The sequence below is a fragment of the Cryobacterium sp. MDB2-A-1 genome, assembly GCF_004402675.1.
In the GTDB taxonomy this organism is placed as follows: Bacteria; Actinomycetota; Actinomycetes; order Actinomycetales; family Microbacteriaceae; genus Cryobacterium; species Cryobacterium glucosi.
In genome coordinates this window covers 1-52,928 of record NZ_SOFK01000003.1, presented here as the reverse complement: position 1 = coordinate 52,928, position 52,928 = coordinate 1, and the positions used below count along the sequence as shown (strand labels likewise).

At 65.2% G+C, this 52,928-nt stretch carries 47 protein-coding genes; 27 read left to right on the top strand and 20 right to left on the bottom strand.

Annotated elements, in window-relative coordinates; genetic code table 11:
* The coding region (locus tag E3O39_RS00665) for a hybrid sensor histidine kinase/response regulator (RefSeq protein ID WP_134447212.1) at positions 1-1,073 on the top strand (1,073 nt) is incomplete at its 5' end.
* Between the two features lie 37 nt (positions 1,074-1,110).
* On the opposite strand, the gene E3O39_RS00660 is transcribed toward E3O39_RS00665, so the two are convergent.
* From E3O39_RS00660 to E3O39_RS00630, 7 genes are all read right to left on the bottom strand, one after another.
* Positions 1,111-2,430 (bottom strand): RNA polymerase sigma factor, encoded by a 1,320-nt coding sequence (locus E3O39_RS00660; RefSeq protein WP_174774823.1) that lies wholly within the window; start codon positions 2,428-2,430, stop codon positions 1,111-1,113.
* Positions 2,427-2,804: a YciI family protein gene (locus tag E3O39_RS00655; RefSeq protein ID WP_134447210.1), complete on the bottom strand. Its 378-nt coding sequence runs from the start codon at positions 2,802-2,804 to the stop codon at positions 2,427-2,429. The genes E3O39_RS00660 and E3O39_RS00655 overlap by 4 nt, the downstream gene beginning before the upstream one ends.
* A 67-nt stretch (positions 2,805-2,871) precedes the next feature.
* Complete coding sequence (locus E3O39_RS00650; RefSeq protein ID WP_134447209.1) at positions 2,872-3,609, bottom strand: PIG-L deacetylase family protein; 738 nt, start codon at positions 3,607-3,609, stop codon at positions 2,872-2,874.
* Entirely contained in the window at positions 3,606-4,853 is a 1,248-nt protein-coding gene (locus tag E3O39_RS00645; protein WP_241975308.1) for a glycosyltransferase, read from the bottom strand. The genes E3O39_RS00650 and E3O39_RS00645 overlap by 4 nt, the downstream gene beginning before the upstream one ends.
* A gap of 55 nt (positions 4,854-4,908) precedes the next feature.
* Complete coding sequence (locus E3O39_RS00640) at positions 4,909-6,138, bottom strand: multidrug effflux MFS transporter (RefSeq protein ID WP_134447207.1); 1,230 nt, start codon at positions 6,136-6,138, stop codon at positions 4,909-4,911.
* Entirely contained in the window at positions 6,135-6,959 is an 825-nt protein-coding gene (locus E3O39_RS00635; protein WP_134447205.1) for an aldo/keto reductase, read from the bottom strand. The genes E3O39_RS00640 and E3O39_RS00635 overlap by 4 nt, the downstream gene beginning before the upstream one ends.
* Positions 6,960-7,035: 76 nt before the next feature.
* Positions 7,036-7,626, bottom strand: a complete 591-nt coding sequence (locus tag E3O39_RS00630; RefSeq protein ID WP_134447203.1) for a TetR/AcrR family transcriptional regulator — start codon at positions 7,624-7,626, stop codon at positions 7,036-7,038.
* Positions 7,627-7,795: 169 nt separating this feature from the next.
* Here E3O39_RS00630 and E3O39_RS00625 point away from each other — a divergent pair, with 169 nt between their 5' ends.
* The 4 genes from E3O39_RS00625 to E3O39_RS00610 all read left to right on the top strand — a co-directional run bounded on the left by E3O39_RS00625 (position 7,796) and on the right by E3O39_RS00610 (position 12,801).
* On the top strand, positions 7,796-9,049 hold the full coding sequence (locus tag E3O39_RS00625) for an aminotransferase class III-fold pyridoxal phosphate-dependent enzyme (protein WP_174774822.1): 1,254 nt from the start codon (positions 7,796-7,798) through the stop codon (positions 9,047-9,049).
* Positions 9,050-9,177: 128 nt separating this feature from the next.
* Entirely contained in the window at positions 9,178-10,806 is a 1,629-nt protein-coding gene (locus E3O39_RS00620; protein ID WP_134447201.1) for an ABC transporter substrate-binding protein, read from the top strand.
* Positions 10,807-10,915: 109 nt separating this feature from the next.
* Complete coding sequence (locus E3O39_RS00615) at positions 10,916-11,929, top strand: ABC transporter permease (protein WP_134447199.1); 1,014 nt, start codon at positions 10,916-10,918, stop codon at positions 11,927-11,929.
* Positions 11,926-12,801 (top strand): ABC transporter permease, encoded by an 876-nt coding sequence (locus tag E3O39_RS00610; RefSeq protein WP_134447197.1) that lies wholly within the window; start codon positions 11,926-11,928, stop codon positions 12,799-12,801. The genes E3O39_RS00615 and E3O39_RS00610 overlap by 4 nt, the downstream gene beginning before the upstream one ends.
* A gap of 70 nt (positions 12,802-12,871) precedes the next feature.
* Here the strand turns inward: E3O39_RS00610 and E3O39_RS00605 are convergent, their stop codons facing one another.
* Positions 12,872-14,563 (bottom strand): ABC transporter ATP-binding protein, encoded by a 1,692-nt coding sequence (locus tag E3O39_RS00605; protein WP_134447195.1) that lies wholly within the window; start codon positions 14,561-14,563, stop codon positions 12,872-12,874.
* A 203-nt stretch (positions 14,564-14,766) separates the two neighbouring features.
* On the opposite strand from E3O39_RS00605, the gene E3O39_RS00600 reads away from it, so the two are divergent.
* Entirely contained in the window at positions 14,767-16,944 is a 2,178-nt protein-coding gene (locus tag E3O39_RS00600) for a glutamine synthetase III (protein ID WP_134447193.1), read from the top strand.
* A 72-nt stretch (positions 16,945-17,016) separates the two neighbouring features.
* Here the strand turns inward: E3O39_RS00600 and E3O39_RS00595 are convergent, their stop codons facing one another.
* On the bottom strand, positions 17,017-19,554 hold the full coding sequence (locus E3O39_RS00595; RefSeq protein ID WP_134447191.1) for an FAD-dependent oxidoreductase: 2,538 nt from the start codon (positions 19,552-19,554) through the stop codon (positions 17,017-17,019).
* A gap of 166 nt (positions 19,555-19,720) precedes the next feature.
* Here E3O39_RS00595 and E3O39_RS00590 point away from each other — a divergent pair, with 166 nt between their 5' ends.
* Positions 19,721-19,888 (top strand): hypothetical protein, encoded by a 168-nt coding sequence (locus E3O39_RS00590; protein WP_134447189.1) that lies wholly within the window; start codon positions 19,721-19,723, stop codon positions 19,886-19,888.
* Between the two features lie 326 nt (positions 19,889-20,214).
* Positions 20,215-21,201: a hypothetical protein gene (locus tag E3O39_RS00585; RefSeq protein ID WP_134447187.1), complete on the top strand. Its 987-nt coding sequence runs from the start codon at positions 20,215-20,217 to the stop codon at positions 21,199-21,201.
* A 46-nt stretch (positions 21,202-21,247) separates the two neighbouring features.
* On the opposite strand, the gene E3O39_RS00580 is transcribed toward E3O39_RS00585, so the two are convergent.
* Entirely contained in the window at positions 21,248-22,891 is a 1,644-nt protein-coding gene (locus E3O39_RS00580) for an HNH endonuclease signature motif containing protein (RefSeq protein ID WP_134447185.1), read from the bottom strand.
* A 233-nt stretch (positions 22,892-23,124) separates the two neighbouring features.
* Between E3O39_RS00580 and E3O39_RS00575 the strand changes: the two genes are divergently transcribed.
* Both E3O39_RS00575 and E3O39_RS00570 read left to right on the top strand, forming a co-directional pair.
* Positions 23,125-24,027, top strand: a complete 903-nt coding sequence (locus tag E3O39_RS00575; RefSeq protein ID WP_134447183.1) for a VOC family protein — start codon at positions 23,125-23,127, stop codon at positions 24,025-24,027.
* A 7-nt stretch (positions 24,028-24,034) separates the two neighbouring features.
* Entirely contained in the window at positions 24,035-24,667 is a 633-nt protein-coding gene (locus E3O39_RS00570) for an alpha/beta hydrolase (protein ID WP_134447181.1), read from the top strand.
* Here the strand turns inward: E3O39_RS00570 and E3O39_RS00565 are convergent.
* The 3 genes from E3O39_RS00565 to hxlB all read right to left on the bottom strand — a co-directional run bounded on the left by E3O39_RS00565 (position 24,656) and on the right by hxlB (position 26,364).
* Entirely contained in the window at positions 24,656-24,982 is a 327-nt protein-coding gene (locus E3O39_RS00565) for an antibiotic biosynthesis monooxygenase (protein WP_134447179.1), read from the bottom strand. The two genes, E3O39_RS00570 and E3O39_RS00565, sit on opposite strands and share 12 nt — an antisense overlap.
* Positions 24,983-25,077: 95 nt before the next feature.
* Positions 25,078-25,701: a 3-hexulose-6-phosphate synthase gene (hxlA, locus tag E3O39_RS00560; RefSeq protein ID WP_134447177.1), complete on the bottom strand. Its 624-nt coding sequence runs from the start codon at positions 25,699-25,701 to the stop codon at positions 25,078-25,080.
* A 78-nt stretch (positions 25,702-25,779) separates the two neighbouring features.
* On the bottom strand, positions 25,780-26,364 hold the full coding sequence (gene hxlB, locus E3O39_RS00555; RefSeq protein ID WP_134447175.1) for a 6-phospho-3-hexuloisomerase: 585 nt from the start codon (positions 26,362-26,364) through the stop codon (positions 25,780-25,782).
* A gap of 101 nt (positions 26,365-26,465) precedes the next feature.
* On the opposite strand from hxlB, the gene E3O39_RS00550 reads away from it, so the two are divergent.
* From E3O39_RS00550 to E3O39_RS00540, 3 genes are all read left to right on the top strand, one after another.
* Positions 26,466-27,764, top strand: coding sequence for a LuxR C-terminal-related transcriptional regulator (locus E3O39_RS00550; protein ID WP_134447173.1), 1,299 nt, complete (start codon positions 26,466-26,468; stop codon positions 27,762-27,764).
* A gap of 94 nt (positions 27,765-27,858) precedes the next feature.
* Positions 27,859-28,062 (top strand): hypothetical protein, encoded by a 204-nt coding sequence (locus E3O39_RS00545; RefSeq protein ID WP_134447171.1) that lies wholly within the window; start codon positions 27,859-27,861, stop codon positions 28,060-28,062.
* Positions 28,063-28,073: 11 nt separating this feature from the next.
* The gene (locus E3O39_RS00540) at positions 28,074-28,631 is read left to right on the top strand and encodes a hypothetical protein (protein WP_134447169.1); all 558 of its coding nucleotides are present in this window, start codon (positions 28,074-28,076) and stop codon (positions 28,629-28,631) included.
* A 43-nt stretch (positions 28,632-28,674) separates the two neighbouring features.
* Here the strand turns inward: E3O39_RS00540 and E3O39_RS00535 are convergent, their stop codons facing one another.
* The 3 genes from E3O39_RS00535 to E3O39_RS00525 form a co-directional block, all read right to left on the bottom strand.
* Positions 28,675-29,055, bottom strand: coding sequence for a VOC family protein (locus E3O39_RS00535; RefSeq protein WP_134447167.1), 381 nt, complete (start codon positions 29,053-29,055; stop codon positions 28,675-28,677).
* Positions 29,056-29,172: 117 nt separating this feature from the next.
* Positions 29,173-29,865 (bottom strand): alpha/beta fold hydrolase, encoded by a 693-nt coding sequence (locus E3O39_RS00530; protein ID WP_134447165.1) that lies wholly within the window; start codon positions 29,863-29,865, stop codon positions 29,173-29,175.
* A 74-nt stretch (positions 29,866-29,939) separates the two neighbouring features.
* On the bottom strand, positions 29,940-30,560 hold the full coding sequence (locus E3O39_RS00525) for a dihydrofolate reductase family protein (protein WP_241984921.1): 621 nt from the start codon (positions 30,558-30,560) through the stop codon (positions 29,940-29,942).
* 203 nt (positions 30,561-30,763) lie between these two features.
* Here E3O39_RS00525 and E3O39_RS00520 point away from each other — a divergent pair, with 203 nt between their 5' ends.
* The 3 genes from E3O39_RS00520 to E3O39_RS00510 all read left to right on the top strand — a co-directional run bounded on the left by E3O39_RS00520 (position 30,764) and on the right by E3O39_RS00510 (position 34,857).
* Positions 30,764-31,390 (top strand): TetR/AcrR family transcriptional regulator, encoded by a 627-nt coding sequence (locus E3O39_RS00520; protein ID WP_134447161.1) that lies wholly within the window; start codon positions 30,764-30,766, stop codon positions 31,388-31,390.
* Between the two features lie 76 nt (positions 31,391-31,466).
* On the top strand, positions 31,467-32,609 hold the full coding sequence (locus E3O39_RS00515; protein ID WP_134447159.1) for a DUF6544 family protein: 1,143 nt from the start codon (positions 31,467-31,469) through the stop codon (positions 32,607-32,609).
* A 109-nt stretch (positions 32,610-32,718) separates the two neighbouring features.
* Entirely contained in the window at positions 32,719-34,857 is a 2,139-nt protein-coding gene (locus E3O39_RS00510; RefSeq protein ID WP_134447157.1) for an elongation factor G-like protein EF-G2, read from the top strand.
* Positions 34,858-34,873: 16 nt separating this feature from the next.
* Here E3O39_RS00510 and E3O39_RS00505 read toward each other — a convergent pair whose 3' ends face one another.
* The 4 genes from E3O39_RS00505 to E3O39_RS00490 all read right to left on the bottom strand — a co-directional run bounded on the left by E3O39_RS00505 (position 34,874) and on the right by E3O39_RS00490 (position 37,746).
* Complete coding sequence (locus tag E3O39_RS00505) at positions 34,874-35,311, bottom strand: VOC family protein (protein WP_134447155.1); 438 nt, start codon at positions 35,309-35,311, stop codon at positions 34,874-34,876.
* A gap of 10 nt (positions 35,312-35,321) precedes the next feature.
* Positions 35,322-35,747: a hypothetical protein gene (locus E3O39_RS00500; protein WP_134447153.1), complete on the bottom strand. Its 426-nt coding sequence runs from the start codon at positions 35,745-35,747 to the stop codon at positions 35,322-35,324.
* Between the two features lie 54 nt (positions 35,748-35,801).
* Positions 35,802-36,776 carry an NAD-dependent epimerase/dehydratase family protein gene (locus tag E3O39_RS00495; RefSeq protein ID WP_134447151.1) on the bottom strand — a complete coding sequence of 325 codons (975 nt, stop codon included), beginning with the start codon at positions 36,774-36,776 and terminating at the stop codon, positions 35,802-35,804.
* A gap of 469 nt (positions 36,777-37,245) precedes the next feature.
* Positions 37,246-37,746 (bottom strand): GNAT family N-acetyltransferase, encoded by a 501-nt coding sequence (locus E3O39_RS00490; RefSeq protein ID WP_134447149.1) that lies wholly within the window; start codon positions 37,744-37,746, stop codon positions 37,246-37,248.
* Positions 37,747-37,828: 82 nt separating this feature from the next.
* On the opposite strand from E3O39_RS00490, the gene E3O39_RS18835 reads away from it, so the two are divergent.
* The 11 genes from E3O39_RS18835 to E3O39_RS00435 all read left to right on the top strand — a co-directional run bounded on the left by E3O39_RS18835 (position 37,829) and on the right by E3O39_RS00435 (position 52,268).
* On the top strand, positions 37,829-38,245 hold the full coding sequence (locus tag E3O39_RS18835) for a hypothetical protein (RefSeq protein WP_135100608.1): 417 nt from the start codon (positions 37,829-37,831) through the stop codon (positions 38,243-38,245).
* A gap of 197 nt (positions 38,246-38,442) precedes the next feature.
* Positions 38,443-39,393: a dihydrodipicolinate synthase family protein gene (locus E3O39_RS00480; RefSeq protein ID WP_134447145.1), complete on the top strand. Its 951-nt coding sequence runs from the start codon at positions 38,443-38,445 to the stop codon at positions 39,391-39,393.
* Positions 39,394-39,750: 357 nt separating this feature from the next.
* Positions 39,751-41,187: a glycoside hydrolase gene (locus E3O39_RS00475; protein ID WP_134447143.1), complete on the top strand. Its 1,437-nt coding sequence runs from the start codon at positions 39,751-39,753 to the stop codon at positions 41,185-41,187.
* A 65-nt stretch (positions 41,188-41,252) separates the two neighbouring features.
* Positions 41,253-42,596, top strand: a complete 1,344-nt coding sequence (locus E3O39_RS00470; protein WP_134447141.1) for an ABC transporter substrate-binding protein — start codon at positions 41,253-41,255, stop codon at positions 42,594-42,596.
* A 44-nt stretch (positions 42,597-42,640) separates the two neighbouring features.
* On the top strand, positions 42,641-43,522 hold the full coding sequence (locus E3O39_RS00465) for a carbohydrate ABC transporter permease (protein WP_134447139.1): 882 nt from the start codon (positions 42,641-42,643) through the stop codon (positions 43,520-43,522).
* Complete coding sequence (locus E3O39_RS00460) at positions 43,519-44,424, top strand: carbohydrate ABC transporter permease (protein WP_134447137.1); 906 nt, start codon at positions 43,519-43,521, stop codon at positions 44,422-44,424. The genes E3O39_RS00465 and E3O39_RS00460 overlap by 4 nt, the downstream gene beginning before the upstream one ends.
* Positions 44,425-44,461: 37 nt before the next feature.
* A complete protein-coding gene (locus E3O39_RS00455; protein ID WP_134447135.1) occupies positions 44,462-45,550 on the top strand; it encodes a LacI family DNA-binding transcriptional regulator in 1,089 nt (362 codons plus the stop codon).
* Between the two features lie 464 nt (positions 45,551-46,014).
* Positions 46,015-47,577, top strand: a complete 1,563-nt coding sequence (locus E3O39_RS00450) for a glycoside hydrolase family 32 protein (protein WP_134447133.1) — start codon at positions 46,015-46,017, stop codon at positions 47,575-47,577.
* On the top strand, positions 47,574-48,527 hold the full coding sequence (locus E3O39_RS00445) for a carbohydrate kinase (protein ID WP_134447131.1): 954 nt from the start codon (positions 47,574-47,576) through the stop codon (positions 48,525-48,527). The genes E3O39_RS00450 and E3O39_RS00445 overlap by 4 nt, the downstream gene beginning before the upstream one ends.
* Positions 48,528-48,688: 161 nt before the next feature.
* Positions 48,689-49,693, top strand: coding sequence for a LacI family DNA-binding transcriptional regulator (locus E3O39_RS00440; protein ID WP_134447129.1), 1,005 nt, complete (start codon positions 48,689-48,691; stop codon positions 49,691-49,693).
* Between the two features lie 85 nt (positions 49,694-49,778).
* The gene (locus E3O39_RS00435) at positions 49,779-52,268 is read left to right on the top strand and encodes a GH32 C-terminal domain-containing protein (RefSeq protein WP_134447127.1); all 2,490 of its coding nucleotides are present in this window, start codon (positions 49,779-49,781) and stop codon (positions 52,266-52,268) included.
* Positions 52,269-52,928: the final 660 nt, after the last annotated feature.

The following is a 52,928-nucleotide window of genomic DNA, read 5'->3' as shown; positions in this document are numbered from 1 at the left end:
TGGCGATCAGTCAGGCCCTGGTCGAGATCATGGGGGGCCGGATCGAGGTGACGAGTACCGTCGGGGTCGGCTCCACCTTCGCATTCACCATCGCCTGGCCGCTCGCCGCTCGCCCGGAGCGGCGAGCGGCGACCGGCGTCGACTGGCTGAGCAGCGGTCGCCCCGAGCGCCGACGCCGGGATGACGCCGCGACCCACGAGAGTGCCGGGCGGGAACGCCCGGGGTCCGGGCCGGCAGACCCGTCCACTCTGCCCGGTCGATCCTCGCCGATTCCCCCCACCCCGGGGCTGCGCATCCTGCTCGCCGAGGACAACGTCATCAACCAGAAGGTCGCTCAGTTGATGCTCGCGCGCGGCGGCCACCGCGTCGACACCGTGAGCGACGGGCTCGAGGCCGTGCAGGCCGTCGGAGCCGTCGCGTACGACGTCGTGCTGATGGACGTGCACATGCCCGTCATGGACGGCCTCGAGGCCGCGCGCCGGATCCGGGGTCTCGGTGACAGCATCCGCCAGCCCGTGATCATCGCTCTCACCGCGAGTGCGACCACGGAGGCGAGGCAGGCGTGCCTCGAGGCGGGCATGGACCTCTACCTCACCAAGCCGATCCGGCCGGCCGAACTCGCGGAGACGCTGGCAACGGTGACGGGGGCGGGAACCGTTCTCGGCGACTGCCCGGATGCAGCCCCCATCGCTTCCCGTCCTGACGATGCCGTGATCGACTACGAAGTCCTCGGCTATCTCGACGACGTCGGCGCGGAAACCAAGGGCTGGCTGCTCCGGAGCTTCGCCGGCCAGGGCGAGAGCAGGCTGCGCGCGATCAGCGCCGGGATCGAAGCCCTCGACCACGAGCACGTGGTGGAGCTGGCGCACCGCCTCCGCGGGAGCAGCGCGACGGTCGGCGCGAGCGCCCTCGCCGCCGTCTGCGCCGAGATCGAGGTGGCGGCGACGCGGCAGGAGCCGATCACCGCGGGGCAGGTCGCCCGGCTCGGCACGGCGATGGACCGCACGCTCTCGGCCCTTGAACCGTTCATGCACCCCGTCCGTGAGCCAGAGCCCGAGCCGGAATCGGCCTGAGCCGAGCCGTCAGCCCGTGCCGATCAGCCCCTGCCGATCAGGCCGCGCCGATCAGCGCGCACTGCTCCTGCAGGCGCGAACGGATGCCGGCGTCGGCGCACAGCGCGATCGCCCGTTGGTAGGCGACCCGGGCATCCCTCACCCGGCCGGCCTGGGCGAGCAGGTGTGCGCGGGTCGCCCAGGCCGGTTGGAAACGATCGGCGCCCGGCAGCACGGCGACGGAATCGAGAGCGGCCAGTCCGGCCGCTGATCCCTCGACCGCGCCGACGGTCGCCGCGAGCGCCACCCGGGCGCCGAGGGTGGGCGCGATCCGCACGAGCGCGCCGTAGAGGGCCAGAAGCGCCGGCCGGTCGGTCTCGCCCGAGCGAGCCCGGTCGCAGTGCACCGACTCGATGGCCGCCTCCACCTGGAATCGTCCGATCCGGTCGAAACCGTGGGCCCGCCGGAGCAGCATTTCCCCCTGCCGGATCAGCTCGCGATCCCACCTGGCCGGATCCTGGTCGTCGAGGGCGATCGTTGATCCGTCCGGTGCGGCGCGTGCCGGTGCCCGGGACAGCGAGAACGACAGCAGCGCGGCAAGGCCGAGCACCTCGGGCTCGCGCGGAAGCAGGGCCGCGAGCACGGTCGCGAGGTACAGCGACTCCGCCGCAAGCGACTCACGCACACTCGGCCCGGCTACACCCTGCCAGTCGATCGCATAGGCGCCGTAGATCGCCTCGAGCACCGCGGAGAGCCGCCCGGAGAGTTCGCTCAGCCCCGGCACGGTGAAGGGGATCCGCGCGTCCCGAATCCGCCGCTTCGCGCGCACGAGGCGCTGCGCCATCGTGGATTCGGGCAGCGAGAAGGCCACCGCGATCCGGGCCGCGTCGAAACCGAGCACCGTCTGCAGCATCAGGGGCGTGCGAATACCGGGATCAATCGCCGGGTGCGCGCAGACGAAAAGCAGTTCGAGGCGCTTGTCGGGGATCTCATCGGGGTCGACGTCGTCGAGCGAGAGCGGTGCGGGCGGATCGAGCGACCCAGAGAGTCCGAACAGCACGGTCGGGTCGAGCGGCACGGTCCGGCGCACGGCGGTGGACTTCCAGCGGTCGCGGAGACGATTGCGCGCCACCGTGAGCAGCCACCCCTCGGGGTTGCCGGGAATGCCGGCCGCCGGCCACCGGGTCAGCGCCTCGAGGAAGGCATCCGCGAGGGCATCTTCGGCGGTCGGGATGTCGCCGCCCGGCGCCGCGAGCAGCGCGAGCAGCCGGCCGTAGGACTCCCGGGCGACGGATTCCGCCCGCGCCCTGGCCGTGTCCCTGGCTGCGTCCGTGGCTGCGCCCGCGGCGGCTGCGTCGTGCGGGCCCGCTGCGGTCATTCCTGGCCGCGCCATGCTCCGTCCCGGAAGATGATTGCCGACGGACGGATCTCGACAGCCCCGTACTGGGCGGCGGGGCACTGTTCGGCCCATGCGATTGCCGCATCGAGGTCTGGCACCTCGATCACGAAGGTGCCGTTGAGGCGCTCCTTGGTGTCCGCGAACGGGCCGTCCTGCACCCGGAGCGCGCTGTCGCGCACGGTGACGGTCGTCGACGCGGACACGGGCTGCAGGATGTCGGCCGAGATGAGTACCCCTGCGGCGTCGAGCGACTTCCCATAGGCATCGAAGGCCGCGCGTCCCCATTCCATCATCTCGTCGCTGATGTTGGCGTCTTCGGCTTCCTTACTGATCACGAGCAATGAGTAACGCATCAGACTTCCCTTCGTCGTTGTGATACTGACACCACAATGACGAGCGAGCACGCCCCGAATCGACATCTCAGCGGGCGCGCAACCCGATCGACGTCGTGATCGCCTCATGCTGGCCACCGGAATGCACAAGATGCAGGCCGTCGCCGGTGACCGTGAGCTGGCTCCGGTAGCAGCGCAGGGCGGCCGTCGTCACGGCGCGACGGGCCTCGAGGTCGAGCCATTCGGCATCCGCTGCCGGTTCGAGCACGATCTCGGCGAAGGGGGTCTGCCCGGCGAGGCATGCCGCACGGGCCGCCTCGTGCATGCGCACGTGGTCGGGGTGGCCGTAACCGCCGCCGTGGTCGTAGCTGATCACGAGGGCGGGCCGCACGTGCCCGATGAGCGCCACGACATCGGCCGTGACCTCGTCGAGGGGAGCGACATAGAGGGCATCGGCGTCGGCGTCCGCGGCCGGACCGGCGAGTCCCTCCCGGATCCAGCTCATGCCCGAGTCACGGTAGCGGCGCGGCGGCCGTCCTTCGGCGCGCGCGGGAGCCTGGCCGAGCCAGAACCGGTCGGCGATCCCGAGGACCTGGGTGGCTCTGTTCAGCTCGTCTTCGCGAACGCGTGCGAGCGCCGCGGTGCCCTCGAGCCCGGACAGCGGCCCGGCGACGACTTCGCCGCGCTCGCCACGGGAGGCGGTCAGGAGCGACACCCGGGTGCCGCGCGCGACGAGTTCTGCTGCGAGGGCTCCGGTGGTGAGGGTTTCGTCGTCGGGGTGCGCGTGCACGAGCAGGACGACCGGGAGGCCGTCGAGGATGCTCACGCGATCCGCAGCCCGCGTCGGTCGTCGTACTCGTCCGCGGAGCACGGCTCGAGCAAGCCCCGGTACACGTCCAGAAGACCCCGCGCGCTGCGCGGCCAGTCGAGGCGTTCGGCGCGGGCGCGGGCGTCGACGGACAGCCGGCGGGCGAGGTCGGGATCGCCGAGCAGGGTCGTGATCGCCGCGCCCCAGGCCTGCGGGTCGCGGGAGCCGAGCACGATCCCGGTGTCGCCGTCGAGCACGGCTTCGCGGAGGCCCCCTGACGCGGAGGCGACGACGGGCACTCCGCTCGCTGCCGCCTCGAGGGCGACCAGACCGAAAGTCTCCGAGTGGGAGGGGATCAACACGACCCTGGCGTCGCGGAACAGCGCCGCGAGATCGGCGCGGGTCTGCGGGCCGAGGAATCGTACGGTGTCGGCGATCCCGTTCCGTTCGGCGAGGTCACGGAGGCCATCGATATAGCCGTCGAAGTCGCCGGAGGCGTCGCCCGCGATGATGAGCTCCGGCCGGAGTGCCGCAGGGACCGCCGCTATCGCCTCGACCGCGAGGTCGAGTCCCTTGAGCGGCTGCAGGCGGGCGGCGACGATCGCGTAGCCGGGGTCCTGCTCGGCAGTGCGGATGCCCGGCGCCGGGTGGAAGAGCTCGGCGTCGACCCCGGGGGAGACGACGAAGATCCGCTCGGGCGAGCCGCCGAGCCTGGTCACGATCGTGTCGGCCTCGGCGTTGCTGATCGCGACGAGGGCGTCGGATTCGCGGGCGAGCCAGGCTTCGCCGCGCATCCGCCCCGGTGACTCCGGCCGTTCGCCGGCCGAGAGCGGCGTCGAGGGGTCTGCGGCGATGCTGTGGAAGCTCTGCACGTGCGGGATGCCGCGGCCCTGGGCGAGCGGGAGCGCGGCCATGCCGGAGAACCAGTGGTGCGAGTGGATCACGTCGTAGTCGCCGAGGGCGGCCAGGCCGACCCGGAATTCGTCGATGACCGCCTCGTGCGCCCCCTTGCTGATGGGTTTCGCCGGCCCGGCCTGAAGGAAGCGGAGGGTGAGGCGCGGTGCGAGGACGACGGCGTCGGGAAGTGTGGCCGAGGACCGGCGGGTCACGATGTCGACGGTGTGGCCGGCAGCGGCCATGGCCTCCGCCTGCTGGCGCACCACGACGTTCATGCCGCCGGCGTCCCCGGATCCAGGCTCGTCACCCGGCGAGGTGTGCAGGGAGACGAGGGCGATGCGGAGGCGGGAGGCTGCGGGGGACACCCGTGAATCTTAACGCAGTCGCCTGAACCCGCCCTGCCGAACTCCGTTGAATGGGTCAGCGGGCGAGGGCCGGCACAGATCGCGGCCGCACGAGCCACCACAGGGCCGCGCTCGCGAAGCCGGCGCAGGCGAGCATGACCGCTCCCATTCCGAGTGCGTCACCGGTGATGAACACCCCGACCAGCGGAGTGACGATTCCCGCGACGGTGAAGTTCATCGCGCCGAGCAGCGACGCCGCGAGTCCGGACTCCGCCCCGTGGGGTGCGAGGGCGAGGCCCTGCACGCAGGGAATGCAGACCCCCACGGCCATGATCGAGAACCAGAGCGGGATGACGACGAGCGGAAGCCCCCAGCCCCAGACGGCTGCGGTGCAGATCACCAGGGCGGACACCACGAGCACGGTCGTGCTGAGGGCCAGTAGCCACTGCGGGGCCAGCCTGCCGGCAAGGCGCGCCCCGAGCTGGGTGCCGAGCACGAAGCCGAGGGCGTTCACCGAGAACAACAGCCCGTACTGCGCGACCGAGAACGCGTAGACGCCCTGGAACAGAAACGGTGAACCGGCGAGGTAGGCGAACTCGCCTCCCCAGACGAAACCGCCGACCAGGGCGAGTCCGAGGTAGCGGCGGTCCCGGAGCAGCCTGCCCATCCGACCCGGCAGCGCACGGATGCCCGACTGGATCCGGTTCTCGATCGGCAGGGTTTCCCGGATGCCGATCACCGAAGCGAGGGCGATCACCGCACCGTATGCGGCGAGCACCACAAAAATGCCCCGCCAGTCGATCCACTGCAGCAACTGCGAACCCAGGATCGGCGCGACGATCGGGGCGAGCCCGTTGACCATGCCGAGCCGGGACAGCATCCTGAGCATCGGGATTCCGGAGAAGAGGTCACGCACGAGCGCGAGCGACACGACGCCGCCGGCCGCCGCCGCCGCACCCATCAGGAACCGGAAGGCCGTCAGCGCCTCGACGTTCGGGGCGAACGCGCAGGCAAGAGACGCGAGGACGTGGACGAGGGTCGCGACGATGAGCGGCCGGCGCCGACCGATGACGTCGCTCCAGGGGCCGACAACGAGCTGGCCGACGGCGAGGCCGATGGTCGTGGCCGCGAGGGTGATCTGCACGGCCGACTCGGAGGTGTGCAGTGCCGCCGCGACCGCGGGGAAGGCGGGCAGGTACAGGTCGATCGTGAACGGCCCGAGCGCGGTCAGGGCGCCGAGGATGAACACGTACCGCAGGCGGTGACCCCGGCTGAGCAGTTCGCCCGGGTGCGCGGACGCGGTCATGCCCACTCGTAGTACGACTCGTCGACGCGACGGCCGACCGAGAGAGAGTCGATGGTCGCCATGTCTTCTGCGTCGAGTTCGAAGCTGAGGATGTCGATGTTCTCCCTGATCCGGCTGGCGGACGCCGACTTGGGCAGGGGAACGGTACCGAGCTGCAGGTGCCAGCGCAGGATCGCCTGCGCCTCCGTGACCCCGTGCGCCCGCGCGATCGAGGCGATCTCGGATGTGCCGAGGGCGAGGCCGCGGCCGAGCGGCGACCAGGCCTGGGTCACGATGCCTCGCTCGGCGTGGAAGGCGCGCAGCTCCGGCTGTGAGTGCAGGGGGTGCAGTTCGATCTGGTTCACGCTCGGGACCGTCCCGCCGAGCGCGATCACCTCCTCGACCTGCTCCCGCGAGAAGTTGGAGACGCCGATCGACCGCGCGGCACCGGAGCGGTTGACGTCTTCGAGGCCGTCCCAGGCCCGCAGGTGCGTTCCGGCGGAGGACACCGGCCAGTGCACCAGGTACAGGTCGACGTAGTCGAGTCCGAGGCGATCGAGGCTGTTCCTGGCTTCCTCGCCCGCGGTCAGGTGGTGCGTGTTCCAGAGTTTCGTCGTGACGAAGAGCTCCCCGCGGGGAATACCGCTCCGGCGGATGCCGATACCGACGCCGCGCTCGTTGAGATAGACGGCGGCCGTGTCGATCGAGCGGTACCCGGCGGCGATGGCCGCTTCGACCGCACGAGCGGTCGCCTCGTCGTCCATCGCGAAGACGCCGAAACCGAGTTGCGGGGTCGTCGCCCCGGTATTGAGAGTGATCCTGGGGGGTCGGGTCGGCGGCATGGGGCGCTCCGTTCGGTCGCATTATTATCGGACGAGCGTCCAATATAAAGCGAGCCTAGCGTCTTGCCGCGTGGGCTCAGGCCCGGATGCGGGCAATCAGGTCGTCGGCGAGCTGCTTCTGAAGCTCCGGAGTCATCAGGTCGGGGAACAGTACCGACTGCAGCGAGATCCCGTCGATGAACACCAGGATCTGGTCGACGAGCAGTCCGAGATTCGTGTCGACGGCCAGGTGCCCGCCCGCCGCGGTCGACGTCAGCACCCCGAGCCACCAGTCCCGAGCGACCTGCGCGGACTCCTGCCGGACCAGCTTGAGGCGGGGATCGTTGAGTGCCCTGCCGATGTAGCTGATGTCGATGACGGCCTCGATCCGCCGGTTCTCGTCCATCGGCAGCGTCTCATACAGCGTGGCCCTGAGTGCCTCGATCCCGGTTGACCGGCCGATCTTCTCCTCGACGCGGCGGAAGACCCGGTCATAGGCCAGGCGGTGGGCCTGAACGAGGATGTCGTCCTTGTCTGCGAAATAGTGGGCGAGCACGCCGCTCGAAACGCCGGCTTCCTTCGCGATCTGGCGCACCGTGGCCGCGTCAAGTCCGCGGGTCGCGATCACCCGCCAGGTGGCCTCGAGCACCTCAGCGCGCCGTTCCTCGTGGTCGACAATCTTCGGCATGTGTTGTGTCTCTTCCTCGTTCGCCCCAGTCGACTGCGGGAACCCATCGGCGAGTCCCCGGTTTTTGGACGCATGAGTTAATTTACTCGCTTGTAACAGGGCAGAAACTTATTTCGGACGCGTGTCATAAAAACTGTGAGGACAGCACAGACGAGGAAGTGAGCCAGGGATGACCATCACAGCACCACAACAGATCGAACTGCCCCTTGACGCCGCCCTGCGAGCCCGCGCGGGGAAGGTCATCCCAAGCGGGATGTACGGGCACATGAACGTGACCCTGATGCCGTCGGGGTTCCCCCAGTTCTATGCGGAGGGCAAGGGCAACCGCCTCTGGGACGTCGACGGAAACGAATATCTCGACTTCATGTGTTCCTTCGGCCCGATGATCTCCGGCTACGCGAACCCGGTCGTCGACGCGGCAGCGCTGGCCCAGCAGAAGCGCGGCGACGCCCTCGGTGGCCCGACCGCACGCATGGTCGAGCTCGCCGAACTGATGGTCGACACCGTCGCACACGCCGACTGGGCCATGTTCGCCAAGAACGGCACCGACGCCACGAGTCTCGCGGTCACGATCGCCCGGGCGGCGACGGGTCGGAAGAAGCTGCTCAAGGGCGGCACGGCCTACCACGGCGCGAATGCCTGGTTCAATCCGAACCCGCTCGGCAGCACGCCGGAGGACCGCGCAAACATCATCGACTTCGAGTTCAACGACCTCGCCTCGCTCGAGGCTGCCGCAGCCGAAGCCGGCGGTGATGCCGCGGCGATCATCCTCTCTCCATTCCGGCACGACGCCCCCGGCTCCACAGACCAGTACATCGTCGACCCGGCCTTCGCCAGGGGAGTGCGGGCGCTGGCCGACCGGATCGGCGCCGTGCTGATCATGGACGAGGTCCGTACCGGCTTCCGACTGCACACCGGCGGCGCGTGGGAACCGCTCGGCATCGATCCAGACCTCACCGCCTTCAGCAAGGCAATGGCGAACGGCTACGCGATTTCGTCGGTCGTCGGCATCGACTCCCTCCGGCAGTCGGCCGCCGACATCTTCGCGACCGGATCGTTCTGGTACGCGGGTGCAGCGATGGCGGCCGCGATCGCCAACATCGGCCTGCTCAAGGCGACCGACACCCCCGCCCAGATGAACCGGGTCGGCCAGCTCCTGCGCGACGGACTTCAGAGCCAGGCCGCCGCGCACGGCTTCACGGTCTTCCAGAGCGGGCCGCCCGTGATGCCGTTCCTGCGCTTCGAGGACGACGAAAGCCTCGCGACAGCCGCGGCCTTCACCGACGCGGCGGTCCGGCGCGGCGTGCTGCTGCACCCCGCGCACAACTGGTTCCTCTCCACCGCGCACACCGAAACGGATGTCGCGTGGGCGCTCGAGCGCACCGACGACGCGTTCGCCGAGACGCGCGCCCTGTTCGGCTGACCCGTTCGACTGACCCGTTCAGCTGCCACCATCGCCACCCTTCCACCATCAGCACCCAGGCTCCGACGCTGCAGCCACCTTGAGAACCGGCGGGACGGCCGGGTCCGCAACCAACAGAGGAGACTCACGTGCACACGAAACAACGCTCCACCCGCTTCAAATGGCGCTCCCTCGTCGCGATGGCCGCGACCGCAACCCTGCTGCTGACCGGCTGCAGCGTCGGAGCGGCCACGACGGCTGTCGCGAAACACGATCTCGTGATCGCGAGGGCGATGGACCTGACGACCCTCGACCCCGACCGCGGCTACTGCGACACCTGCCAGATCGTCTTCACGGCACTCTACGACCGGCTCGTGATCGTGAGTCCAGAGGACTCGAAGACCCTTCAGCCCGGGCTGGCCTCGACCTTCACCGCGAACGCCGACAACACCCAGTTCACCTTCGGACTCGACCCAGCGGCGACCTTCTCGGACGCCTCGCCCGTCGAGCCGAAGGACGTCAAGTGGAGCCTGGAGCGCCTCGCCAACATCAAGGGCAGCGCCTCCTACCTGCTCGCGGGCATGTCCTCGATCGACACCCCCGACGCGAAGACCGTGGTAGTCAACTTCGCGGCGCCGAACTCCGCGTTCCTCGCGATCGTCGCGGCGTCGTACCTGGGCATCGTGAACAGTGACGTCGCCAGCGAGCACGGTGCATCCGCCGCGGCCGACGCGTCGACTGCGGACACCGCAGAAGACTGGTTCCTCTCCAACTCCGCGGGAAGCGGCCCGTACATCCTCGACAGCTACACGGCCAACAGTGCCGTGAAGCTCACGGCGAACCCGAACTACTGGCGCACCAAGCCGACCTTCGACACCGTGACGCTCAAGGAGGTCACCGACTCGAGCTCGCAGCTCCAGCAACTTCAGCAAGGTGACGTCGACATTGCCATGCAGATCAGCCCAGACGCCCTGGACCAGCTCAAGAACACCCCGACGGTCACGACGGCGGCCGTCGATTCGTTCAACTACACATACATCGCCCTGATGCCAGGTGCAGAGGGCGGGGCTCCCCTCGCCGATGTCCGGGTGCGGGAGGCGATCAAGGACGCCATCGACTACGACAACATCGTCAAGACCCTCGTCGCAGGCTACGGGAAGCTGCAGGGCTCTCCGATCCCGAACGGCTTCGAGGGCAGTGAGAAGGTCGCCCTGCCGAGCTACGACGTCACGAAGGCGAAGGCGCTGCTCGCAGAGGCCGGCTACCCGGACGGCTTCACGATCAGCTCGACGTACCCGAAGATCGTTGCATACGGCGTCGACCTCGACCTGCAGATGCAGGCCATCCAGCAGAACCTCGCTTCGGTCGGCATCACGCTCGAACTGACGCCGGTCGACTTCAGCCAGTGGGCCGACGTCATCGGCGGCAAAGGAACCCCGATCACGGCCGTGTACTTCGCCCCTGACCACACGGACTCGAGCCAGTACGTGCAGTACTTCGGCCTGATCCCGAACGGCGGATACGTCGCCAACTTCGCCTCTCTGGCCGGCAAGACGGTCAACCACGCCGAGGTCGACGGGCTCACGACTGCGCTCGCCCAGACCGGAGCGGAGCGCACGGCGAGCTACCAGGCGCTCGCCCAACTGATGGCCGACGACGTCAATATCCTGCCGATCGTCAATCCGCAGTTGATCATGGCCCACGCGAGCGACATCACGGGGGTGACGTACAGCCCGTGCTGCAACGTCGACCTCGGGGCGCTCGGGCTCACGAAGTAAGCCACTGCCCAGCGACAGTGCGGGGCGCGGACCCGGTCCACGCCCCGCACTGTCGCCCTGTACCGTCGCCCCGCACTGTACCGTCGCCCCGCACTTTACGGAGTTCCAGATGCTTCGCTTCATCCTCAAACGGATCGCCATCCTGCCGCTGCTCCTGCTCGGCATCGTGACGATCGCTTTCGTGATCTCGCGGCTGTTGCCGGCGAATCCGATCGCCTCGCTCGTCGGCGAACGCAACCTCAACAATCCCGAGATCGTCGCCGCCGCCAAGGCGCGCTGGGGCCTCGACCAGGACCTCTTCACGCAGTACCTGACCTATCTCGGTCACCTTTTCCAGGGCGACCTCGGCACCTCCTTCAGCACCAAATCGAGCGTGACGAGCGACCTGCTCAGCCGTCTTCCGGCCACGATGGAGCTCACGATCGTCGCCCTCCTGATCGGCACACTCGGCGGCATCGCCCTCGGCGTGATATCGGCGAGCCGGAAGGACCGCTTCGCCGACCACCTGAGCCGGTTCTTCTCCCTGCTCGGATCGTCCCTCCCGGTCTTCTGGACCGGCCTCGTCTTCCTCTTCGTCTTCTACGCCCAGCTCGGCGTTCTCCCCGGCCCCGGCCGGCTTTCGGCCAGGATCGAACCTCCCGCGAACGTCACGGGCTTCTACACGGTGGACTCACTGCTCGCCGGCAATATTCCGCTCTTCCTCGACGCGGTCAGCCACCTGATCCTCCCGGCGTTCATCCTGGGCTGGGGGCTGGTCGGCACGATCAGCAGGCTGGTCCGCGCCTCGATGCTCGATGAGATGCACGCGGACTACGTGCGCACCGTGCGCGCGAAGGGCCTCAGTGACGGGTTCGTGATGCGGCATCATGTGCTGCGCAACTCGCTCACCCCGGTCGTCACCATCGTCGGCTTCGCGTTCGGCGCGCTGCTCACCGGTGCCGTGCTCGTGGAGCAGATCTTCTCCTGGAACGGGATCGGCTCGTACGCCGTCGGCGCCACCCGCACCCTCGACTACCCCGCCATCAACGGGGTCACCCTCGTCGGCGGTGCCATCTTCCTCCTGGCCAGCCTGGCCACCGACATCGTGTACGCCGTCGTCGACCCGAGAGTGAGGCTCGCATGACCGCGATCTCGTTGCCCAGCCTGGCCGGAAACGCCCGCGACCTGTGGAAGCGCGGGTCGGCATCCGCCTGGCTGCGCCCACCGATGATCTTCGGCTACGTCGTGCTCGCCTTCTGGATCGTCGCCGCCGTCGGCGTGCAGTGGATCGCGCCGTACGACCCGATCAAACAGGTGGGCGAACGGCTGCTCGCGCCCAGCGGGACGCACTGGTTCGGCACGGATGCGCTCGGTCGCGACGTTTTCAGCCGCACCCTCTACGGTGCCCGCTATTCGCTCCCGATCGCCGCGGTCGCGATCGTCGTCTCGGTGACGATCGGCAGCGTGCTCGGCGCCGTGGCCGGCTACTTCGGCGGCTGGGTGGATGCCGTGATCATGCGCATCGCGGACATGACGATGGCGTTCCCCGCGATCCTGCTCGCGATGGCGGTCGCCGCCTCGCTCGGCCCCGGCCTGAACAACGCGTTGATCGCGATCGTGATCGTCTGGTGGCCGATCTATGCCCGGCTGATGCGCGGTCAGGTGCTCTCGATCAAGCAGCGGGAGCACGTCGAATCGGCCGTGGCGATCGGGGCGAGCGGTCCGCGGATCCTGTTCCGGCACATCGTGCCGCAGTCGCTGACGCCGATCCTGGTCAACGCGACCATGGACCTCGGCCAGGTCATCCTGCTGGTCGCCTCGCTGAGTTTCCTCGGCCTCGGCGCCCTGCCGCCCACGCCGGAGTGGGGTGCGATGATCACCGACGGCGCCAAGAACTTCTATCAGCCGTGGATCGCCGCGGCCCCCGGGTTCGCGATGCTCACGATCGTGCTCGCGATCAACTTCATCGGCGACGGCCTGCGGGACGCCCTCGACGTGAAGGCCACCCGCCGCTGAGTCGCCGGCAGCACAACAGGAAGCGGCGCCCGGACTGTGTCCGGGCGCCGCTTCGTTGGTCCGGCGGGGGTCAGCTCGCGATGCGGGCGCCGGGGATCGCGGCGAGCAGCTCCCGCGTGTACGACTCCCGGGGCGAGTCGAAGATCTCCTCCGGGGTGCCGCTCTCCACGATGACGCCGTTCCGCATCACGTGCACGAAGTCGCTGATCTGCCGCACGACGGCGAGGTCGTGGCTGATGAACAGGTAGCTCAGGCCGAATTCATGCTGGAGTCGCATCAGCAGGTCGAGGATCTGCGCCTGCACGAGAACATCGAGGGCGGACACCGCCTCGTCGAGCACGATGAGTTCCGGCCGCAGCGCGAGCGCGCGTGCGATGGCGACGCGCTGGCGCTGGCCACCGGAGAGTTCGTGCGGGTAGCGGTCTGCGGTGTCTGCGGGGAGGGCGACCGCGTCGAGCAGTTCGAGCAGCCGGACAGCCCGGGATTCCTTCGTGCCCCAACCGTGGACGACGAGGGGTTCGACGATGGTCGCGCCGACAGTGAAGAGTGCGTCGAGCGAGGCGAACGGGTTCTGGAACACCGGCTGGACCCGGCGACGGAAGTCGAGGAGTTCCTTCTTCGTGAAGCCGCTCGTCTCGGCGCCTTCGAAGGTGATCGACCCGGAGGTCGGTGCGTCGAGCCCGAGCACGAGTCTCGTCGTCGTCGACTTACCCGAGCCGGACTCGCCGACGATCGCGACGGTGCTGCCGCGGGGGATGCTGAAGGTCGAGCCGGCGAGGGCGACGAACCGCTGCGGGCGCGACAGGAACCCGCTGCGCACGACGAACTCCTTGCGTACCTCGGAGAGCTCGATGATGTTATCGACATGGCCCGTTCCTGCGGCCTGATGCGTCGCGTACGGCGTCGCCGCCCGCGTCTCCCCGCGGCGCACGGCGAGGCTCGGCGCCGCCAGGAGCAGGCGCTTCGTGTATTCGTGCTGGGGATCCTCCAGGATCTGGCGTGCCGGGCCATGCTCGACGATGCTGCCACGGAACATGACGAGCACCTCGTCGGCACGCTCGGCCGCGAGGGCGAGGTCGTGCGTGATCATGAAGAGCGCTGTGCCCATCTCCTCCGTCAGTGCCGAGAGCTGGTCGAGGACCTGCCGCTGCACGGTGACGTCGAGGGCACTCGTCGGCTCATCAGCAATGAGGAGCTGTGGGCGGCAGGCGAGCCCGATCGCAATGAGCACGCGCTGACGCATGCCGCCGCTGAATTCGTGCGGGAACTGCCGGAAGCGGCGTTCGGGCTCGGGGATTCCGACCATCCTGAGCAGCTCGATCGCCCGGATGCGTGCGGCGGAAGGCGTTGCGCCATGCGCCTCGAGGGCCTCGGTGATCTGGTGGCCGATCCGGTAGACCGGGTCGAGGTTCGACATCGGGTCCTGCGGCACGAGGCCGATGCCGGCCCCGCGCACCCCGGTCATCTGCGCCTCGGAGGCGTGGGCGAGGTCGACGCCGTTGAAGAGGATTTTCCCGGAGGTGATGGTCGCGTTCGGGGCGAGCAGGCGGTTGATCGCCGCGGACATCGTCGACTTGCCCGAGCCCGACTCGCCGACGACGGCGAGCGTGGACCGTGCGGACAGCTCGAGGTTCGCATCGGAGACCGCGGTGAACACCCCCTGGGCGGTCCGGAAGGAGATGGACAGGTTCTGGATCGAGAGCAGCGGCCGCCCGATGGCGGTTTCCGGGGCTGCAGTCGCCGTGGCAGTTTTATCGGACATGCGTCCAACATAAACGCGCCGCATTTCGGCGAGTCAATGCAGTGTTTCGGACAGGTTTAATCTGGAAGAGAGGCCGGCGCGGGGTTCTGGTGACTGAAACCGTCATTCAGCGGAAACATCCTCGCCACGCGACCTCCCTAGATTTAGGCGCATCCGAATCCGCACCTAGTCGCGGAGCAGCATGCCGTAGCAAAGGGGTATTCATGAGTGGAAACAGCGCCCGCCGTCAAGCGATCAGGGATGTAAGGGCTTATGTTCCTCCGGCCCCGAGCTATACGGCGACTGAGACGCCGGGAGAGATCTTCGGCGAAAACGTCTTCAACAAGGTCGTCATGCAGAAGCGGTTGCCGAAATCCGTCTATAAGTCCGTGATGGCGACGATCGAAAACGGCGCCAGGCTCGATCCGCTCGTAGCGGATGCCGTCGCATCCGCGATGAAGGACTGGGCGCTCGAAAAGGGTGCGACCCATTACGCCCACGTCTTCTACCCGCTCACCGGGCTGACAGCGGAGAAGCACGACAGCTTCTTCGAGCCCGTCGGCGATGGCACGGCGCTCGCCGAATTCGCGGGCAAGACCCTCGTGCAGGGCGAGCCCGACGCATCGAGCTTCCCCAACGGCGGCCTGCGCAACACCTTCGAGGCTCGCGGGTACACCGGCTGGGACGTGACGAGCCCGGCATACGTGCTCGAGAACCCGAACGGCAACACCCTCTGCATCCCGACTGTCTTCGTCTCGATGACCGGCGAAGCGCTCGACCACAAGACCCCGCTGCTGCGCTCGCAGCAGGCGATGGGCGAACATGCCGAACGCATCCTGCGCCTCTTCGGGCACACCGATCCTGCCCGCGTCGTCTCGTTCTGCGGCCCCGAGCAGGAGTACTTCCTCGTCGACCGGCACTTCTTCCTCGCCCGCCCCGACCTGCTCAACTCCGGCCGTACCCTGTTCGGCGCCAAGCCGCCCAAGGGCCAGGAGTTCGACGACCACTACTTCGGCGCCATCCCCGAGCGAGTGCTCGGCTTCATGATGGACACCGAGCGGGAGCTCTTCAAGCTCGGGATCCCCGCGAAGACCCGGCACAACGAGGTCGCCCCCGGCCAGTTCGAGATCGCGCCGATGTTCGAGCGCGGAAACATCGCCGCCGACCACCAGCAGCTGCTCATGACGACTTTCAAGTCCGTCGCCAAGAAGCACGGGATGGCCTGCCTGTTCCACGAGAAGCCCTTCCAGGGCGTCAACGGCTCGGGCAAGCACGTCAACTTCTCGCTCGGCAACAACGAGCTCGGCAGCCTTCTCGTCCCGGGAGACAACCCGCACGACAACGCCCAGTTCCTGGTGTTCTGCGCCGCCGTCATCCGCGCGGTGCACAAGTACGCCGGACTTCTCCGCGCCTCGGTCGCCTCCGCGACCAACGACCACCGCCTCGGCGCCAACGAGGCCCCGCCGGCGATCATCTCGATCTTCCTCGGCGACCAGCTCGCCGACGTCTTCGAGCAGATCGCCCAGGGCCCGGCAACCTCGTCCAAGGACAAGGGCTCGATGGTGATCGGCGTCGACACGCTCCCGGTGCTGCCGACCGACCCGGGCGACCGCAACCGTACGAGCCCGTTCGCGTTCACCGGGAACCGGTTCGAGTTCCGTGCCCCCGGTTCGATGCAGACCGTCGCCGGCCCGATGGTGACGATCAACACGATCATGGCCGAGTCGCTCGACTACGCAGCGACCGAGCTCGAGGCCGCCGTCGCCGGTGGCACCGACTTCGACACCGCCGTGCAGAGCCTGCTCACCCAGATCATCACCGACCACGGCGCCGTCGTGTTCAACGGCGACGGGTACTCGGATGCCTGGCCGATCGAGGCGGAGAAGCGCGGGCTCGCAAACCTGCGCACGACCCTCGACGCGCTGCCCGAACTCATCACCGAGTCGGCAATGGACCTGTTCGACAAGTACAGGGTCTTCAACCACCGCGAGATGCACAGCCGTTATGAGATCGGCCTCGAACAGTACGCTCTCACCATCGGTGTCGAGGCGCGCCTCACGCTCGAGATGGGGGCGACGGTCATCCTCCCCGCCGCCGTGCGTCACCAGACCGAACTCGCGATCAACATCGGCGCCCTCACGGCCGCCGGCGTTGAACCCGACCACGCCGCACTGAGCGAGGTGTCCGCCCCGATCACCAAGCTCCGGTCCGCGCTCGCCGTGCTCCGGGACGCGCTGGCCGGCGGATCGGAAGAGACCGCACTCGGCGAGGCCGAGCACGCTCGCGACGCGCTGCTTCCGGCGATGTCCGCGGTCCGCGCCGCCGCAGATGCCCTCGAAGAGATCGTCGCGGACGACCTGTGGCCGCTCCCGACCTACCAGGAGATGCTCTTCATCCTGTAACCGCAGAGCACGTACGTCCTCCGCCCGGTCAGCCTGTTTCTGCTGGCCGGGCGGATGCGCGTTCTGACCCGATCAGATGAACAGCGTCGTCGTCGACTCGGCCGCCTCCCCGAGGAAGGTCGCGACGCCGCCGAGTTCGACGCCGTCCATCAGGTCGGTCGGAGCGATCCCGAGCAGGTCCATCGTCATCGTGCACGCGATCAGGCGCGCCCCGCCGGCCTGCGCGGACGTGATGAGATCGGGCAGCGACGAGACCGAGTTGTCCCGCATGACCTTCTTGATCAGTGCCGCACCGGCACCGAGCATATTCATCTGCGACAGCGGCATGCTGCCCGCGCTCGAGGGCATCATGGTGGCGAACATCTTGTCCATCAGTTTGCGCTCCCGCTTGGGCGGGTCCGTGCGGCGCAGGGAGTTGAGCCCCCAGAACGTGAAGAACATCGAGACCTCTTCGCCCATCGCGATCGCCCCGTTGGCGATGATGAAGGCGGCCAGCACCTTGTCGAGGTCGCCGGAGAACACCACGAAGGAGGTCTTGTTGGGTGTCGGCGAGCTCACGATGCCGACGGATGCCGCCGGCCGGCTCGCCAGAGCGGCCCCGCCCTTCCGCATGGTCGCGACGTAGCCAGGGCCCTCCGGCGAAATGGCGACGAGCTCGTGTCCGTTCCGCCTGGCCCAGGCGGGAGCGTCACTGGCGAACCCGGGGTCGGACACGTGCACGACAACCTCGTCGCCGGCATCCAGCGTCTTCATCTTCTCGGACAGCTTCATGATCGGGCCGGGGCAGGCGAGTCCGGAGCAGTCCAGGTCGACCTGCACGCCGGTGCCGTTGGCGAGCAGGGCGGCCTGCGCGGCGGCCTTCGTTGCAGCGGCCGTGAACTCGGCTGCTTCGGCGTAGGTGGTCATCGGCAGCGGGGGTTCGTCGCTTTCGGGCTCGACCTCGTGCCACGACCGGAAGGTGTCCGACCCGCCGGAGAGAGTGGCGACATCCGTGAACCCGCGTTGCACGAGCGCGCGGTAGGCGAGGTAACTGCGGAACCCGACAGCGCAGTACAGGCGCAGCGGCCCGGTGCGGTCCCAGAGCTCGCATTCGAGGCGGATGCTTCCGAGCGGCACGTTCTCGGCGCCCGGCAGGTGCCAGATCGAGAATTCCTCCGGGGTGCGCACGTCGATGAGCCGAGCCCCGGCAGTCGCTTCCGGGTAGTCCTGGGCGTACCAGAGGGTGAGGTCGCCGCGGAGCACGTTGCTCGCGACGAAGCCGGCCATGTTCACCGGGTCCTTCGCGGAACCGAACGGGGGAGCGTACGCGAGCTCGAGCTCCTCGAGGTCGTAGACGGTCTGGCCACCGCGGAGGGCGGTCGCGAGCACGTCGAGGCGCTTGTCGACGCCGTCGAAGCCGGCGGCCTGCGCGCCGAGGATGCGCCCGGTGTCGGGGGCGAAGAGGACCTTGAGCTGCATCATCGCGGTGCCGGGGTAGTAGCCGGCGTGGCCGGAGGGGTGCACGTGCACGGCCCGGTACGGGACCTCGGCGGCGAGGAGTTGCCGTTCGGTGGCGCCCGTTCCGCCGGCGACCATGTCGAAGATCTTCACGATCGAGGTGCCCTGGGTTGAGCGGTATTCGGTGTTGCGGCCGCAGATGTTCTCGGCGGCGACCCGGGCTTCGCGGTTCGCGGGTCCGGCGAGCGGGGCCAGCCAGCGCCCCGGCAGCACGGTGTGCGGCGTTTCGACGGAGTCGCCTGCTGCCCAGATGTGCGGGTCGGAGGTGCGCATGTGCGTGTCCACCGTGATCCCGCCGCGGGCGCCGAGCTCGAGCCCGGCCGCCTTCGCGAGCGTGGTGTTCGGGCGCACCCCGGCGGAGAGGATCACCAGGTCGGCCGCCAGGACGGTCGAGTCCGTGAGCTCGACGTTGAGACCGCCGTCGCGGCGGGCCGCGAATGCGGCGGCCGCAGTCGACAGGTGCAGGGTGATGCCGCGACTGCGGAGGTGGTGTTCGACGGGGACGGACATCTCGTGGTCGAGGGGCGGCAGGATCTGGTCGCTCATCTCGACGACGTCGACGAGGGCGCCGCGGTGCTTGAGGTTCTCGGCCATCTCGAGGCCGATGTAACCCGCGCCGATCACGACGGTGCGCACGGGTCCGCGGGCGCCCGTCGCGGCGAGGGCGATCGCGGCATCCAGTTGGGCCTTGATGGCGTCCATGTCGCCGATCCGGCGCAGCACGTGCACGCTGGGCAGGTCTATCCCCGGCAGGGGAGGACGGAGTGGTTCGGCGCCCGTGCAGAGCGCCAGTTCGTCATAAGGTTCCTCGTAGCTGCGGCCGCCGTCGACCTCGCGGACGGTGACGGTCTTCGCGGCACGGTCGATTCGCAGCACCTCGTGTCCGACCCGCACGTCGATGTCGAGGGATTCGCGCAGACTTTCCGGCGTTTGCAGGAGCAGGCGGCTGCGATCAGCAATCACTTCGCCCACATGGTATGGCAGACCGCAATTCGCAAACGAGACGTGATGACCGCGCTCGAGCACGACGATCTCAGCGAACTCGTCCAAACGGCGGGCGCGGGCGGCGACGGATGCGCCGGCTGCGACCCCGCCTACGACAACGATCTTCATGGGGTGCCTTTCGTCGGCCGGGACAGCGATTCGGCCAACCCGGCATATACCCCCGTGGGTAATTGGGGGACTGATTCTGACACTACACCCGCGGGATACCGCGGACCGTGCACTCTCAATACCCATGGGGGTATAGTGAGTGCTTTCACCCACGAAGGAGCTGCCGATGTGCCACGCCAAGACCTGTAAGACCTGCGGGAAGACCACCTGGGCCGGCTGTGGCCAACATGTCGACCAGGTCATGCGCGGAGTGCCGAAGTCGCAGCGCTGCCCCGGGCACGAGAACGAACAGGCGTCCGGTGGCTTCCTGTCCCGGCTCTTCGCGGGCCGCTGATCTGTGCCCCTGAGTTCGGCACACGCCTGACAGCGGAAGCGCGCCTGCGTCTCCCTCCTGCCTGCCGTCGCACATCACCCGATCACCGGAGGTCAGCACCTGATTCTTTCCGCTGACCTCGGTATCCTTTGTCGCCCTGCAGCGATTAGGGTCCAGAATAGGACCGCGGAGAAGCGGGGGCACGGTGGTGCCACAAACATTGGGGGATGGCCATGCGTGCTCTAACAGGTTCCGCTGCGTGTGCCGTGGCTTTGACAGTGCTGGTTCTGCTTTCCGGCTGTGCGGGGCCTGGGCCAACCGCGCCGGGCGCTGCTCCGGTCACTGAAATGTCAACCACGACTCCGACGCCGACCGCTTCCACAACAGTGCCCGCCGGGCAGACCCGACCGGTCGGTGTCTTCGGCGGCACGTGCGACGCACTCTTCACCGTCGACGAAGTCAGCGCGGCCGTTGGCGCGGTCGTGACGAGTTCGGAGAGGGCCAGGGCCGTCTCGCTTGTGTTGGATCCCTCCTGGGCAGCGGTGCCCGCACGCGGTGGTATCGACTGCCTCTGGTCCGAAAATGAGAGCCTCACGGGCGCGTACTTCAGTGCCGTCGTTTTGGCTGCTGCCTCGGTGACGACCGTTCACGCGGATGAGGTCTACTGCTATGGAGCCGACGTGGTCGACCCTGCGCAGTCCGGGTCCTGCCGGGTCAGTGCCACCGATGGTGGTTACTGGCTCAGCGCCGTCGTCTACACGGCGGTCGGAACGATCAATGACGACACCCGGACCGCAGTTGCAACGCTCCTCACCACGTTCTCGGGTCGCGCACGGGCCGCGGGCACGCCTGTAGCCGTCGTCACTCCGAGTGGCGCCTGGAAACGCGAGGATTGCGCCGCACTGTCGGATACTGCACACGTCACGGACGCCATTTCCAGTCCCGGACTCACTGTCTCTTCTGCTGACACTGCCAGCGGCGAAGCCGCCGAGGGACGTTACGCGGCCCTCGGGAGCGCAGGCGTATTCGCGTGCAGCTGGTCACAGTCACAGTCGCCGGCTCCGGCTGGCCAGATTGAATCCTTCAGTATCATCCTGTTACCGGGCGGATCCTGGGCGCAGGAGGATGTCGCGCGGGAGACCGGGGCCGAGACCGTGTCAATCCCCGGGGTTGACCTTGTGACTCGGATTCCGAATGAGGCTGGCGGCTATACCTTCGACGCATTCGACGGAGTCAACTGGCTGCGACTTTCGACGAATGCCTCGACAGAGTCGGATCTGGACCAGTTGACTCCAGCGATCCCGGCTCTCGTCAACGCTCTCAACGCCGCGTGAACGGATAGAGCGGAGGCGAGCCAGAACGGTCCGGTGAATCACGTGTTCATTCGCGGTTGGGTGGTCCGGTGAGTACCTGGTGGGCGCGGTGCCTGTTCGGCGGCCGCCAGAGTCGTAGTGGGTCGATCAGCCCCGGGGCCCGGACTTGTGGTGAGCCTTTCACCATGCGGATCTCCCACCCGGAGGTATCGATGCTGTGGTGGTGGAACCAGCACAGTAGGACACCGTTGTCGACGGTCGTGGGCCCGTCCTTCGCCCACGGCTTCACATGGTGCACTTCGGCCCAGTGCGCCGGCGCCTTGCACCCGGGAATGATGCACCCGCCGTCCCGGGCGGTAATCGCCCGGCGCTGCGACCGGTTGAAGTACCGCCGCTCCGGACCCAGCTTGAGCACCTCGTTGTGCTCGCCGAACAGGACCCCTTGGAAGCCGCCATCACAGATGCGCTGATGCACCGTCTTCAACGACACGGGGGCCTCGACCCCGTCGATCCACCCGACGCCGATCCCGGAGGCGAGGTCGGCGGCGTTCACGTGCACCATCACCGTCGGCGCCGACCCGCCCATCGACGGGGTGTCCGTGTCGCGGGCGGCGTGTTCGAACAACGCCCGGAGGATGTCGGCGCGTTTCTCCCCGCCCGTGCGGGTATCCGCGCGGCGCTCCCGGAGCTCTGCCTCGATCACGTCCAGATCCGGGCCCGTGTCGGCGTCGGTACCCGCGGTCTCGGCGCCGGGGATCATCTGCCCCGAATCCATCAGCGCCTGTTCCTCGGCGGTGGGGAACGCCGGGCGGGTGTGGAAGCTGAGGAAGGCGTCGAAGAGGGTGTTCATCACCCCGAACAGTTCCGGCGTGACTCCGCCCTTGACGGGGTAGAGCCCGTTCTTGAGTTGGCCGAAGCCGATGTTGGACTTCGCTTCGAACAGGTCCTCGGTTGGGAGGACCCCGTCGGGGTCCAGGGCCGCCTGCCACTGCGCGACCATGCCCCGGATCAGGTCCGTCGTCACCGGGACACCCGCCCCGGCCAGGTTCTCCGTCTCCGGGGTGATCAGGCCCGCCGCCGACGCGACCAGGGCCCGCTCCGCCGTGAGTAGGTCATCCGGCGCCAGCCGGTGACTGATCACCTGCAACCCGGCCACGATCAACTCCGCCGTCTCCACCCCGATCTCCCCCGCTGCCAGGGCGGCCCCGACCGTCGGGAACAAGGGCGGCAACCAGCTGCTCCCGCCGCACGGCCGCGGCAACACCGCGTCGCCAAGCTTCGTGCGCCGCTTCACTTCCCGGGCCGACACCCGCGTCACCCGGGTGAGGACATCCCACGGGCCCGTGCAGCCCATCCGCCAGGCCAGACCCTCCCGGCCGAGGACCCGGGCCCTCCGGTCCACATCCGTCGCCGTGCTCACCCGGGCCGCATCCACCGTGCGCCCGATCGCCTCCACGGTGCTCAGCGCCGTGACCGCTTCTGTGTCACTGAGCAGCCCGACCGGAATGGCGGCCAGGGCCTCGGCGAGAACCGCCTGGGCCTCGGCGAGCCGGGCGACAGCATCCGCATGCACCGACCCGGCCAAACCCTCCGCGCCCTCGACAACCGCGACCGGATGGGCCGACTTGACTCCTGCGGTGGGCTGATCACCCGCAGCCCCGGAACCGGGTGTCTGCGGGGTGTGTGACTGGGGATCCGAAGCTCCTGCCATACCCCGATTCTACCCCGAATCGAACACTAATGCGAGATCTGCTCACTTTATTTGGGCTATCGAGCTTTAATTTGCAGACTTAAATATGATGCTGAGCGCAAATTCGAGAGTCTCCTGAGTGGCCGGGAAAGTTTACTTGACGCTTCAAGTAATGCTGCTAGAGTATTGGTTGTCGGTTCAACTAAGCGGGTTGGGCATGACTTGTGAGCCCGACGCGACCGCAGGAGACGAACATGACACTGACCACTGACCTCACCGGATCCCGCGCCGCCACAGGCGACCTCCTCGCGGCGACGACAGGCATGGATGCCGTCACGCTGCGCGTCGGCGACCTCGCGTTGATGTCCTCCTACTATCGCGAGGCGTTGGCGCTCGACCCGATCAGCGCACAGGGCACCACCGTCGTGCTCGGTCGCGGCACGACCCCGCTCGTTGTGCTCGAGCACACCCCTGGCCTGCCGGTTCCCGCCCGCAGCCAGGCCGGACTCTTCCACACCGCCATCCTGTTCGACACGAGCGCCGGCCTGGCCGCGACCGTGCTCCAGGCCGCCCGTGACCAGCGTTCGAGCTTCGTCGGCAGTGCCGACCACATCGTCAGCAATGCCTTCTACTTCACCGACCCTGAGGGTAACGGGATCGAGCTCTACGTCGACAGGGACCGGTCGGAGTGGGTCTACAAGAACGGCCAGGTCCAGATGGACACGCTTGCGCTCGACCCGAGCGCCTTCCTGCAGAAGAATCTGCCCGCCGATGGGGGAGAAGCCGCCGTCGGTCCGGCCAAGGTCGGCCATGTTCACCTCCAGGTCGGTGACCTCGAGATGGCCCGGCGCTTCTACGTCGACGCCCTCGGCTTCGAAACGACCCTCGACTTCCCCGGCGCGCTGTTCGTGAGCGCCGGCGGCTACCACCACCACATGGCGATGAATGTCTGGAACAGCCGCGGCGTCGGTCCGCGTGCCGCGACCCTCGGCCTCGCCGACGTGGCGATCACCGTTCCCGGCCGCGCTGATCTCGATGCTGTGGCCGAACGACTCCGCCACCGCGCGATTCCGCTTCACGACGACGGCACCAGCATCCGCGTCGACGACCCCTGGAAGACCCGCGTCACCCTGACCGTCGGCGAGGCCTCGGCGTGAGCCCGCCATCGAGATCACGGCCCGCCGCGACGGCGTCGACCCCGCGCTCCCGTCGACCCGCCCGCTCCTGCTGCTTCTGCATGGTTACGGTTCGCACGAAGGCGACCTGCCGAGCCTCGCCGCCTACCTGCCCGACGCGTTCGACTGGGTGTCGCTGCGTGCGCCGCTCGGTCTGCCGACCGGCGGGTTCGCCTGGTTCCCGATCACTGTGCCGGGGCGCCCGGGCGCAGAGTCCGTCATCGAGGCAGCGGATGCCGTACTCGCGTGGCTGGACGCCCACGTGCACCCGGGCACGCCCGTCGTTCCCCTCGGCTTCTCGCAGGGCGGCCTCATGGTCACCCAGCTTCTCCGCCAGGCTCCCGGGCGATTCCCCGCCGGGGTCGTCCTCTCGGGATTCACCCTCGATGCCACGCTCCCAGGCGATGAGGTCCTTGCGGCTACACGCACGCCGGTGTTCTTCGGCCACGGAGATGCCGACCGGGTCATCTCCGCGGAGACGACAGCACGGGCGAGCGCCTGGCTGCCCGGCCACAGCACCCTGACCGAGAAGGTCTATGCCGGTCTGCCGCACTCGATCTCCGCAGAAGAACTCGACGACGTGTCGCGGTTCCTGACGGAGGCCCTCGTCTCAGTTGGCTGAACCACCGGCAACGGTGTATGACCACAGCTCGCTGCTCACACCGACCGGGCGCGCAGCGGGCTTCCCGTCCTGCGGGGCCTCGCTGCGGTGCCCGTGCGCGAAGGCTGGCGACGTGGACCACGCCTGGAAGGACTCCTCGTCGGCCCAGCGCGTGATGACCAGCCAGGTGGTGCGATCGTCGGTCGGCTGCAGCAGTTCGAAGCCTTCGAAGCCCGGGGCGTCGTCGACGGCCCCTGCGCGGGCGGCGAACCGGCGAGCCAGCTCATCGCCGTTGTCGGCTGGGACAGTAATCGCGTTGATCTTGATGATCGTCATTGGGCTTCCTTCTGTCGTGAATGCGGTGGTGACCGCGTCGTTCGCCCCATGCTGCCACCGCTGGCTGCATGAACCCTCGGTGGCTCGCCTGACTCCTAGATGATCGCGGCGCGCAGCTCCGCGGCCGAGGCGGCGGGGTCGGCGGCGCCGTAGATGGCGCCCCCGGCGACCGCAACGGTGGCGCCCGCGCGCTGGACTCCCCGAATCGTGGACAGGTTCACGCCACCTGCGACGGAGAAGGGAACCTTCGCGGTCTCGCCGTCGTTGAGGAGGGTCTGGAAGGTGAAGCCAGGCTCCGCCTGCTCGTCGAGACCGGCGTGCATCTCAACGAAGACCGCTCCGAGGCCGGTGACCTCACGGGCCCTGGTGACCTTGTCGGCCACACCGATCAGGTCGACGACGATGCCCTTGCCGTGAGCGGTGGCGGCCTTGACCGCACCGACGATCGTGCTGTCTCCGGCGGTGCCGAGCACGGTCACGTAGTCCGCTCCCGCGGTGAAGGCCAGGTCGGCCTCGAGCTCGCCGGCATCCATCGTCTTCAGATCGGCGAACACGAGCTTGTCGGGGTGCGCGTTCTTGATGGCGGTGACGGCGCGCAACCCTTCGCTCTTGATGAGCGGGGTGCCGAGTTCGATGATGTCGACGTGCGGCGCGACCTGGGCGGCGAGGGTGATGGCGGCGTCGAGAGTGGTGACGTCCATGGCGACCTGCAGTTTCATTACTGATTCCTTACTTCGGTTGTGCTGGGTTCTTCCTGGTGCACCGCGGTCGCGGCCCAGGGAGGCATTCGGTGGGTGTTATTCGAGGTTCGCGTGCCGGGGCCAGAGCTCTTCCGCCGTGGCGCCCGACATCTTCCAAAGCGCGTCGAAGAGCGCGTCTCCGACGAGGACCAGCGACTGCTCGAACAGTCCTCCGGAGTACTGGGTAGAGAGAACACCGGCGTGGTCCTGTTTCGTTGCGGCCGGGATCACGACGATCACGTCCGCGAGTTCCCCGAGAGGAGAGGTCCGGTCCGTTGTGATGGCGACGACGCCCGCTCCGACGCCTGCCGCGGTGGAAGCGGCGCGGACGATTCCGGCCGTCGTTCCCGAGCCGCTTGCGACCAGGAGCACGTCCTGGCCAGTGATCGCCGGGCTGGTCGCCTCGCCGACCACGTGCGCATCCAGGCCCAGGTGCATCAGGCGCATTGCCGTCATCTGCAGGGCCAGGCCCGAGCGCCCGGCACCGAGCACGAAGACCCGACGGGCGGTGCGGATCCGCTCCGCGGCCCGGTCGAGATCGCCAGGGGACTCCGTGACGATCCGCTTCACGATGCCGTCGACTTCGCCGGAAATCCGGCGCAATGAGTCGGTGGTACGAGCGAATGAAGTGGAAGGTGTCATCTCTCGATCGTGCGCTGCACCGTTCGCGTCTCAGGCCACCCGAACGAGCGGATGTGACTACTCCTTCGGGTAGGTTGCCGCACTTTGAGTAGGGTTGATCTATGTCAGAAGCGAGTAGGTCCCCTTCGATCGAGTTGCTCATCGAGCTCCGGCAGGTACTCGCGAGCCCGCTGCTCGGCATTGCGGGGGCCTTCTCCGCCCTGCTGCAGCAGCGCATCCCGCACGGAGCCCTGGTGATCTTCACCGAGGACTGCACGGGGCGCCCACAGAAGAAAGCCGGCCAGGCGGAGGTCATCGACCACGTCACCATCGCGGAACTCGACATTCTCCGCGATACCGTTGCGGCGCGAGGCGGATCGATATGGACCGAACGGGCGATGCTGGCCCGGTCGGGGCGAACGATGTCGGCCTGGATCGCTTCGACAGGTGCCCTTCTGGTCCTGACCGATCCCGACCTGACCGGGGCGACCCCGAGGGGAGTTCGTGAAACGAGGGACCTCGTCGACGCACTCTGGGAACTGGTCGCGTCGGGGATCCGCAACCAGGTCGTCGTGGCCGCGCCGGACTACCTGCGCGATTCGCGGATGGCGTCGCGTGACCGGGCCACGCTCATCGCCGAATTGACGGATGCCAACTCCACGACTTTGGAGCTGCTGCTCGCGGTTCTGCGTTCGCGCCAGACCGGAGACGCGGCCGCGCGGCAGACGGCGATCGACCTGGCCGTCGCCGCCATGGTGCAGCTGCGCGCGGTGAGCGACCGCGACCGCATCCTGTCCGAGGAGCCGGTCGCCCGGGCGTTCGAGCGGCTCCGAAATGACCTGAGGCCCCTGGCCCGCTTCGGGGACCTCGACGTGCAGTTCATCGAACCGCCCGTCAACGGCCGCGCGTTGCCGGGCGAGGTCGCCCACGCCGGACGTGCGATCGTGCGCGGTGCCGTCCTCGCCCTGGTCGATCAGCCCGGGGTCGCCCGAGTGCGGGTGCAGTGGGACTGCGACGGCCACAACCTGCTGATCAACATTCGCGATGACGGTCCGGGTGACTTGTCCACTGAGACGCCCAGCGTACGCCAACTCGTCGCCCGGGTGGCGGCACTCGACGGCGACTTCCACGTGGATGCCACGCCGGGGTGGGGCTCGGACATTGTCGTCTCTCTACCCCTCGACCCACCCTCGTCAGCCACTGCGCCGGCGGCCGGATGGGGCCTGACAGTACGTGAGCAGGCCGTGCTCGACCTCGTGGCAACCGGGGCGCGGAACCGTGCGATCGCGGAGGCCCTGTCGATCAGCGAGAACACGGTCAAGTTCCACGTCGCGAACGTGCTGCGCAAGATGGGGGCAGTGAACCGCGCCGAGCTGGCTTCCCTCGTCCGCCAGGCAGAGACGCCATCCGCCCTGGTCTGACCGGGTATTCACGCCCTCAGAATAAAGCGGCATTGACCGGCGATTCGTGTGATGCTTGGCGGACAGTGGTTTCGGAATCGGGGAAGGATTCTTCATGACTGCAGGTGGCTTGATGATTGTGCTGATAGCGGGTGGGGGACTGGTGCTGGCGGTCATCGTTCTTGCCTCGTTCTACCTCCTCTCTGCCCGGCCGCGTGCCAGGGCGGCGGCTCGCGAGCTTAGGGGTTCGAATCCCGAGCTGTCGAAGGCGTTCGCGCAGTTCCAGGCGGATGTCGAAAAAGGCCAGAGAGGCCTGTGAAGGGATCGAGGATGGCCCGCACCCTGACTCCCGCCCGCGGATTCTGGATCGGTCTGGTTCTGACCGTTCTCGGACTTGTCGCAGTCAGGTTGCTGTACACGTCTCTGTTCGGCGCCGTGAACCCGGACTGGCTGTCGAGTGATCTGGTGCGGCTCGTGGGAGTGCTGTTCCCCGGCGTTCTGCTGCCGTTAGGGATGGCCCTGATGGTCGCGTCCGTGGTCGTGCGCGCTTTGGCGGACAAAGCAGTGGTCACCATCAGGGATCCACTGGAAGCCGCGGAAGATGCGCCGACCTGGCCGCTGCGGCTCACGTCTCGCGCCGCACTCATTCTCGGACTCGTGCTCGCGGCGATCGGCTTTGTCGTCCAGCTGAACATCTCGACGTGGACCCAGACGATTCAGGGAGATTCGACCTTCCTGAGAGACTTCGTCGTCTACCTGGGCGGACCGCTGAGCGACCTTCTGCTTCCACTTGGCGTGCTTCTGATCGCCGGAGCCTGGATACTCCGGACGATCGAAGATTGCGAAGGCTCTGACGCGGGGACGCGCGGCTGGGACGAGACCCGCTAGGTCTCCGCGCCAGAAGGTGTATCCCCAGCAACGTCAGGATCGGTCAAGCGGGGCCGGCGACGCCGATGAGGTTTCCGGCGGGGTCCCGGAGGTGTCCGATGGTGATTCCAGCACCCTCATTGCGTTGCGGCCCGAGAGCGACGGTTCCACCCAACTGCTGGGCGGCCTCGAGCGTGTCGCTCACGCTCGCGACGCCGACGTAGAAGATCGAGTGCGGGGCGAATCCCTCGCCCCCGCCGATTCCGCCGGCTGCCGGTGCCCAGCCGGGTTCCGGGGTGATGAACGAGTATTCAGCGGATGCGGAAATCGCGGGTGCCACCGGGGCGCCCGCGGGTGCATCCCAGCCGAACAGCGCCGAATAGAATTCACGCAACCTGGCCGGGTCGGGACCGATGAGTTCGAAGTGCACGACGGGATTGCCCATGCGCTCAGCCTGCACCGGAGGCTCGCCCCGCGCTAGCCTCCGTGCATTCCGTGCATTCCGTGGCTCATCGGGCCAGCGTGTGCCGCTCGCAACGGTTCGAGGACGGTTACGGCTGCTTCACACTGACTCGAGCCAGGCGGCTACGGCGTTCCGTGCTGCTGCTGGCTGTTCATGAAAGAGCAAGTGACCGGCGCCCTCGATGATGGTGACTGTGGCTGCAGGCATTGCGGCGGCGGTCTCTTCGGCAGCGTCGCGGGCGATCAGACGATCCGCGGCTCCATGGATGATCGCCGTGGGACAGGTTATGGACGGCAGTATCGAGCGGAGGTCAGCGCGCTGAACGACGGCACGCTGCTGGCGAAGGAAAGCGGCCGGGCCGACGGGCGCCGTCATGGCTCGCCACGTCGCCAGCAGCGTTTCGTCAGACTCGTTGTCTGCTGAGACGACACCGGGGAAGGCGGCGTCGACGAGAGCGTCGAAATGTCCGTTCTCGACGAGTGTGGACTGCCGGGACCGCGCGGTGATCTGCTCCGGGGTGTCGGCTCGGGCGGTCGTGCTCACAAGGGCGAGGGCAGTGACCCGGTCGGGTGCCTGCCGGACCACTTCCAAGGCGACGTACCCTCCCATGCTTGTTCCGAGAACAGCGATTTCACCGGCGTTCTCGCGGAGGATTCGTTCCGCCATGGCAGCGATCGTATCGTCGTGACGGGTATCGGCCAGGGTGACCTGACCGCGCGACCAGACCGTATTGATCACCGGTGCGTAAGCGAGGGGAGAGCAGAGCAATGGCGGAACCATGACGATCTTCATGTGTCCAGTGTCTACCGGGCCACCGACAGTCGGGTCGGGCTCCGCGCGAGGTCGTGAATCTGACAGCAGTCTTCTCAGGTCATGTCGCCGGTCTCCGGGGTCGAACCCTTCCAGCCGTAGCGCAGGAGAATCGTGCCTGCCTTGGACGGGGTTCCGGCGCCGAGTAGTTCGAGGGACGCAGGCGGCCCGTCGGGTGGGAAGAGGCGCTTGCCCGCACCCAGCACGATCGGGTACACCCAGAGGTTCAGCTGGTCGAACAAGCCGTCCGCGACGAGAGTGCGGGCGAAGTCGATGCTGCCGATCACGTGGATCTCCTCATGCCGCTCGCGCAACACCGCCAGCTCAGCGGCGAGGTCGCGACCGAGCAGGTGCGAGTCGCGCCACGTGAGGTCCGGCGTGCCCCGGGACACGACGTATTTGGGGATCGCGTCGAATTTGCGTGCGATTTCGGACGCGGACCCGTCGAGCTGGTCTGGCCAATACCCGGCGAAAATGTCATACGTCCGCCGCCCCAGAAGCAGGGCGTCCATGGTCTGGATTCCTGCCATTATCTGGGCACCGTCTGCTTCGTCGATCAGGGGCGCCTGCCAGCCTCCGAACCTGAACCCGCCGTCGGTGTCTTCTTCGGGGCCCCCGGGAGCCTGGGAGACTCCGTCGAGCGTGGAGAACAGGTCGATGTGGATGCGACCGGTCACGAGAACTCCTTCCGTCGCGGCGCTGAGCCGCCTCATCGAGCACCATGCAGGCCAATCGCCACCGTGTCAAGAACCCCCAGGGGGCCGGCCGGCTTGGGGATGAGGTTACAGGTAAGCGCGAGGCGGTTCCGTAACGCCTCGTTGCGTAACTCGACGACTTCAGTTACGTTACTAATAGGAACGTAAAAGGGAAGGCGGTTCTGGTGTCCGAGTCACCGATGGCGCCGCGCCGGCCCGGCGGTCGGGGCAGCGATGTGGGCCGCCCACGCGATCCGGGCACGGACAGGTCGATTCTGCGAGCCACGATCGAATTGCTCGCTGAGGTCGGCTATGCCCGCCTGACCGTGGCGGAGGTCGCCCGGCAGGCCGGCGTGAGTAAGCCCGCCATCTATCGACGGTGGTCGCAGAAGTCGCAGCTCGTCGTCGAGGCGATGGTGACCCAAATGCGTCCGGCACGGAGCAGCGCGACCGGCAACGCCGCCGGCGACCTGCTCTTCTTGACCGAACAGCTCATCGACATCCTGACCCGGACTCCGCTGGGGCGCGTTCTGCCCGGCCTGGTGGCAGAGATGGCCGCCGACCCCGTGCTCGCCACCAGTTATCGCGAGCTGATCATCGAGCCCAACCAACTCGATTGGCGCTCTGCCGTCGAGCGCGGAATCGCCTCCGGCGAGCTCGCCGCCGATACGGACACCGACTTCGTGCTCAACTCGCTTGCCGGGCCGTTGTATTTCAGCCTTTTGATCACGGGTGCGCCGATCGAACCCGGCTACGCGCGCGCGGCCGTCGATCTGGTGCTCGCCCGCTTTGGGATGGGCCCCGGCGAATGACCAGCAACTCGACCACTCGATGTCTGCGCACTCGTGTAGACCCCCTTCCCGTTTACCGAGTGCGGGCGGTGCTCCCGTGAGGACCCTCGCGCGGTGGTTCGTCGTCCTGATCCTGATTGCACACGGATCGCTCCACCTCCTCGGCGCTGCCCACGGTCTTGCCTGGGCCGAGGTGGCGACGCTGACCGAGCCGATCGCGCCGGCGCTCGGCGTGGTGTGGCTCGCCGCCGCGATCATGCTCGTCGCGACAGGGGTGCTGTTCGCGGCCCGCGCACGGATGTGGTGGGTCGCCGGAATCATCGGCCTGCTGATCTCCCAGACCGTGATACCGACTTCGTGGAGCGACGCCAAGGCGGGAACCCTCGCCAACCTCGTGCTGCTCGCGGCGCTCGGCTACGAGTTCGCGTCGAACGGACCGAGAAGCTACCGTGCCGAGTACCGGCGTCGTGTCGCAACCGCGCTGCATGAATCCGAACCCGACACGGGCGCGCTGGTGTCGGAATCCGACCTGGCTCATCTCCCGGCACTGGTCGCCGAGCATATTCGCCGCTCCGGCGCTGTCGGCCAGCCCCGGGTTTCGACCCTGCGTGCCACGATCCACGGCCGGATCCGCGCAAGCGCGACATCACGGTGGATGACCTACACCGGCGAGCAGGTGAACACGTGCGGCCCAACGCCCAGTCGATTGTTCTGGATGGACGCCACGATGTTCGGCCTGCCGGTCGACGTACTGCACGTGTTCGTCGGCCGGTCCGCCACGATGCGCGTCAAGCTGTGCTCCCTGCTGCGGATGATGAACGCCGCTGGGCCTGAGATGGACCGGGCGGAGACCGTGACCCTGTTCAACGACCTGTGCATTCTGGCCCCGGCGGCACTCATCGACGCGCCGATTGCCTGGCAGCAGATCGACGACACTCATGCCAGGGGCGTATTCACGAACGGTGCGCAGACCGTGAGCGCCGACCTGACCTTTCGCGACGGCGATCTCGTCGACTTCCGCTCGGACGACCGGATGAGCACCTCGCACGATGGCTCGACCTTCACGCCGCAACCGTGGTCGACGCCGGTACGGGACTATCGTGCGTTCGGCTCCCGCCGACTCGCCGCCCATGGTGAAGGCCGCTGGCATCCAACCGCCCCGCCGGGCGAGTTCGTCTACCTCGAATACAACCTCGACGCCATCACCTACAACGCCGGTACCGCAGCGACGCGCGTGTGATCACTCCCGGGAACGCGACCGCCCCGGCCCTTGCCGTCCGGTCCTGCTCGGGTGTCAAATCGACTACAACGGTGCGGGAAAGTCGAGACAATGACGTCAGGAGCTGCTCATGTCCGGAAAAGGCACACACGGCTCGTCCAACGGGACGACGGCACCACCGGATCGTCCGGAGAAGATCCGAAACGTTGCCCTGGTCGGCCGCTCGGGGGCTGGTAAGACGATGCTCTCCGAAGCGCTCCTTGTGGCCACCGGCACCATCAACCGGATGGGGTCGATCCTCGACGGCACGACGGTGAGTGATTCCGATTCGTCCGAGATCCACCAGCAACGTTCCGTGACGCTCTCGGTGCTTCCGCTGGTTGTCGACCAGGTGAAGGTGAATCTGCTCGATACCCCGGGCTACGCCGATTTTGTCGGCGAACTGCGAGCCGGCCTCCGGGCGGCGGATGCTGCGCTGTTCGTCGTCTCCGCCGTTGACGGTGTCGACGCGGCCACATCCGCACTCTGGGCGGAATGCGAGAGCATCGGAATGCCGCGCGGCGTCGTGATCAGCCGGATCGATCATCCGCGGGCCCGCTACGAGACGGTTCTGACCGAGCTCCAGCGCGCCTTCGGCTCCTCGGTGGTGCCGGTCTACGTGCCGATCCACACAGCCGGGGGGATCACCGGGTTGCTGGGACTGCTCTCCGGAACGGTATCGGACTACTCGGCGGGCACCCCTCGTCCCGCCCGTCGGCAGGCGAACGACGTCGAACGCGCCGACTCCGAGTCGGCGCGAGCCGTCCTGATCGAGGGCATTATCGCCGAGAGCGAGGATGAGACGCTGATGGACCGCTATCTCGGCGGCGAAGAGATCCCTCTCGATACCCTGATCGCGGACGTGGAAATCGCCGTTGCTCGCGGGTCCTTCTTTCCCGTGCTGGCGGCATCCGCTGAAACCGGGGTAGGAGTGGCGGAGGTGCTCGACCTGTTGACCGGGGCCTTCCCGTCGCCGGTGGAACGCGGCGTGCCGGCGGTGGCGGAGCTGGACGGTCGGCCGATCGAGACTCTGGCGTGCGATCCCGCTGGGCCGCTGCTCGGCGGAGTGGTGCGCACCACCATCGATTCCTTCCTTGGGCGGGTCTGCCTGGTGCGGGTCTTCTCCGGCACGATCCGGGAGGACTCGACCGTGCACATCGGTGGATCCGGGCTGGTCGATCGGGGCCGAACGGACCACGACAGTGATGAGCGAGTGACGCACCTGCAGTTCCCGATGGGGTCTTCCCTCAGCCCGGCACCGTACTGCGTTGCGGGTGACATCTGCGCGCTCACCAGGATGTCGAGCGCCGAGACCGGCGACACCGTGTCCGCGCCGGAGAGGCCGATGCTGGTCACTCCCTGGGAGATGCCGGAGCCGCTGATGCCCGTCGCCGTGCAGGCGGCGACGCACGGCGACGAAGATGCGCTTGCGAGGAGCCTGGCGAAGGTCGCCGCCGTCGACCCGACACTGCGCGTGGAACGGAACGCCGAAACCCACCAACTGATCCTGTGGTGCATGGGGGAGGCGCACGCCGAGGTCGTGCTCGACAGGCTGCGCGGCCAGGGTGTGAAGGTGCAGACCGTCGGTGTCATCACGCCGCTGCGGGAGACGTTCGCCCGGCCCATTGCCGCGCGGGGACGGTATGTCAAGCAGTCCGGTGGGCACGGGCAGTACGCCATTTGCGACATCGAGGTCGAACCGCTCGAACGCGGTGCGGGCTTCGAGTTCGTCGACAAGGTCGTCGGCGGGGTGGTTCCCAACCAGTACATCGGGTCGGTCGAAAGAGGCGTCCGGGCACAAATGCAGAAGGGGGTTTCCGCCGGATACCCGGTCGTCGACATCCGGGTGAGATTGGTCGGCGGCAAGGCGCACAGCGTCGACTCCTCGGATGCCGCATTTCAGGCCGCCGGGGCGCTGGCGTTGCGCGAGGCCGCAGCCGCGAGCCGGATCCAGCTGCTGGAACCGGTCTCCGCGGTGACGATCAACGTGCCGGACAGCTATGTGGGCACGGTGATGACCGACCTGTCCACCCGCCGGGGTCACCTGACCGGGGTCACGTCGGTCGGAGAGGAACGGAGTGAGGTCACCGTCGAGATTCCGGATGCGGAGTTACTGCGGTACGCGATGGATCTCCGGGCCCTGACCGCGGGAAGTGGACGATTCCGTCGCGCCTACCTGCGGCACGAACCGGCGCCGTTGAATGTGGCGGCTGATTCCGTGACCCTGTGAGTCGGTCAGGTCTTCTTCAGTTCTTTTTCAGTTCCTCAGCGAGCATCACGATGATGCCGCTGGGGCCGCGGACATAGGTGAGCTTGTAGAGGTCCTCATAGGTCGCGACGCCGCGAAGCGGAAAGCATCCGTGCGTCGCGGCTATCTCAAGGGCGTCGTCGAGGCTGTCGACGGAAAAGGCGATGCGATGCATGCCGATCACGTTGGGACGAGTGGGCTCCGTCTCGATCGCTTCGGGATGGATGTACTCGAAGAGCTCGAGACGCCCGTGACCGTCTGGCGTCTGCAGCATCGCGATTCTGGCGTGGTTGCCATCGAGGCCGACGGCGGTGTCGGTCCACTCGCCACTGACTTCGTCACGGCCCATGACCGTGAGACCGAGGTCGGTGAAGAAGGCGATCGTTGCTTCGAGGTCGCGAACGGCGATGCCGACATTCTCAAGCTTGATGGACATGCGTTTCATGCTACTGAACCGGATCGATCCCGGACCCTGCGGTCTCGTCGGCCACCCTGAACGCCCGTCGTATTCCGCCTCGCGCGAGCATGAGAACGATGATCAGCACAGTGACTTGAAAGAAACCGCCGAGACGGACGGCATCTCCAAATGCCAGGGCGACCAGTTCGAGCACCAGGAACTTGCTCCCCGGCAGCAGCAGCACCAGAGTGATTACGTTGACGATTCGAACCCAACGAGTTTCCGCCGAGCGGATCCGCGCGACGATATTCTTCTTGACCAAGAGCACGAGTTCAAGGACGACCTTGAGCAGGATCGCCGTCAGCAGTGCCAACAGGAAGCTTTCGGAGATGACGTCGGGAAACAGCTCGATGAACATTCCCAGCACCACGAGATAGACCAGCACGTCGACGAGGTCTATTGGGCGGATCCGCATGCCGCGAGTATAGCGACAGCGCCGGACCGCCTTCGGACCCGACCTATTCGTTCATCATTCGCTGAGTTCGCCGATAAGGCGGAGTTCGTCTTCTCGGCTGAGTCCCGCTCGTCGCTCTCGGCCCAGGCCGCGAATTCGTTCGTCTGCGAGTACATCGTGCACGGTCTCGTGGATGCTTCGTTCCATCGCCCCGGATTCGAGGAACCGTTGGCGGCTGCGTTGGAAGAACGCATCCGCGCTGCGGGGAAGCCAAAGGGGCAGGGAGCGGGGCCCAGCCCAATAGTTGACTCCGTGTGCGACCAGCCAGTCGTCGTCCGCCGAGATGAGTTCGCCATCGTGGCTTGCGACCTGCTGCGCGGCAGCAAGAACGTCTGCGAGCTCCCGTTGGACGCCGACAGCGTTGTAGGTGCCCGTGAGACCGAGGTGACCGGCAGCGATGATCCACGCAGCGAGGTCCCTGACGTCGATGAACTGCGCGGCACGGCCATGAGCATCGGGTACGAGAACAGGCTCATGCGAGGCCAGGGCCAGGCGAGCCACCCAGTAGCTGAACCTGTCACTGGTGTCGCCCGGCCCCACGATGAGACCGGGTCTGGCGATGAGGAGACGGTCGCCGACGGCCCGGGATGTGACCCGTTCGGCGGCGACCTTGGCGTGGGCGTACTCAGCCGGGTCGGTTGGTTCGGCGAGATCGGCGTCTTCATCGGCATCCGCTTCACTGTTGCTTGCATACACGGAGACGGAAGATACCAGCGTCCAATGCGGGGTGGTGCCGGCCAGAGCCACCAACGCCCCGTTTACGAGGCCGGCTTCGCAGCTGAGCTCGATGACGTCATCCCAGGTGCGATTCCTGACTGCATCGTAAGCGTCCGACGCTCGCCGGTCCGTGCGCACGAGGGTCGCGCCCGTGGCTACCGATCCCGACTCGCCGCGCGCCAGGCAGGTGACGTCCTCGCCCGCCTCAACCAGCTGCTGGGCGATCTCGCGGCCGAGCCAGGCCGTCCCGCCAAGGATGAGTGTGTGCGTCACGCTCAACAGCTAAGTGCATCAGACATGCGCAGACCGGGCGGCTCGCCACGAGCGCACAGCTCGGAGGAACCGAAGGCGACCATGGTTCAGGTTTTCGATAGCAAAGGAACGTGGGTGGGCTTCCGCCGGGGGCACGCAGAACGTGACAACGGGGGATAGTCGTCAGGTCAGGGCGCTCACTAGAGTGGCCTCATCGTGTCACTCGCGCAGAGTGCGAGCGCGGGGACTGTGCGATTGCACCGTGGCGAACAGGCGTCACGAAATTTCAACTTGTTTGGGGGGACGAAGTGGCAGAACATGAACCGTGGTTTGGTCCGAAGAAACTGGGTGGCGGCTGGGGTCCGCGCACGTGGCAGGGATGGCTGATTCTTGCCGTTTTCACCGTTGCGGTGGTTGTGGTCACGATCATTGCGACGACGCACACCTAATGCGAATTCAGTTCGCGGAGCATCCGGCTAGGAAGGACAGGTCACAGACGTAACCCGTAGACGGAGCGGACGTCTATAGCTCCGCCACGGTCATCCTCTTCGAATTCAAGGCCGATCTTTTCCGCGACGCCTCTTGAGGCCCGGTTATCGGGGTGGATGATCGCGACCAGGTGAGCTGCCCCCAAGACGTTTCGGGCGAAGTCGAGGCAAGCCGAAGCGGCCTCGGTTGCGTAGCCTCGTCCCTGCATCTTTGCCCGCACGTGGTAGCCGACCTCAAGTTCGGGTCGGCCGTTGACGGCCTGCCAGGTGAGGCCACAGTCGCCGACGAACTCACCCGCTTTCGTCTCGATGACCCACAAACCATAGCCACGCTCGAGGTAGTTGCGCTTGTTCCAGTCGATCCACCCCTGGGCCTCCTCGCGGCTCTTGGGTCGTGGGTAGTACTCCATTACGTCCGCGTCAGCCAGCATGGCGGCCATGTCATCGAGGTCAGCATCGGTCATGTTCCGAAAGATCAGCCGGTCTGAGTGAGGGAAGGACATGCTCCGACCATAGGAGGCATCCGTGCCCGAGGGAAAGGCCGACTAGCTCTTGAGTGGCTTCCAGCGTGGTACTTCGTGCACAGTGAGCGGAGGCGCTTTTCGCAACCGGGTGGAGGACCTGAAGTACAAGAACGCCAGTGATGCGTCGACCATCGCGCTGATCGCGACGTTGAAGATCAACTCCGGTGGCCCTGTGGTCGCAACGAGCACGCCATTGGCGGAGTTCAAAACAAACAGGGATCCGATGATGTACCCGGCTCGTGGCCGGGACGTCATCCTCCACCAGGCGCGGGGTGGTTCTAGCGGTTCGCCCAATCCGCGGAAGGACCGCACCCCTCCGAAAATGAGCAGGATGCTCAGCGAGTTTGCCACCACGGCGTACAGCGGATTCGGCAACCTGAACGGCTGGATCGCAATTTCGATTGCGGCCAGCGCGATCACCCCGATAAGGATGTATGCGACCTTCCAACGCGTCTTACGCAGGCGAATCATGGCTTGAGCCTACTGGCGAGGACGATCGCCCCAGTCCCAGCCTGGAATGCTGGCTCAAGCGCCACCAATCCAACGCGACTGCGGCACACTAGTACCACACGAGAGCGACCTGTTTTCAGTTGGCAGCACTAGCCATCTTTTCGGTTGGTGTTGACAGGCCACCCTCACTCTCGGTCTCGAACACACCCCGCACCATGAGGAGGTATGAACATCTTCACTGGGCTGAGCGCCTTCCCCCTGACCCCGTTTCAGAACGATGCGGTCGACGAGCACGCGTTTGTCGGCTTGATCCAGAGGTTGAGCGTTGCGAAGGTGGACTCGATCACAACGCTGGGCTCGACCGGCTCCTATGCCTATCTCACCCCGGACGAGCGTGCCCGCGTCGTAGGTCTTGCCGTCGAGCATGCTGGCGAGACGCCCGTTTTCGCGGGTGTGGGGGCGCTGCGCACCTCCCAGGTCCTCACGAACATCGACCATGCCGAACAAGCCGGAGTCGCGGGAGTGCTCCTGGCTCCAATGAGCTACCAGCCCCTCACCGACGATGACGTATTCGAGCTGTTTCGCACCGTCACCGAGCACACCGAGCTTCCCGTGATCGTCTACGACAACCCCGGTACCACCCACTTCACATTCAGTACCGACCTCTACGCCCGCATCGCCCGCCTGCCGGGGATCGCGTCGATCAAGATCCCCGGCGTACCTCCCGACCCCGCCGCAGCCCGCGCCCACGTCTCGGCGATCCGGGCCATGGTGCCCAAGCACGTCACGATCGGCGTGTCCGGTGACGCATTCGCCGCGACCGGGTTGAATGCGGGATGTGATGCCTGGTACTCAGTCATCGGGGGTGTCCTCCCTGCGGCCGCACTCAGAATCACGCGAGCCGCGCAGGAAGGCCGGGCGGCGGACGCGGCGGCAGAATCAGAACGGCTCGCGCCGCTGTGGCGTCTGTTTACCGAGTTCGGAGGCAGTCTGCGCGTGGTCGCTGCCATCGCGGAGTGCCTCGGCCTCGCCCCGCACGCGTGCCTGCCGCTCCCGATCCTCGGTCTGACCGAGGCGAAACGGGTACGTATCGCCGAGGTGGTACGTGAGCTCCGACTAGACCGATGGACGCACTCATCCGGACCCGTCCTATTACGGCTTCGGACAAACTGCTGAGCCAGGGGTTGTATCCCTTGATGCTTCAGCGGGGAATCCTCCCCGGCACAGCAGGCTCGGGGAATGAGTCGATGGCGTCGGCTTAGTCCTCCGGGAGCAATAGCCAGGGGGACCACTGTCCGGCAGGCATTAAATATTCAGTGGAGGACGCGAACGAACAGGGACGTCCGCAGGAATGCAACGACGCGTTGCCGCCGCCTGGGCCCCGAGCTGTGTGCGTCACACTATCGAATCGGCCTTGCACGATTGCGCGCACCCGATTTGCCTAGATCTTTTGATTAAACGCTTGATCAATCCGAATCCGTCAGATATTGTCTAGATGATCAAACGATTAATCACGAATGGGAATCAACGCAGATGAGCCAACCAGTGTTCTTTAAGCCCGACGATGGATGGGTGGGCGACGTCATCCCCTTTGAGCATGAGGGTGAGTTCTGGTTGTTTTATTTGCAGGAACTCCGGGAGTATCCAAAACCGGGGACGTCGTGGAGCCTGGTCACCACCAAGGATTTCGTCAGCTTTGAAGATCGGGGCGTCTCTCTCGCCCACGGGCTTGAGGACGATGCTGACTTCAACGCGTACACGGGGAGTATCGTCCTCGACGAGTCGGGAGTGCACCATCTGTTCTACACGGGACAGAACCCCGCTCGGTTGGGTTCAGACGGCCTCGCGCTCCAACTTGTCATGCACGCCACAAGCGCGGATGGGATGACGACGTGGACCAAGCATCCCGAGCTCACGTTCGGTGCCTCTGCGGGCCTGGAATCCGGCGATTGGCGTGACCCCTTCGTGTTCAAGGACACGAGTCGCGGGATGTGGAGGATGCTCCTCGCGGCCAGGCACGCGGAGGGGCCAGAGAGGCGGCGTGGGGTCATCGCGGAATGCGTCTCGACGGATCTTCTGAGCTGGGAACCGACCGAGCCATTCTGGGATCCGCGGCGATACATTACGCACGAGTGCCCGGATGTCTTCCAGTGGGGCGACTGGTGGTATCTCGTCTACTCCGAGTTCTCGGAGTCCTTCACAACGCACTACCGGATGGCGAAGGGTCCGGATGGACCGTGGCTTGTGCCGATGTTTGACACCGTCGACAGTCGCGCCTTTTACGCTTCAAAAACTACAGAACGTGACGGACGGCGCTTCTTCATTGGCTGGATCGCGAGCAAGGAAGGTGCCCATGATGATGGCGCCTGGGAGTGGGCCGGGACCATGTCCGTGCTTGAGGCGCATCAGAACGATGACGGCACCCTTGCTTTCTCCTTCGCTAGTGAACTCGTCGAGAGTTTCGGGCATGGCATTCCAGTCACTTTGAACGGCGCATTGCCGCACACGCTCGACGCCGTCGATGGATACTCGGCGCTTGTTTCCGACGAGATCCTGCCAGCGCAGTTCTATGCGCGTGCGGTACTCCAGATCGGGCCTGACACGACCGAATGCGGCCTACTGCTGCGTTCGAGCTTCGATGGAGACCAGTCGTACATTATCCGGCTTGAACCGAAGCGCAACCGTCTCGTATTCGACCGATGGCCGCGCACTGTCACGGGTGATGCCCAATGGCACATTTCCGGGGATGTCCCGTTCGCCATCGAACTTGAACGTCCCTGTGACCTTTCCGCCGGGATGCACACTCTGGAAATCGTCGTCGATGGGGACTTGTGCGTTGCCGTCCTCGATCGACACGTCGCCCTCAGTACCCGGATCTACGACCGCCCGGAGGGACGACTGGGCGTATTCGTCGGGGAGGGATCTGCGACCCTGCACGAATTCGAGGTCCGTCAGCGCACCACTGACTAGACCGACACAACCTAACTAGACCTGCACGACACTGTTGATTCAGAATCAAAGGAGATGGAATAGCAATGAAGAAAACACTGAGGACGACCGCGATCGCTGCGGTCGTTGCGCTTGCGCTCGCCGGATGTAGCAACGGCAGCGGCGGCGGCACAAGCCAAACGACCGATATCGATCCCAGCGGTGCGATCGTCCCACGACCGATCTCATGGCTGCTATCACGGCCGGCCGATGGCGGTGTCATCACGGTCATGAAGCAGATCGCAGATGAGTACGCGAAGGACCATCCCGGATTCGCGCTCAACTTCATCACGACACCGGACCGACCGTCCTACATCCAGAAATACGAGACGCTCGCGGCCGCGAACAAACTCCCCGAGCTGTTCGACACCGACGCGACGCCTTTCGCTCAAAAGCTCGCGAAACAGGGAACCATGGTCGACGCTACCAAACTGTTGACGAGCCTTGGTCTCTATGACAGCTACAGGCCGGCGGCGCTCAACTACCAGCGTTTCGACGACGGTTCCTTGTACATGATCCCATTCGAGTTCCAGCTCGAGTTCATCTGGTACAACAAGGCGCTACTTCAGAAGGCCGGAGTAGCAATCCCGAAATCCCTTGACGACATCCCTGCCATGTGCACGGCATTGCGCAACGCCGGAATCACTCCCATCGCTCTTGATGGCCAGGACCAGTGGCCGCTCGAGCGCTATGCGGCCTATCACCCGTTCCGCACAGCAGGTCCCACCTACGTGCAGAACCTCAAAAAGGGCGATGCGAAGCTCAGCGACCCGGCAGGTTTGGCTGCAGCCGACTGGTTGAGCAAGCTCGGTTCCTCCAAGTGCTTTGAGGACGGATTCTCGTCAACTGGCTACTCGGACGCACAGAACCTATTCACGTCGGGTAAAGCGGCCATGTATAACATCGGCACCTGGGAGCTTTCCAGCCTCGCGACCGACAAGCTCGACCCTGCCGTGCGCAGTGACGTCGACTACTTCACACTCCCGACCACTGCGAACTCCGTCACGGACGCCAACGAGTACGTGTCTCCCTCGGGCATCGGGATGGCCGTCAACGCCAAGACTTACGATCCCCTGGTCCGCGACTTCCTGAAGTTCGCCCTCACGAAGTACCCTAGCGCCATTGCCGCAACCGGAGCACTCTCGCCGACGACGAACGTGACGACCACGATTCCGGCAAACGCGACTCCGCTCTACCAGAAGGCCGTCGATCAGTCCAACGACGTCGGATCAAAGATCGCGATGCCGTGGGACACCCAGCTCGACCCGACATCGAACACGCGTCTGCAGCAGGAACTCACCCTTCTGGTGCAGGGCAACACCGACCCGTCCGAATTCGTCAGCACGATGGACTCAACCATCGCGCAGAACGCCCCAGCCGCCTTCAAGTAGCTCCGAGAGGTGGGGGGCTCCGGCCCCCCACCGAAAGGTTCATCATGCTCCCCAACCGATCGAGACTCTCAGTCCTGATCTTCCTCGTGCCCCCGCTTCTCCTATACGGAGTCGCGGTCCTCCTGCCGATCGTCCAGTCCCTGTTTCTCAGCTTCTTCTCTTGGGACGGAATTAGCGACATGGAGTTCGTCGGCCTGACGAACTACATCCACATGTTCACCGGCGACACCGTCTTCTGGCATGCCTTCTCCAACTCGCTGGGCTACCTCGTGATCTGCCTCGTGCTCCAGCTCGGCGGCGCTCTGATCGTGGCGAGCCTGCTCACGTCACTTCGCCGCGGCCGCAATATCGTCAAGACGCTCTATCTGCTTCCGGCCGTTATCTCCACCGTGGCGATCGCGTTCCTGTTCCAGCGGATCTATTCCATAGACCCTGTGGGTCTCCTCAACCAGATTCTCGGCTGGGTGGGGCTCGGAAACCTTGAGCGGGCGTGGCTCTCCGACATCAACTCCGTCTTGGCCGCGGTATCGATCCCCGAGGGATGGCGCTTCACCGGACTGTACATGCTCATCATCTTCGCAGCGCTTTTGTCCGTCCCCCAGGAACTCGAGGAAGCTGCGCGCCTCGATGGCGCCTCACGGTGGCAGGTATTTACCAAGATCCGATTCCCGCATATTCGACCTGTCTGGATAACCACGACGATCATGGCAACGACCTATGCACTCCGTGGCTTCGACATCCCCTATCTCCTGACAAATGGCGGTCCTGGTCAGTCTTCGGAGTTGCTGACCACCTACATGTATAAGACCGCCTTCACGAGCACGAACTATGGGTACGCCAGCACCATGTCCGTCTTCATTGTCGTTGAATGCCTCGTCGCCGTCGGCCTCATCATTTTCACCCTCAGAAGAAAGGACGAGGCATGACCACCCAAACCGCCCCGGTGACCAGATCGATCGTCACTTCACCCATCACCAGGGGCGCCCGCCGCCGGCGGCGCAAGCCGAGCGTGTTCCGAACGCTGTCGACGGCGTTGATCGTCGTCATCGTCATCGTGCAGGTTTACCCGCTCGCGTGGCTCTTCCTCACCAGCCTGCGAACAGAGCATGACTACGCCAGCGGCAACCCGTTCGCATTGCCGTCGTCGATCACGTTCGACAACTACGCCCGCGCGTTCGCAACGGGGAACCTCGGTATGAACATCGTCAACAGCTTCATCGTCACGATGGGCGCCAATCTCCTCATCGTGCTCCTTGGGATGATGGCGGCCTACGCTCTGCAGGTTCTCGGTTTCCGCTTCAGCAAGTTCGTCCGGGGACTCTTTCTGATCGGTATCATCGTGCCTGTCCAGATCGCGCTCGTCCCGCTGTTCATCGACTATGCCTCGGTGAACCTCCTCGACACGTATCAGTCGATGATTATCCCTCTCGCAGGGTTCTCTCTGCCCATGTCGATTTATCTCTTCTCGTCGTTCTTTGAGAACATCCCCCGTGAAACCTACGAGGCTGCGTCTCTGGACGGCGCTGGACCGTACCGTATCTTCGGATTGATCACGCTTCCCCTCTCGATCAATACCGTCGTGACGGTGGTGATGGTCAACAGCATCTTCATTTGGAACGACTTCATTTTCGCCAATACGTTCGTGCTCTCCGAGGGACTTAAGACGATTCCTCTTGGCCTCCAGAACTACATTGGGGCGATGGGCAAGGTCGACTGGACGGCGACCTTCGCCGCAGTGTGCATTACAATCACACCACTGCTACTCGTGTTCCTCATCCTCAACAAGGCGATGATCTACGGACTCGAAAGTGGCGGGTCGAAGGGGTGATCGCACCCGCCGACCAGAACTGTGTGGGGAAGATTCGATGACGACTCAAAAGGGATCCAGTCAACCTGCGGAATCCGATCCGCCACCGAACACAACTCGACATCGCCCAACGACAATGCGCGAAGTGGCTGAAGCTGCGGCGGTTTCGGTGGCCACCGTTTCCCTCGTTGTCAACAACAAGAAGGACGCGCGAATCGGCGCGGACACGCGTAAACGTGTTCGCGACGCTATTCGCGTGCTCGGATATCGGCCCAATGCGCTCGCGAAGAACCTAGTGAGTGGGAGTTCGCGCTTCATCGGTCTTGTCGCTGACGCGATTGCCACGACACCGTTCGCCGGCCAGATCATCCGCGGAGCACAAGACGAGGCGTGGAAACACGGTTACGTGCTCTTAATCGCCAATACTGAGGGCAACGAGCCCGCGGAGAAGGAAGCGATTTCGATGATGCTCGAACACAAGGTGCGGGGCATTCTGTACTCCACCTGGTATCACCGGGTGGCACAAGTGCCCGCCGCGCTGAATGAGACCGACTTCGTTCTCGTGAACTGCTTCGCCCGCGACTCGGACGCCTGGGCAGTGGTTCCGGATGAGGTGCAGGGTGGCCGAGCGGCCACTGAGATTCTCATTAGACACGGTCATCGACGAATTGCGTTCCTTAACACGACCACGCCATCTCCCGCGAGGGACGGGCGGCTTCAAGGGTACCGAGAAGCTCTGGAATCCGCTGGGATCCCGTTTGACCCTAACCTCGTCTTCGATGCATACCCGGATCAAGAAGGCGGATACGCGGCCGTCGAGGGCTTAGTTCAGTGTGGTGTGACCGCGGTCTTCTGCCACAATGACCGTGTCGCGATGGGGGTGTATGACGGCCTGAGGCAGGTCGGCATGTCCATTCCCGAGGACATCGCCGTGGTCGGGTTCGACAACCAAGAGGTCATTGCAGCACACCTCCGGCCACCGCTTTCAACCGTCGCGTTACCGCACTATCGACTCGGGGCCGCAGGCGTGCGCCTTCTGCTCGGACTCGACGAGGCGCCCGGGAACGGTGTCCTCAGGATCGTGTGTCCGGTCGTAGAACGCGACTCTGTCAGTACCAGGCAAGAGAAGGCGCCCGCCAACATGTAATTTCCCAGGCTGGGAGGTGGTCTGTCCTAACCGGTGCCGCACGCGGGTCCCGACCGGCTCTGTGCCTGGCCAGCGTCGGATAGGCACCATGCCTCTGTCTGCCGCCTGATCCCGATGACTGTTCCTAAGCCGTCCCGGGCGAGGCCACGGTGCCATACGAGTTCATGACCGTCGATTCTGGACCCGAATGAGACCGGTGAGTGCACGCTGAACGCTCGGCGAGCGCGCATCCATCTGACAAGCGGCGGAAGGCGTCCGAGATCTTCCTCACCGCCGGGATCTGGAAATTTCAAACACGTGGAACCGTCAACGTCAATGAGGAGTGAATCTTCGAATGAATGTCAAGACCGTGAAGTCGAGCTGCGAGATGGTGCTTGCATCACAGGAGCGGCATATCGGCTTTCAAGCAAGCGATTGCCGACGATCCGGTTCCCCGGCGGCGCTTCATCAAGCGGGGTGCAGGAATGGTTGAGGCCGTGTCTCTGACCCCTATCGGACGTGAGCGTTTCCGACCCTCGATTCATTACACCGCGGAACAGAATTGGCTCAACGACCCCAACGGGCTTCTCTACTACAAAGGGCTTTATCACCTCTTTTATCAATACAACCCGCGAGGCAACGTCTGGGGCAACATGTCCTGGGGTCATGCCTCCTCGCCAGATTTGGTGAACTGGACGGAACGCCCGGTAGCCATCGAGGGCGACGTGAATGAGGAGATCTTCTCGGGAAGCATCGTCGTCGACGCAGGCAATACCAGTGGCTTCGGGCGTGCCGGAACAGTGCCCCTGGTTGCCGTCTACACGAGCGCATTCACTGAACAATCGGCCTTCCCCGGGGTTCAGGCCCAGTCCCTTGCTTACAGCCTGGACGAAGGTGCAACTTGGGCGAAGTATGAGGGCAACCCTGTCCTGAACCGGCACTCTCGGGACTTCCGCGATCCCAAGGTATTTCGATATGAGGGCCTCTCCGAGCGCTACTGGGTGATGGTCGCCGTCGAGGCTGAGGATCGAACGGTCGTTCTGTATCGGTCCGATGACCTCAGGGAATGGAGCTTTCTCAGTAGTTTCGGTCCAGCCAACGCAACGGGTGGCGTCTGGGAATGTCCCGATCTGTTCCCGCTCGCCGTCGATGGCGACCCTGACCGACTCAAATGGGTACTCATCGTCAACTTGAACCCGGGCGGCATCGCGGGCGGATCCGGCGGCCAATACTTCGTCGGGAACTTCGACGGCACGACGTTCACGTCGGAGAGCACGATCCCCAAGGACAGCGAGGGCTCAGACGGGGGGCAAGAAGAATGCAACTGGCTCGATTGGGGACGCGACTACTATGCCGCGGTGTCTTTCAGCGGTGTCCCCGGCGACAAACCCATCATGATTGCCTGGATGAACAACTGGGACTATGGGAACGACATACCGACCCACCCGTGGAAGAGTGCAATGTCGCTGCCCCGAGAAGTGAGCCTGATTACCGTCCGTGGCGTTCCCCGCCTCCTCCAGAGAGCAATAGCTGTCGTTCCTGACCCAGACGAAGTCACACTCGCCATCGACCACAAGACGGTTGACGAGGGGGCTGAGTCACTCCCGGAAGAATGCTGGGGCTCCGTGCTGCACATCGAGGCGGCCCTCACGCCCGGAACGGCGAGGGAGATTGGGCTCATCGTCCGAGGTGGCAGGGGCGAAGGCACATTCATCGGCTACGACGTTGAGACCGGCTCGGTTTTCGTGGACAGGAGACATTCCGGGGACGTCGATTTTCACCCGGACTTCGCCTCCAAAGAGAGGGCGCCTGCCGACCTGACTGGAGGCAAGATTCGACTGCGCATCTACGTCGACCATTCATCTGTAGAGGTCTTCGCTCAGGACGGACTCGTCACAATCACCGATCAGATCTTTCCCGAACCATCCAGCCGAGAAATCGCCATTTACGCAACCCACGGATCTGGCGCGATTGACTCGCTCAGAATCTACAACCTCGAACGAACGACCACCCCACCGACCGCCGCACAGAACGGACCGCACGCATGATTGTCGTCATTGGTGAGGCCCTCACCGACATCGTGGCAAACCACGTCGGAGTGTCCGAGCACCCCGGTGGATCGCCCATGAACGTTGCGATCGGCGTAGGCCGACTGGGACTATCGGTGAGTCTGCTGACGTCGATAGGGAACGACGATCGCGGGGCCCAAATCCGCCGTCGGCTCACCGACGCTGGAGTTGAACTTGTCCCGGGCTCGATCGTCCGGGGCCCGACATCGACAGCGACAGCACACATTGACGCATCGGGGACTGCATCATACGACTTTGACATCCACTGGTCACTTTCGAACGCCCAATCCATCCCAGCCGGCCGTCTCCTGCATACAGGGTCAATTGCAGCCTTCCTAGAGCCGGGGGCTTCGTCCGTCGCGGCGGCAGTTGTCGCGGCCGCCCAGAGAAATGCGATTGTGACCTTTGATCCCAACATTCGACCATCACTCCTCGGCAGTCACACAGAGGTCCGAATTGCCTTCGAGGCTTTGGCCAGGTCCTGCGATATCGTCAAGCTGAGCGAGGAGGATGCGTCCTGGCTCTACCCTGAGCTCTCAATCGATGCGGTACTTGACACCATTCTCCGGCTCGGCCCCGGCCTTGCAGCCATCACCCTGGGCGCGGATGGCGCAATTCTCTCCACCGTGAACGATCGAATACGAGTGGCCGGCGTACCGACGAAAGTTGCCGACACCATTGGCGCTGGAGACTCCTTCATGAGTGGTCTGATCTTTGCCACGCTGCAGCGTACCGGCGCCGGATCAGGCAGCACCGACGACCTGATCTTGGAACGTCCGATAATCGGAGCATTGACGCGGAGAGACCTCACGTCAATCGGGGAATTCTCCGCAGCATGCGCCGCTATCACGGTCTCGCGAATCGGAGCGGAGCCTCCCACGCTCGCGGACATTGATGAGGGAGGAATGTCTCGGCGGCACAGGCCTTGATGGCTTCGGCGACACTCATCGAGCGAGCAGCGGGCGTCAGCTGCAGGGAGGACGCGGGTGATTGGGACTTGCATGGCGCATGCCACTGAGTCCCGCCGGATTCACGATCTATTCCGCCCGCGAGACGGACCCCCCCTCGACGGGCTGTGTGAAGATGGGACATGGTCAGACGCCAGGTGTCGATGCAAGACATCGCCCGCAACGCAGGGGTTAGCCGGTCGACGGTTTCGTTCGTCCTCAACGAGCGCACCGACATCAGTATCCCCGAAGAGACGAGGGCACGCGTCAGAGAAGCGGCTCGACAACTGGGGTACCGGCCGAACGTAATGGCCCAGTCGTTGGCCAAAGAAAGCACCAACCTCATCGGCTTGGTCACGGATATCGCGTCGAGTCCGTTCGCCGGCGGCATCATCAATGGTGCGCAACAGGCCGCGTGGAGGCTGGGCAAGTTCTTGCTTATCGTTAGTACCGAAGGAGACCCAGCCCGGGACGAAGCCGCGCTCGAGATGCTCCTCGAACGCCGGGTCGAGGGCCTCATCTACGCCACCCAGGCACACAAAGTCGTGGCACTCCCGTCCGCAGCTCGAGAAGTGCCGACTGTGCTGGCGCACTGTGTCGAGGAATCTGGCGAATTTCCGTCGGTACTCCCGGACGAGGAACAGGGCGGGTTCACAGCGACACGCCATCTGATCGAAGCGGGTCACCAGAGAATTGCACTCATCAACCTTGACACGGCAATGCCCGCAGCCCGGCTCCGAGAAGCCGGTTACCGTCGCGCTCTCCGCGAAGCAAGGATCGAGGTGGACGATCGCATGATCACGGTCGGCCACGCCACCGCGAACGGTGGTTTCCATGCTGCGCGCACTCTATTGGACGGCGGTGAGGTGCCAACGGCCTTATTCTGTGCAAACGACCGCATGGCCATGGGGGCCTACGACGCTATCAAGGAAGCCGGGCTTCACGTGCCCGACGATGTCTCCGTCGTCGGATTCGACAACCAAGAGATCATCGCGGCATATCTGCGGCCTGCGCTGACGACAGTCGCCCTTCCCTTCGAGAGGATGGGCGCGGCCGCTGTCGAAGTACTCAGTTCCGTGCATGGTAGCGCTGGTTGCACCCCGCTCTTGGTGCCCTGCCCGCTAGTAAAACGCGGTTCCGTAGCCTGACTATTGCAGGGTCATCAACGCGACCCTACACTGAGGTCCATTGCTAACGCACGTTAGCTAACCATTCGGACCAATGGAGGTCACAATGATTCGAGCGCTGAAACGGTCATCGTTCGCGAAGAAGGTGGGCCTTCTCGGCCTAATCGTTTTGCTCACAATATCTACGATCGCTGTGGGACGGCTCGCTGGAGCCCATGCCACCGGCTCCTCGACGCCCAGCTCGCTCCGTGCGGGATATCACCTGACACCGCCGTCCGGCTGGCTCAGTGATCCGCAACGACCGGTGTACGTCAACGGCAAATACAACTTCTATTACCTGCACAGCTCGCAAGACAACGGCCCCGGCGGATGGGAGCACGCGACCAGCTCTGACACTGCCGTGTGGAACGACGAGGGTACTGCGTTGCCGCAAGGCACGAACTTTCCAGTCTGGACCGGGTCTTCGGTGGTCGACACGAACAACACGGCGGGCTTCGGTTCCGGCGCGGTCGTTGCACTGGCGACCCAACCCACTGATGGCGATGCTTTTCAGCAATCGCAATACTTGTGGTATTCCACTGACGGTGGCATCACGTTCACGCAATACGGCGCACCGGTCATTGCCAACCCCGACTCATCCGACTGGTTCCGAGACCCGAAGATCGTGTGGGATGCGAGCAATTCCAAGTGGGTCGCGGTCATCGGTAGACAACAGAAGATCAGCTTCTACACATCTCCGGACCTCAAAACGTGGACACACACTTCGGACTTTGCGTATACGACTCCGAACATCGGCGGTTTTGAATGCCCAGATATTTTCCAGATCAAGGCCAGCGATGGCACCTGGCACTGGGTGATGGCTGGCAGTATGCAGGGTGACTACAGCGGCAAACCGGACACGTACGCCTACTGGACAGGCTCGTGGAACGGAACGACGTTCACGACTGACCAGACTGACCCGCAATGGCTTGACTGGGGTTCGGACTGGTACGCCGCCGTCACCTGGCCCGATCAATCGAATCCAGACACATCGCGATACGCGATTGGCTGGATGAACAACTGGCACTACGCGCCTCACGCTGTCCCGACTGACTTCACCGACAATTACAACGGCCAGATGTCCGTCGTCCGCCAGATCACACTAAAATCCGAGACGGGCGGGGTCTACAGCCTGCTCTCGCAACCAACCCCGGCCCTGTCCAATCTTGCGACCAAGGTAATACTCCCGGCGAATTCAACCGTAAATGGCACAACCAACCTTGACTACCACGGTTCCTCGTACGAGCTCGACGCCGACGTGAACTGGACAACACTCAACAATGTTGGCATCTCTGTCGGCACCAACAAAGACGGTAGCCGGAAGACAAATATCGGCGTCTACAACGGCAACCTCTATCTTGACCGCAGCGGCTCAGACCAAGTTCCATATTCCTTCGGTTCCTTTCAGCAGTCCCAGGCGCCGTTACCCGCGGGGGACACCTCGGTACACCTAAGAATCCTCGTCGACCACGGCAGCGTCGAAGTATTCCTCGACGACGGCAAGATCGCGCTATCAAGTCAAGCATTCTTTGCCGCCTCCGACACCGGGGTATCGCTGTACACGATCGGCGGTAGTGCAACGTTCAGCAACATATCGATTACTGAATTTGCCAACATCACCACGGCCGCGCTGCCAGCATCGCCTTATGCAGATTTCGAGGCGTCGAACTATGGCTCCTGGACCACGACGGGCAGCGCGTTCGGCACAGGTCCCGCATCAGGGGCCCTGGCAGGACAGCAGCCCGTCAGCGGGTTCGTCGGAAACAAGCTAGTGAATAGCTTTGTCGGTAGTGACACCTCAACCGGAACGTTGACCTCTCCCTCCTTCACGATCGGCAGCTCCTACGTCAACTTCTTGGCTGGCGGCGGCAACCACCCCCGACCATCCGACATATTTGCCGATTTTGAAGGCACCAGCTGGGGCCCATCATGGACATCGTCGGGCAGCTTCACCGGCCAAGGGCCCACCGCAGAAACGATTCCCAACCAAGTCGGTGCCAAGGTCCTGGATACCTATGCGGGCGGCGGCGATTCATCCACGGGAGCGATCACCTCACCGGAGTTCACAATCACCCGGGACTACATCGACTTCATGATCGCCGGCGGAAATCACCCGTGGGGAAGCTCAGGGTCGGCAGCGGTGAACCTTCTCGTCAACGGGACGGTCTATCGCACGGCCACCGGGGCGAATTCCTCGACGATGTCGAGCGTCAACTGGGACGTGCACTCGCTGATCGGCCAGAAGGCGCAGATTCAAGTAATCGACCACGCAACAGGCTCCTGGGGTCACGTCATCGTTGACCAGATAGTCCTCACTAACGCTCCGAATGCAACAGCTGGCGAGACCGACAACCAAACGACGATCAACCTGATCGTCGGAGGTCATGTTGTTCGGACGGCGACAGGACAGAACAGCGAGCACCTTTCCTGGAACTCATGGAATGTTTCTGACCTTGCAGGCCAGACGGCACAGATCCAAATCATCGACAACAACTCTGGTTCGTGGGGCCATATCCTTGTTGATCAGATCCGCTTCGAGAACGGACCAGCGGCATAAGAGTTGAGTGGTCACAGTACTATCTTCGGCCAAACGCGGTAGACGGCGGCCTCGATCCTAGATCTTTGAGGCCGCCGTCGAACCTGCGTCCCAACTCAGGTCCAACCGATGTGCTCTGCATTCGGGGGAGGGTGTGGCAACTTGTACCGCGCAGGGACTGCTCCGCGTGTTTGCAGAATTCGACACGGGGGCACAATGTTTTTTGCAGTCTAGGGGAGCCGCAAATTGGTGCGCCTCGTCAGGTTCGATTTCCTGAATCTTCCGCAAATCGCTCGAAACGGTGTCTCGGCACAGCTCGATCGGATGGCCGTTTCAGGCCGCCCAAGGGCGTCATGGTTCATAGCGTTGGTGATACCCGCAATTAGGGGCGGAAGCGTCGACGGTCCAAAAAACCTGCATCCGAATCAAGCTCGGCCGTAGCCCTGAACTTCGGGAAGGCTTCGAAGACACCGACTGGAATCTATATGACTGTCACCAATTTCCTGATGCAGGAAGTGTCACCGACCTCCTGAAGCAGAACTGTCAGCCATGTCCCGATACATCACACATGCGGTGGAGAAGTGTTATGTCTCAGGACATCGGTGACAGTTCTGCATCAATAGATCGGTGACCATTCGGGCGTGTTTGGTGGTGACACTTCTCCCGCGTACACATTTGAGG

Bases quoted from the DNA above. Each gene is read 5' to 3' on its own strand.
- E3O39_RS00660 (WP_174774823.1), bottom strand. From the start codon at position 2,430: ATGACCGCAGCGGGCCCGCACGACGCAGCCGCCGCGGGCGCAGCCACG.
- E3O39_RS00655 (WP_134447210.1), bottom strand. From the start codon at position 2,804: ATGCGTTACTCATTGCTCGTGATCAGTAAGGAAGCCGAAGACGCCAAC.
- E3O39_RS00640 (WP_134447207.1), bottom strand. From the start codon at position 6,138: ATGACCGCGTCCGCGCACCCGGGCGAACTGCTCAGCCGGGGTCACCGC.
- E3O39_RS00635 (WP_134447205.1), bottom strand. From the start codon at position 6,959: ATGCCGCCGACCCGACCCCCCAGGATCACTCTCAATACCGGGGCGACG.
- E3O39_RS00630 (WP_134447203.1), bottom strand. From the start codon at position 7,626: ATGCCGAAGATTGTCGACCACGAGGAACGGCGCGCTGAGGTGCTCGAG.
- E3O39_RS00625 (WP_174774822.1), top strand. From the start codon at position 7,796: ATGACCATCACAGCACCACAACAGATCGAACTGCCCCTTGACGCCGCC.
- E3O39_RS00615 (WP_134447199.1), top strand. From the start codon at position 10,916: ATGCTTCGCTTCATCCTCAAACGGATCGCCATCCTGCCGCTGCTCCTG.
- E3O39_RS00610 (WP_134447197.1), top strand. From the start codon at position 11,926: ATGACCGCGATCTCGTTGCCCAGCCTGGCCGGAAACGCCCGCGACCTG.
- E3O39_RS00605 (WP_134447195.1), bottom strand. From the start codon at position 14,563: ATGTCCGATAAAACTGCCACGGCGACTGCAGCCCCGGAAACCGCCATC.
- E3O39_RS00600 (WP_134447193.1), top strand. From the start codon at position 14,767: ATGAGTGGAAACAGCGCCCGCCGTCAAGCGATCAGGGATGTAAGGGCT.
- E3O39_RS00595 (WP_134447191.1), bottom strand. From the start codon at position 19,554: ATGAAGATCGTTGTCGTAGGCGGGGTCGCAGCCGGCGCATCCGTCGCC.
- E3O39_RS00590 (WP_134447189.1), top strand. From the start codon at position 19,721: ATGTGCCACGCCAAGACCTGTAAGACCTGCGGGAAGACCACCTGGGCC.
- E3O39_RS00585 (WP_134447187.1), top strand. From the start codon at position 20,215: ATGTCAACCACGACTCCGACGCCGACCGCTTCCACAACAGTGCCCGCC.
- E3O39_RS00580 (WP_134447185.1), bottom strand. From the start codon at position 22,891: ATGGCAGGAGCTTCGGATCCCCAGTCACACACCCCGCAGACACCCGGT.
- E3O39_RS00575 (WP_134447183.1), top strand. From the start codon at position 23,125: ATGACACTGACCACTGACCTCACCGGATCCCGCGCCGCCACAGGCGAC.
- E3O39_RS00565 (WP_134447179.1), bottom strand. From the start codon at position 24,982: ATGACGATCATCAAGATCAACGCGATTACTGTCCCAGCCGACAACGGC.
- hxlA (WP_134447177.1), bottom strand. From the start codon at position 25,701: ATGAAACTGCAGGTCGCCATGGACGTCACCACTCTCGACGCCGCCATC.
- hxlB (WP_134447175.1), bottom strand. From the start codon at position 26,364: ATGACACCTTCCACTTCATTCGCTCGTACCACCGACTCATTGCGCCGG.
- E3O39_RS00550 (WP_134447173.1), top strand. From the start codon at position 26,466: ATGTCAGAAGCGAGTAGGTCCCCTTCGATCGAGTTGCTCATCGAGCTC.
- E3O39_RS00545 (WP_134447171.1), top strand. From the start codon at position 27,859: ATGACTGCAGGTGGCTTGATGATTGTGCTGATAGCGGGTGGGGGACTG.
- E3O39_RS00540 (WP_134447169.1), top strand. From the start codon at position 28,074: ATGGCCCGCACCCTGACTCCCGCCCGCGGATTCTGGATCGGTCTGGTT.
- E3O39_RS00535 (WP_134447167.1), bottom strand. From the start codon at position 29,055: ATGGGCAATCCCGTCGTGCACTTCGAACTCATCGGTCCCGACCCGGCC.
- E3O39_RS00530 (WP_134447165.1), bottom strand. From the start codon at position 29,865: ATGAAGATCGTCATGGTTCCGCCATTGCTCTGCTCTCCCCTCGCTTAC.
- E3O39_RS00510 (WP_134447157.1), top strand. From the start codon at position 32,719: ATGTCCGGAAAAGGCACACACGGCTCGTCCAACGGGACGACGGCACCA.
- E3O39_RS00505 (WP_134447155.1), bottom strand. From the start codon at position 35,311: ATGTCCATCAAGCTTGAGAATGTCGGCATCGCCGTTCGCGACCTCGAA.
- E3O39_RS00500 (WP_134447153.1), bottom strand. From the start codon at position 35,747: ATGCGGATCCGCCCAATAGACCTCGTCGACGTGCTGGTCTATCTCGTG.
- E3O39_RS00490 (WP_134447149.1), bottom strand. From the start codon at position 37,746: ATGTCCTTCCCTCACTCAGACCGGCTGATCTTTCGGAACATGACCGAT.
- E3O39_RS00480 (WP_134447145.1), top strand. From the start codon at position 38,443: ATGAACATCTTCACTGGGCTGAGCGCCTTCCCCCTGACCCCGTTTCAG.
- E3O39_RS00475 (WP_134447143.1), top strand. From the start codon at position 39,751: ATGAGCCAACCAGTGTTCTTTAAGCCCGACGATGGATGGGTGGGCGAC.
- E3O39_RS00470 (WP_134447141.1), top strand. From the start codon at position 41,253: ATGAAGAAAACACTGAGGACGACCGCGATCGCTGCGGTCGTTGCGCTT.
- E3O39_RS00465 (WP_134447139.1), top strand. From the start codon at position 42,641: ATGCTCCCCAACCGATCGAGACTCTCAGTCCTGATCTTCCTCGTGCCC.
- E3O39_RS00460 (WP_134447137.1), top strand. From the start codon at position 43,519: ATGACCACCCAAACCGCCCCGGTGACCAGATCGATCGTCACTTCACCC.
- E3O39_RS00455 (WP_134447135.1), top strand. From the start codon at position 44,462: ATGACGACTCAAAAGGGATCCAGTCAACCTGCGGAATCCGATCCGCCA.
- E3O39_RS00450 (WP_134447133.1), top strand. From the start codon at position 46,015: ATGGTTGAGGCCGTGTCTCTGACCCCTATCGGACGTGAGCGTTTCCGA.
- E3O39_RS00445 (WP_134447131.1), top strand. From the start codon at position 47,574: ATGATTGTCGTCATTGGTGAGGCCCTCACCGACATCGTGGCAAACCAC.
- E3O39_RS00440 (WP_134447129.1), top strand. From the start codon at position 48,689: ATGGTCAGACGCCAGGTGTCGATGCAAGACATCGCCCGCAACGCAGGG.
- E3O39_RS00435 (WP_134447127.1), top strand. From the start codon at position 49,779: ATGATTCGAGCGCTGAAACGGTCATCGTTCGCGAAGAAGGTGGGCCTT.